This window comes from Sphingopyxis sp. GW821-FHT10B01 (genome assembly GCF_059415685.1).
In genome coordinates, this window is record NZ_JBWKNS010000003.1 from 744498 (window position 1) to 793716 (window position 49219).

50 protein-coding genes and 1 pseudogene (1 of these 51 running past the window's edge) are annotated in these 49219 nt (G+C 61.9%); 22 read left to right on the forward strand and 29 right to left on the reverse strand.

Annotated elements, in window-relative coordinates; all coding sequences use genetic code 11:
- The 3 genes in view from AC07NV_RS12360 to AC07NV_RS12370 are tightly spaced (each overlapping or abutting the next) and all read right to left on the reverse strand, a layout consistent with a single transcriptional unit that may run on beyond the window.
- Positions 1-1150 carry the 5' portion of a D-arabinono-1,4-lactone oxidase gene (locus tag AC07NV_RS12360; RefSeq protein WP_495166644.1) on the reverse strand. 266 nt of this gene lie to the left of the window's left edge, so only the first 1150 of its 1416 coding nucleotides appear in the window; its start codon is at positions 1148-1150; the stop codon falls past the left edge of the window.
- On the reverse strand, positions 1150-1497 hold the full coding sequence (locus AC07NV_RS12365; protein ID WP_495166645.1) for a c-type cytochrome: 348 nt from the start codon (positions 1495-1497) through the stop codon (positions 1150-1152). The genes AC07NV_RS12360 and AC07NV_RS12365 overlap by 1 nt, the downstream gene beginning before the upstream one ends.
- Positions 1497-3809, reverse strand: a complete 2313-nt coding sequence (locus AC07NV_RS12370) for a TonB-dependent receptor (protein WP_495166646.1) — start codon at positions 3807-3809, stop codon at positions 1497-1499. Before AC07NV_RS12370 ends, AC07NV_RS12365 begins: the two co-directional genes overlap by 1 nt.
- A 138-nt stretch (positions 3810-3947) precedes the next feature.
- Here AC07NV_RS12370 and AC07NV_RS12375 point away from each other — a divergent pair, with 138 nt between their 5' ends.
- On the forward strand, positions 3948-4568 hold the full coding sequence (locus tag AC07NV_RS12375) for a TetR/AcrR family transcriptional regulator (protein ID WP_495166647.1): 621 nt from the start codon (positions 3948-3950) through the stop codon (positions 4566-4568).
- A 157-nt stretch (positions 4569-4725) separates the two neighbouring features.
- Here the strand turns inward: AC07NV_RS12375 and rlxS are convergent, their stop codons facing one another.
- A complete protein-coding gene (gene rlxS / locus AC07NV_RS12380) occupies positions 4726-6708 on the reverse strand; it encodes a relaxase/mobilization nuclease RlxS (protein ID WP_495166648.1) in 1983 nt (660 codons plus the stop codon).
- Between the two features lie 53 nt (positions 6709-6761).
- Here rlxS and AC07NV_RS12385 point away from each other — a divergent pair, with 53 nt between their 5' ends.
- Positions 6762-7403, forward strand: coding sequence for a hypothetical protein (locus AC07NV_RS12385; protein WP_495166649.1), 642 nt, complete (start codon positions 6762-6764; stop codon positions 7401-7403).
- A gap of 93 nt (positions 7404-7496) precedes the next feature.
- Here the strand turns inward: AC07NV_RS12385 and AC07NV_RS12390 are convergent, their stop codons facing one another.
- From AC07NV_RS12390 to AC07NV_RS12400, 3 genes are read right to left on the reverse strand one after another with little or no spacing between them, the layout of a single operon-like run.
- The gene (locus tag AC07NV_RS12390; protein WP_495166650.1) at positions 7497-8093 is read right to left on the reverse strand and encodes a lytic transglycosylase domain-containing protein; all 597 of its coding nucleotides are present in this window, start codon (positions 8091-8093) and stop codon (positions 7497-7499) included.
- Positions 8081-8641, reverse strand: coding sequence for a S26 family signal peptidase (locus AC07NV_RS12395; RefSeq protein ID WP_495166651.1), 561 nt, complete (start codon positions 8639-8641; stop codon positions 8081-8083). Before AC07NV_RS12395 ends, AC07NV_RS12390 begins: the two co-directional genes overlap by 13 nt.
- The gene (locus tag AC07NV_RS12400) at positions 8634-8873 is read right to left on the reverse strand and encodes a helix-turn-helix domain-containing protein (RefSeq protein ID WP_495166652.1); all 240 of its coding nucleotides are present in this window, start codon (positions 8871-8873) and stop codon (positions 8634-8636) included. The genes AC07NV_RS12395 and AC07NV_RS12400 overlap by 8 nt, the downstream gene beginning before the upstream one ends.
- 198 nt (positions 8874-9071) lie before the next feature.
- Between AC07NV_RS12400 and AC07NV_RS12405 the strand changes: the two genes are divergently transcribed.
- The 3 genes and pseudogenes from AC07NV_RS12405 (at position 9072) to AC07NV_RS12415 (ending at position 10669) form a co-directional block, all read left to right on the forward strand.
- The gene (locus AC07NV_RS12405) at positions 9072-9266 is read left to right on the forward strand and encodes a hypothetical protein (RefSeq protein WP_495166653.1); all 195 of its coding nucleotides are present in this window, start codon (positions 9072-9074) and stop codon (positions 9264-9266) included.
- A gap of 80 nt (positions 9267-9346) precedes the next feature.
- Positions 9347-9767, forward strand: a pseudogene (locus AC07NV_RS12410) (GFA family protein).
- 341 nt (positions 9768-10108) lie between these two features.
- Positions 10109-10669: a hypothetical protein gene (locus AC07NV_RS12415; RefSeq protein ID WP_495166654.1), complete on the forward strand. Its 561-nt coding sequence runs from the start codon at positions 10109-10111 to the stop codon at positions 10667-10669.
- A 189-nt stretch (positions 10670-10858) separates the two neighbouring features.
- On the opposite strand, the gene AC07NV_RS12420 is transcribed toward AC07NV_RS12415, so the two are convergent.
- Positions 10859-11758, reverse strand: coding sequence for a HEPN domain-containing protein (locus AC07NV_RS12420; RefSeq protein ID WP_495166655.1), 900 nt, complete (start codon positions 11756-11758; stop codon positions 10859-10861).
- Positions 11759-11842: 84 nt separating this feature from the next.
- Positions 11843-12163, reverse strand: coding sequence for a DUF736 domain-containing protein (locus tag AC07NV_RS12425; RefSeq protein ID WP_495166656.1), 321 nt, complete (start codon positions 12161-12163; stop codon positions 11843-11845).
- 443 nt (positions 12164-12606) lie between these two features.
- Between AC07NV_RS12425 and AC07NV_RS12430 the strand changes: the two genes are divergently transcribed.
- Entirely contained in the window at positions 12607-13005 is a 399-nt protein-coding gene (locus AC07NV_RS12430) for a thermonuclease family protein (RefSeq protein WP_495166657.1), read from the forward strand.
- Positions 13006-13112: 107 nt separating this feature from the next.
- Here AC07NV_RS12430 and AC07NV_RS12435 read toward each other — a convergent pair whose 3' ends face one another.
- A complete protein-coding gene (locus AC07NV_RS12435; protein ID WP_495166658.1) occupies positions 13113-13748 on the reverse strand; it encodes a hypothetical protein in 636 nt (211 codons plus the stop codon).
- Between the two features lie 143 nt (positions 13749-13891).
- Between AC07NV_RS12435 and AC07NV_RS12440 the strand changes: the two genes are divergently transcribed.
- Positions 13892-14314, forward strand: coding sequence for a hypothetical protein (locus tag AC07NV_RS12440; RefSeq protein ID WP_495166659.1), 423 nt, complete (start codon positions 13892-13894; stop codon positions 14312-14314).
- 169 nt (positions 14315-14483) lie between these two features.
- Here AC07NV_RS12440 and AC07NV_RS12445 read toward each other — a convergent pair whose 3' ends face one another.
- The 6 genes from AC07NV_RS12445 to AC07NV_RS12470 all read right to left on the reverse strand — a co-directional run bounded on the left by AC07NV_RS12445 (position 14484) and on the right by AC07NV_RS12470 (position 20639).
- Positions 14484-16271, reverse strand: a complete 1788-nt coding sequence (locus AC07NV_RS12445) for a ParB/RepB/Spo0J family partition protein (RefSeq protein WP_495166660.1) — start codon at positions 16269-16271, stop codon at positions 14484-14486.
- An 85-nt stretch (positions 16272-16356) separates the two neighbouring features.
- Positions 16357-16776, reverse strand: a complete 420-nt coding sequence (locus AC07NV_RS12450) for a DUF2958 domain-containing protein (RefSeq protein WP_495166661.1) — start codon at positions 16774-16776, stop codon at positions 16357-16359.
- On the reverse strand, positions 16773-17873 hold the full coding sequence (locus tag AC07NV_RS12455; RefSeq protein ID WP_495166662.1) for an ArdC family protein: 1101 nt from the start codon (positions 17871-17873) through the stop codon (positions 16773-16775). The genes AC07NV_RS12450 and AC07NV_RS12455 overlap by 4 nt, the downstream gene beginning before the upstream one ends.
- Before the next feature lie 452 nt (positions 17874-18325).
- Positions 18326-18964 carry a hypothetical protein gene (locus tag AC07NV_RS12460; protein WP_495166663.1) on the reverse strand — a complete coding sequence of 213 codons (639 nt, stop codon included), beginning with the start codon at positions 18962-18964 and terminating at the stop codon, positions 18326-18328.
- Between the two features lie 35 nt (positions 18965-18999).
- Positions 19000-19902, reverse strand: coding sequence for a PD-(D/E)XK nuclease domain-containing protein (locus AC07NV_RS12465; protein WP_495166664.1), 903 nt, complete (start codon positions 19900-19902; stop codon positions 19000-19002).
- Positions 19899-20639 carry a hypothetical protein gene (locus AC07NV_RS12470; protein ID WP_495166665.1) on the reverse strand — a complete coding sequence of 247 codons (741 nt, stop codon included), beginning with the start codon at positions 20637-20639 and terminating at the stop codon, positions 19899-19901. The genes AC07NV_RS12465 and AC07NV_RS12470 overlap by 4 nt, the downstream gene beginning before the upstream one ends.
- A 387-nt stretch (positions 20640-21026) precedes the next feature.
- On the opposite strand from AC07NV_RS12470, the gene AC07NV_RS12475 reads away from it, so the two are divergent.
- Positions 21027-21320, forward strand: a complete 294-nt coding sequence (locus tag AC07NV_RS12475; protein ID WP_495166666.1) for a hypothetical protein — start codon at positions 21027-21029, stop codon at positions 21318-21320.
- A 101-nt stretch (positions 21321-21421) separates the two neighbouring features.
- Positions 21422-22252 carry a helix-turn-helix domain-containing protein gene (locus AC07NV_RS12480; protein ID WP_495166667.1) on the forward strand — a complete coding sequence of 277 codons (831 nt, stop codon included), beginning with the start codon at positions 21422-21424 and terminating at the stop codon, positions 22250-22252.
- 133 nt (positions 22253-22385) lie between these two features.
- Here the strand turns inward: AC07NV_RS12480 and AC07NV_RS12485 are convergent, their stop codons facing one another.
- Together AC07NV_RS12485 and AC07NV_RS12490 are read right to left on the reverse strand one after the other, a co-directional pair.
- The gene (locus AC07NV_RS12485; RefSeq protein ID WP_495166668.1) at positions 22386-23171 is read right to left on the reverse strand and encodes an SDR family NAD(P)-dependent oxidoreductase; all 786 of its coding nucleotides are present in this window, start codon (positions 23169-23171) and stop codon (positions 22386-22388) included.
- A 339-nt stretch (positions 23172-23510) separates the two neighbouring features.
- A complete protein-coding gene (locus AC07NV_RS12490; protein ID WP_495166669.1) occupies positions 23511-24266 on the reverse strand; it encodes a glucose 1-dehydrogenase in 756 nt (251 codons plus the stop codon).
- A gap of 284 nt (positions 24267-24550) precedes the next feature.
- Between AC07NV_RS12490 and AC07NV_RS12495 the strand changes: the two genes are divergently transcribed.
- Positions 24551-25630: an AraC family transcriptional regulator gene (locus AC07NV_RS12495; protein WP_495166670.1), complete on the forward strand. Its 1080-nt coding sequence runs from the start codon at positions 24551-24553 to the stop codon at positions 25628-25630.
- Between the two features lie 6 nt (positions 25631-25636).
- Here the strand turns inward: AC07NV_RS12495 and AC07NV_RS12500 are convergent, their stop codons facing one another.
- The 3 genes from AC07NV_RS12500 to AC07NV_RS12510 all read right to left on the reverse strand — a co-directional run bounded on the left by AC07NV_RS12500 (position 25637) and on the right by AC07NV_RS12510 (position 29388).
- Positions 25637-26116: a VOC family protein gene (locus tag AC07NV_RS12500; RefSeq protein ID WP_495166671.1), complete on the reverse strand. Its 480-nt coding sequence runs from the start codon at positions 26114-26116 to the stop codon at positions 25637-25639.
- Between the two features lie 50 nt (positions 26117-26166).
- Positions 26167-28506, reverse strand: a complete 2340-nt coding sequence (locus tag AC07NV_RS12505; protein WP_495166672.1) for a TonB-dependent receptor — start codon at positions 28504-28506, stop codon at positions 26167-26169.
- Between the two features lie 339 nt (positions 28507-28845).
- Positions 28846-29388 carry a nuclear transport factor 2 family protein gene (locus AC07NV_RS12510; protein WP_495166673.1) on the reverse strand — a complete coding sequence of 181 codons (543 nt, stop codon included), beginning with the start codon at positions 29386-29388 and terminating at the stop codon, positions 28846-28848.
- Between the two features lie 128 nt (positions 29389-29516).
- On the opposite strand from AC07NV_RS12510, the gene AC07NV_RS12515 reads away from it, so the two are divergent.
- The 10 genes from AC07NV_RS12515 (at position 29517) to AC07NV_RS12560 (ending at position 40485) form a co-directional block, all read left to right on the forward strand.
- Positions 29517-29846: a hypothetical protein gene (locus tag AC07NV_RS12515; RefSeq protein WP_495166674.1), complete on the forward strand. Its 330-nt coding sequence runs from the start codon at positions 29517-29519 to the stop codon at positions 29844-29846.
- Positions 29847-29973: 127 nt separating this feature from the next.
- A complete protein-coding gene (locus tag AC07NV_RS12520; protein ID WP_495166675.1) occupies positions 29974-30744 on the forward strand; it encodes an SDR family NAD(P)-dependent oxidoreductase in 771 nt (256 codons plus the stop codon).
- Positions 30745-30881: 137 nt separating this feature from the next.
- Positions 30882-31268, forward strand: coding sequence for a nuclear transport factor 2 family protein (locus AC07NV_RS12525; RefSeq protein WP_495166676.1), 387 nt, complete (start codon positions 30882-30884; stop codon positions 31266-31268).
- 578 nt (positions 31269-31846) lie between these two features.
- The gene (locus AC07NV_RS12530; protein ID WP_495166677.1) at positions 31847-33214 is read left to right on the forward strand and encodes an aromatic ring-hydroxylating oxygenase subunit alpha; all 1368 of its coding nucleotides are present in this window, start codon (positions 31847-31849) and stop codon (positions 33212-33214) included.
- Positions 33211-33732, forward strand: a complete 522-nt coding sequence (locus AC07NV_RS12535) for a 3-phenylpropionate/cinnamic acid dioxygenase subunit beta (RefSeq protein WP_495166678.1) — start codon at positions 33211-33213, stop codon at positions 33730-33732. Before AC07NV_RS12530 ends, AC07NV_RS12535 begins: the two co-directional genes overlap by 4 nt.
- Positions 33733-33803: 71 nt before the next feature.
- The gene (locus tag AC07NV_RS12540) at positions 33804-36140 is read left to right on the forward strand and encodes a TonB-dependent receptor (protein WP_495166679.1); all 2337 of its coding nucleotides are present in this window, start codon (positions 33804-33806) and stop codon (positions 36138-36140) included.
- 84 nt (positions 36141-36224) lie between these two features.
- On the forward strand, positions 36225-37025 hold the full coding sequence (locus tag AC07NV_RS12545; RefSeq protein ID WP_495166680.1) for an alpha/beta fold hydrolase: 801 nt from the start codon (positions 36225-36227) through the stop codon (positions 37023-37025).
- The gene (locus AC07NV_RS12550) at positions 37022-37789 is read left to right on the forward strand and encodes an SDR family NAD(P)-dependent oxidoreductase (RefSeq protein WP_495166681.1); all 768 of its coding nucleotides are present in this window, start codon (positions 37022-37024) and stop codon (positions 37787-37789) included. Before AC07NV_RS12545 ends, AC07NV_RS12550 begins: the two co-directional genes overlap by 4 nt.
- Positions 37767-38723, forward strand: coding sequence for an SDR family NAD(P)-dependent oxidoreductase (locus tag AC07NV_RS12555; RefSeq protein ID WP_495166682.1), 957 nt, complete (start codon positions 37767-37769; stop codon positions 38721-38723). Before AC07NV_RS12550 ends, AC07NV_RS12555 begins: the two co-directional genes overlap by 23 nt.
- A 94-nt stretch (positions 38724-38817) precedes the next feature.
- Complete coding sequence (locus AC07NV_RS12560; protein ID WP_495166683.1) at positions 38818-40485, forward strand: CocE/NonD family hydrolase; 1668 nt, start codon at positions 38818-38820, stop codon at positions 40483-40485.
- 355 nt (positions 40486-40840) lie between these two features.
- Here AC07NV_RS12560 and pcaD read toward each other — a convergent pair whose 3' ends face one another.
- The 6 genes from pcaD to AC07NV_RS12590 are packed head-to-tail and all read right to left on the reverse strand — an operon-like array spanning position 40841 to position 45408.
- Positions 40841-41620, reverse strand: coding sequence for a 3-oxoadipate enol-lactonase (gene pcaD / locus AC07NV_RS12565; RefSeq protein ID WP_495166684.1), 780 nt, complete (start codon positions 41618-41620; stop codon positions 40841-40843).
- On the reverse strand, positions 41620-42273 hold the full coding sequence (locus AC07NV_RS12570) for a 3-oxoacid CoA-transferase subunit B (protein ID WP_495166685.1): 654 nt from the start codon (positions 42271-42273) through the stop codon (positions 41620-41622). The genes pcaD and AC07NV_RS12570 overlap by 1 nt, the downstream gene beginning before the upstream one ends.
- Position 42274: 1 nt before the next feature.
- A complete protein-coding gene (locus AC07NV_RS12575; protein WP_495166686.1) occupies positions 42275-42982 on the reverse strand; it encodes a CoA transferase subunit A in 708 nt (235 codons plus the stop codon).
- An 18-nt stretch (positions 42983-43000) separates the two neighbouring features.
- Complete coding sequence (locus AC07NV_RS12580; RefSeq protein ID WP_495166687.1) at positions 43001-43918, reverse strand: dioxygenase family protein; 918 nt, start codon at positions 43916-43918, stop codon at positions 43001-43003.
- A gap of 38 nt (positions 43919-43956) precedes the next feature.
- Positions 43957-44247, reverse strand: a complete 291-nt coding sequence (gene catC / locus AC07NV_RS12585) for a muconolactone Delta-isomerase (RefSeq protein WP_495166688.1) — start codon at positions 44245-44247, stop codon at positions 43957-43959.
- Between the two features lie 3 nt (positions 44248-44250).
- Positions 44251-45408 (reverse strand): muconate/chloromuconate family cycloisomerase, encoded by a 1158-nt coding sequence (locus AC07NV_RS12590; RefSeq protein ID WP_495166689.1) that lies wholly within the window; start codon positions 45406-45408, stop codon positions 44251-44253.
- 107 nt (positions 45409-45515) lie between these two features.
- Here AC07NV_RS12590 and AC07NV_RS12595 point away from each other — a divergent pair, with 107 nt between their 5' ends.
- Positions 45516-46469, forward strand: a complete 954-nt coding sequence (locus tag AC07NV_RS12595) for a LysR substrate-binding domain-containing protein (RefSeq protein WP_495166716.1) — start codon at positions 45516-45518, stop codon at positions 46467-46469.
- Between the two features lie 192 nt (positions 46470-46661).
- Here AC07NV_RS12595 and AC07NV_RS12600 read toward each other — a convergent pair whose 3' ends face one another.
- Positions 46662-47618, reverse strand: a complete 957-nt coding sequence (locus tag AC07NV_RS12600) for an NAD(P)H-quinone oxidoreductase (protein WP_495166690.1) — start codon at positions 47616-47618, stop codon at positions 46662-46664.
- A gap of 29 nt (positions 47619-47647) precedes the next feature.
- The gene (locus AC07NV_RS12605; RefSeq protein ID WP_495166691.1) at positions 47648-48892 is read right to left on the reverse strand and encodes an MFS transporter; all 1245 of its coding nucleotides are present in this window, start codon (positions 48890-48892) and stop codon (positions 47648-47650) included.
- A 26-nt stretch (positions 48893-48918) separates the two neighbouring features.
- Between AC07NV_RS12605 and AC07NV_RS12610 the strand changes: the two genes are divergently transcribed.
- A partial coding sequence (locus tag AC07NV_RS12610; protein ID WP_495166692.1) for a hypothetical protein occupies positions 48919-49219 on the forward strand: 301 nt, incomplete at its 3' end.

The following is a 49219-nucleotide window of genomic DNA, read 5'->3' on the forward strand; positions in this document are numbered from 1 at the left end:
GCCAGGCATCGTCGGCTGCGATCGTGCGGACCTCGATCGGGAAGAAGACGTCCCTGCGATGGTCCTCGATCGCTGCCAATATTTCGCGAAGCGCGGGAATCTGCGCTTCGATCGGCAGATGATATTCGGTTTCGTTGAAGCGCACCGGCCGCTCGTTCGACAGCAGCTTCCAGCCTTCGTCGACGACTTCTTCGGGCGGGATCTTCGCCAGTTCCTCGGCCGCGAACTTGCGGCGGAGCGACGGCGCATATTCGAACCAGTCGCGCAGTTGCTTCAGGCCCATCAGCGTTTCGACGTCGGTGTCGGGGCCGCGCGGCTTGACCGGCTTGTCGGTGACGTCGTGGGTGATCACCGCCGAATGGCCGGTGAAGGGCAGGACATAGAATTCGACGTTACGGTGCCGCTGGCGGAGCGAGGGCCAATCCTCGAACACCTCTTCGGTCGGGCGAATCTCGACGCGTTTGGCGACGCGGGTCAGCGCCTGATTCTGCAACGTCACTTCGGTGACGACGCCGAAGGCGCCGAGGCCGACGCGCGCCGCGTTGAAGACTTCGGGTTTCTGCGTCGCGCTGCATTCGATGATCTCGCCCGTGGGGGTCGCGATCCGCATCGCGACGATCGCGCCATGCATCGCCTGGATGCCGCGCCCGGTACCGTGCGTGGCGGTCGCGATCGCGCCCGCGATCGATTGTTTGTTGATGTCGGGCAGGTTCACCATTTCCTGCCCGATCGCCGCGAGTGCGGGCCCCAGGTCGGCGAGGCGGGTGCCGCCACGCACCGTTGCCTGCTGTTTCGCCGTGTCGTGGCTGACGAGCCCCGCCATGCCGTCGAGCGTCAGCAACGTGCCGTCGGTCGGCACCAGCGCCGTGAAGCTGTGCCCCGATCCGACGGGCCGCACCGGCGCGGGCGCCTTTGTCAGGATCGACAGCAGCTCATCCTCGCTCTTCGGCGCGGCGCGCTTTGCGGGATAGGATGTCGCGCTGCCCGACCAGTTACTCCACAGCAATCGCCCCTTGGCATCCTGCGATGCGGGCAGCGGCGGCTCACGGTCGCGCATCCAGTTGCGTCCCGCGATCCCGCCGACGCCCAGCGCGCCAACGCCGACAATGCCGCCGCCTGCGAGCAGCGCGCGCCGTGTGACCTTGCCCATCACTCTCTCCCCGCCATGAAGCGTATCAGTGCCTTATAATCGTTCGGCGAGCAGGAGAAACATTGCCCCCCCGCCGGCATGCCGTTCATCCCGCGGATCGTGCTGTTTAAGAGTTGGGGTTCGCCCTTTGCCCAGTGCTTGTCCCATTGCGTCCGGTCACCCGCCAGCGGTGCGCCGGTATCGGGGACCGTGTGGCACGATTTGCACGCCTGTTCGTACAGTCCCGCGATGCGTGCGTCGGCGGGTTTCAGCGCCGCGCTCTGCTCGGGCGTCAGCGGTTTTGCCGGCGGCTCCGACTGGCATCCCGCCAGCAGGAGCAGGGCGGGAAGGACGAGCAGCGCGCGCATCAATATTTGACCCGGAATTCGACGCCGAACATCCGCGGTTCGCCGCGAAACTGTTCGATGAAACCGAAATCGCTGAGGTCGACGGCATAGTTGATATATTTCTTGCGCGTCAGGTTGCGCGCGAACACCGCCGCTTCCCAACGATCGTCCGCATCCTTGAGCGCGATGCGCCCGCCGACGAGCCAATAGCCCTTTTGTTCGAGCAGCGGACTATTGTCGGCCGAGAAATATTGACGCGAGCGGTACGACACCGACGGCTGGATCGCGAGCGCAAGTTTGCCGGACAGCGGAATCTCGTAATTGGCGATCCCGCTGAAGGTCAGCGTCGGCGACAGCGCGAGCCGGTTGCCCGAAAAATCGGTGCCGCTGCTCGTGAAATCCTTGATTTCGGTATCGAGCAGGCCGAGATTCAACGTGATGTCGAACCGGTCGGCAGGCTTGGCGATCATTTCGAACTCGGCACCATAGATGGTCGCGTTCGCCGCATTGTCGAGCAGGGTGAGCGGGATCGCGCCGGTGTTGATCAGCGTGTAGAGCTGCAGGTCCTTATAGTCGTAATAGAAGGCCGCGGCGTTGAAGCGCAGCCGGCGGTCGAACAAAGTCGATTTGAGGCCGATCTCGTAAGCCGTTAGCGTTTCTTCCTCGAACGGCTGCGCCTGCACTGCCGCCTCGGCAGGGTCGAAGCTCAGGAAGCCGCCGTTGAAGCCGCCGCTCTTGAAGCCGGTCGATACGCTGGCATAGGCCATGACATCGTCGCTGATGTCATAATCGAGTCCGATCTTGAACGAGATATTTTCGAACGACTTGCGATTGTCGAAAGCATAGAGCGGCAGCACGCCGCCGGGGATCGGGAAGCCGTCGATGACGTCGTCCTCGAGCTGCGCCGCCGCGGTGAAGTGCTTGCGTTCGAAATTATAGCGTCCGCCGAGCGTGGCGCGCAGGCTCGGGGCCAGCTCGATTTCCGCCTGGCCAAAGATCGCCATGGCGTCGGTGGTCTGGCGATTGAGCGTGCGCGAGAAGAGAACCGGCGCGCCACCCGTCGTGGCGCCGCCGGTATCGGCACCGCCGTCGGGGGTTAGCGGGCGCAGCTCGCGGAACAGGTCGCCGGTCTGGTTCTGCGACAATGTCTCGTGGAGATAATAGCCGCCGAACACCCAGTTGATGCCGCCGCCCGACCCCGACAGCCGCAACTCCTGCGTGAAGGTTTTCGAGCGGACGCCATAGTCGATATCGAGGATCGACGCGGGGCTCGCGTCGGTATCCTCGCGGTGCAGCTTGTCATTCCAGTCATAGGCCGAGATCGAGGTGATGGTGACGCCGTCGAGGGTCCAGTTGAGCCGCGCCGATGTCCCCCAATTCTTCACGACGAGCCGGTCGCTGCGGTTGTAATTGCCGTCGTAGAACCCCTCAGGGCTCACATAACCGAAGACGTTGCCGCACTGGTTCGCGCGGATCGCATCCTCGGCGCAAGGCGTCGTGAAGCCTGTCGCGGGGTCGAGGATGCCGAGGCTGCGATATTGCGGCGAACGAACATCGACCTTGCCGCCATGGATGCTGAGCAGCGCGTCGAAATTGTCGGCGACATCGAACGCGATCTGGCCGCGCAGCGCGAAGCTGCCCTGGCCGTTCTCGCGGCGCCCGGTCAGCAGGTTGTGGATATAACCGTTCGAATGGGTGCCGGTGCCCGACAGGCGGAACCGCACGCCGTCGGAAATCGGGCCGCCGATCGCCGCCTCGCCGCTGATCGTGTCGAACGAGCCATAGGAGAGCGAGGCCTGCGCCTCGAAATCCTTGCTCGGCTTCGCGGTGATGAAGTTGATCGCGCCGCCGGTGGCATTTCGGCCATAAAGCGTGCCTTGCGGGCCCTTCAGCACCTCGACGCGTTCGAGGTCGAAAAGCTGGAAGGTCTGCGCGCCCGGCGAACTCACATAGACTTCGTCGACATAGACGCCATTCGGCCCCGCATTGTTCGAATTGGTGTCGGCCAGCCCGACACCGCGGATATAGATCAGCGGCTGGTTGCCCTCGCCGCCGGGGAGGCCGATTTCGACGTTCGGGACCACGGCAGCGATGTCCGAACTCGACTGGATGCCGAGGTCGGCGATCGTGTCGCCCGAGAAGGCCGTGACGGCGACCGGCACGTCCTGCAGATTCTGTTCGCGGCGCTGTGCGGTGACGACGATGTCGCCAATCCCTTCGCCGGATTGCACCGCTGTGTCTTGATCCTGCGCCGCCGCGGCAGCCGGTATCGCTGCGATGATCATCGACAGAGCAGCCGCGGAGATTCGTAGTTCGTCCCTGAATTTCAGCATATTATTATCCCCTCACCCGTTATAGCTTTTACTATATTATAGTATTTGCTATATTGGCGCAACCGCGGCATTGCCACTGGGGCCATTGAATATGCTAGGCAGGGCGACGGGGCCGGTGAGCGAAGGATCTGATGCGCAGTGTCGAAGCCTGAACCCAGCAAAGCGGCGGTACGGCTTCGCAAGCAGCCGACACGCGAGCGCCTTCTCGACACGGCCGGCGAACTGCTTGCCGAGGTCGGGATCGACCGGATTACAACCAATCTCATCTGCGAGCGTGCGGGCGTGACGCCTCCCGCGCTCTATTATTATTTCCGCGACAAGTACGAGGTCGTCGTCGCGCTGGGGGAACGTCTGATGATCCGGCAGAACGAAGCGCTCGTCCGCTGGATCGATCGCCACGCTGCCGGCGGGATTCACGCCTATGCCGAAAACACCGGTGAGTTGCTTCGCGAGACGGCAGAGATTACCGAGGCGGAACCTGGCGGAGTCTGGATCGAGCGCGCGCTGCATTCGAGCCCGCGCCTCGAGCATGTCCGCATCGAATCCCATCGCTTCGTGACGGACAAACTGACCGATGCCTTCGCCAGGTTCCTGCCCGGTCGGCCGCGCGATCAAATCTGGCTCCGTATGCGGATGCTGGTCGAGTTCGGTTACGTCGCGACCGAATTGCTGCATGCGGAAAGCGGGCTCGCCCGGGATGCGATTCTTGCCGAGACGGCCGAGATGCAGAAACTGGCTACATTGGCGCTTCTGAACTGAAAGGGCTTCAGACCTTGGCTCTGCGCCCTAGGTTTGCGGTGTAATCGAATGTCCGCATTCTGCGATCTGTGTCTGAAAGCGGACTGACACCAACCGGCCAAAATCTGCAGGAGGGACCAGCCGCCTGGCCCGGTGGTAAAACACAGGAGAAAGTCTGTTATGAAACGCTCGGACCACCCCTTCCCCGTCCGAAGGTCCAGCTGATGCCATCACCGCGAACAATCCCCGACACATTCTTGCCGATCTGACGCTCGAGTGCCGGGCGCCACGGCACCAGCGTGAACTCCCGCGACCTTTCGACCAATGCATGGCGCCCGCTCAGCATATCTATGTGCCGTCGATAGATACCCGTCACCTGCCCGCCGGGCTCGATTTCGGCGAACGATATACCAAGCTCCCTGGACATCTGCGCGCCGACCCGCAGCAATTCGCGTCGTCGCAACGCCTCGATCATGTCGGGTTGGTAGGTAAAAAATCCGCCGGTTTTCTGGGCAAGCTTTTGAGCTACAAGCCATTGCCGCCGGCGCGCTTGGGCGTCGCGCACATCGTGCCCGAAACCGGCATCACGCAACGGCGTCGGTTCGCCGGAGATCAATTCGCGATCGAGCCATGTCGCCGCGTCGGCGCCCATGAGATGCTCCAACGGCCGCGGCGACAGCGTTTCGACCATAACGGGTCGATCCTTCGCCCGCACCGCTTCATAGGTGGCCGCGCGCGCCAGATGGTCGGGCGCAATGATCCACGTCCCGTCAGCCTCGCGAGCGACTCCGCCGGCCAGCCGTCGGATCGCCTCCAGACGACGAACATGGGCTTCGGCAAATGCCTCGGTCGCGGTCGGATCGTGACGGAGGTGCAGATCGACATCGTAACGGCCGTCATTGGCCGCAGCGATTTCGACAACGATGCGATCGGAATCCCGTACGCCGAATGCGGCGGGCTCCACCCTGACGATTGCGCCGGCTGAATGCGCGTCGACATGTTTGCCCTTTCCAATCTCGACATAATGCGTGCGTCCATCGGTTGCCTCGATCATCAGATAGTGGCGATCGTTGATCTCGTCGGACAACCCACGCTCGAGGATACGTCCGATGAGCGAACGCGCGCCCTCAGCCGTTGGGTCATAGATTGACTGATCGGCGAGCGCGGGCGCCTGCCCTCGCTCCGTAAAGGCCCGCTGCATCGTGCGGATGATGTCGCCGCGCTCGCCCATGTGATGCAAGGTTTCTGCAAGGTCGGGCGAGAGCCCCCAATGGGTCGCGCCGACCTGCTCGACCAACCCCATCCGCTCGAGCTTGCGGAGACGTCCCATGCGGATTGTTTGATTGAAAGCACCGCGAGCCCCGGAGCTGACGAGAACATCCGCATCGGCTTCGCGCAGCAGCGACCGATCGATGCTGGTAAACCGCTCCTGCTCGATTTCGCTGCGAAGCCTCGCCTGGATCGCATCGGTGGAGCGGGGACCGAGATCGAGGTCGACCAGCTCTGCCGCACGCTCGCGCATGCCCCCGGTAATATATTCCCGAGCGATGATCAGATCCTTGCCCCGATCATCCCTGCCACGCACCACGATATGCGTGTGCGGATGGCCCGTGTTGAAATGGTCGACCGCGACCCAATCGAGCCTAGTGCCGAGATCCTCTTCCATTCGTTCCATCAACCGCCGCGTCAGCGGCTTGAGGTCTTCATATTCGGCGCTATCCTCTGCCGAGACGATAAAGCGGAACTGGTGACGGTCGCCATCGGCACGCTCCAGAAACTCCTTCCCGTCGACCCGATCGCCCCCAGCGCCATAGAGCTGGCCGCGCCCGCCGTCGCGGGTCGTACCGTCGCGCTCGATGTAGCGCAGATGCGCATGCGCTGCCGCCCTGCCCTTGCCGGCGAGTTTGACGATACGGGATTTGACGATCACCCGCCGTTGGCGGAACGCGGCATAGATATCGCGGCTGGCGAGCACGCGGCCGACCCCGGAACCACGACCGATCCGGCTGCCGTCGAAGCGCTTGCTGCGGCCCGGACCGGGGCTGCCTGCTCGAGCCAGATTGGCCGCCGCGAGAATGCGGTGAAGATACTTCTTTTCCTTGCCGCTGCCGCGGGCTCGCATCCGCCCCAATAGGGGCTCGAAATCATCCTGGTCGCTCATGTCAGATCATTCGAAATGGGGAATATGCGGCAACATGCGCGCGACGAAACGCATTGAAAACCGGTGCCAAATTTCCCGAGGACCTGCGCCGGTTTGAGCCCTGCCTGGCACCATATGTTTTGCCGTGGTGTCAGAAATCCCTTTCGAACCTTCAAAAAAATGATGTGCAGACAATCGCTTATGGCGCCGGTTCGGAGAGCCGGCACCATTGCTTCATCTTGCCTTCCGCTTCCCCCCCTCCCAAAACAGCTAATTCCTGCTGTTTCCTCCTCCATGCCGGACCCGCCAGCAACCTGCACGCGCGCAGCGAAACACAGGCGATACCGGCGCGCCCCTTCGCGCCACGAACAAAAAAGGCGCCCGAAACCGCATCCTTATCGACGCGGTTCCGAGCGCGATTTTCGTCATCCGATGTTCGTTTCAAACGCCGTTTTCTGCTGCTCGCGTTCCTTGAGAGCAGCCTGCAATTCCGCCGCGATCTGTTTCGATTCACGCCGGTCCCAGCACGCGTTAAGCTCGGCGCGCAGTTCTTCGATATGCTGTTCAATCGACATTCCAGCCTCCATCATCTTGCGAAAGATGTGGCTGTCGCCCGGGACGGAGCGGGCCGGGTCAAGGACCGCGAAGCGGCCGCGTCAGCGGCGATGGGGGCAACGATTTTGCGAAGCAAAATGGTGGGGCCCCGTCGTCCTTGAGGCGGCCCGTTCCGTCCCGGTATCCTTGGAATGATTGAGCGGATTTACTTCCCGACGCCCTCTCCAACGCCAGCGATAGCGAACCTCGCAGAGCTATTCGTCCGGTGTCCGGATTGGCACGAACATGTCGTCGGCGCGCGGTTTTGGCGGTGAAGATGAGAGAGAAAAGAACAGCGTCCGAGAGGATGTTTCCTCTGCAGCTACCGACTTGTTCGATGGTGAAACGCCTCCGGCGACCGTGGCCAGATAGGCACGGGTCTCACCCGGAAGCCGCCGTCCCGTCGCGAGATGATCGGCATAGCGGGCCGGGCCGGCATTGTAGGCGGCAAACAGGCCGGGGTAACCGAACCGGTCATGCATCAACCGCAGATAGAGCGTGCCGGCGAGGATATTGTCGCGCGGATCGTGCGGATTGGTGCCGAGTCCGAGACGGGCACGCATCTCTGCCCAGGTACGGGGCATGAGCTGCATGAGCCCCATCGCCCCTGTCCGGCTGGTCATCGGTCGGCCGCGATACAGCGTCCGCCCCCCGCTTTCGGCGCGCATGACCCGCTCGATCCACGCGACCGGTATCCCAAAACGCGCTGATGCTTCGGCGATGTAGGGCTGCCACTGTGCGACCGGATCGGCACGGGCCGGCGTCGCCGCAAAGAGCGCAGACACGGCGATGGCGATCTTCAGCGAAGCCATAGCGGTGTGGCCTTTCCGATGATGTCGCCACGCGCGGCCGATCCGAAATAACGTCCATCGAACGACGCCGCATCATCCATCAGGAGCAGCTGTGCACCATCCCGCAACACGGTGCAGCCGTGCCATCGGGGCATCGGCCGATCCTTTGCATCGACCGCACGGCGTATCGCGACACGACGTCCGTTCACGAAAATGAGGGCGCCGATGGCGCAAATTTGGTCGCCCGGCTCGGCGGCGATACGCTTCAAGAGCGGGACATTGGCCGGGAGATATTGGCGCCGCGCAGCCAACCCGCGCCAGGGTTCGGCGAGGCGGGCGATCACCATATCGCCGCGCCGAAGCGGTGCGTCGGGGGTCACGTACCACAGGCCGACCGGCGCGCTGGCGCTGACGTTCCAGAGCAGGCGCGGACGCGGCGCCGCAATGACGGTCGCACCGAGCGAGGCGATCAACGCAGCGCAGGCGGCGATGCGCCGGACCCGGCGACGGCGGTGCAGACGGGCGGCGCGGAGCGCATCGCCGATCCGCTGGATGGCAGCGTTACGCATCGTCGCCCGCCTCGCCCAGGCTCCGCGACCAGGCATCGAGATCGTCGATATGATAGCGGATGTGACGGCTATGCCGCCGAAAGCGCGGGCCGGTTCGCGCGGTGCGATACTCCTGCAACGTGCGGGGCGATATGCCGAGATAGAAGGCGGCTTGATCCGGGCTCAAAAATGGCGAGCCGCCACGGGCGCGCGCAGCGCGCGCATAGGCTGCATCATCAGGGGGTTCGGTCATCGATATTCACCTCGTTACGCGGCGCGTTTCTGCGCCGAATGGTGCGTGATCGATGGCCGGCAGCGCGCCGCCTCGGGAGGGTCGGAAACGCCGTGCAGCGAAATCGACCCTGTACCGACTTGCGAAATTGTTCTTCTTATGTTCTATCTATTACCCATGTCGCCGCGCGCGACGATTCGACATCGATGGAGACGGAAATTGCAGCACGATGTGCGGCTGCGCGCCGCCGCGCGCGCGATCTACGACGCCTGTTATCCGGGCGAGGAATGGGCGCCGGTCGCTTTCGACGAGGCCGAAAAATACGGCACGGTTCATTATCGCCAAGCGGTCGGCGCTGCACTGGAAGCACGCGCAGCACTCACAGCGCCTGTCCAACCCGAGTTATTTGCCTGATGAAGCTCATGCCGCGTTGCTTCCAATATTGCACCCACTTTGAACAGTGCTAGCGTTTTGGCTGGCCATTATATCGCTGAGTGGAGGTCGAGTTGATAAGCGGAAGCTGTCTCTGCGGATTGGTCGCATATGAATGTGGCGATTTACTTACCCCGATAGGTCTGTGTCATTGTCGGACCTGCCAGAAGGCGCACGCTAGTGGAAATGCACCAACGGCAAGAGTTGCGCGGGAAAGCTTCATCTGGACATCAGGCGCGGAGCATGTTGCCCGGATTCGAAAGCTCACCGGGCAAGACGCGCTGGTTTTGTCCGCGGTGTGGAACGCATTTGATGGCAGAGTGGTCGGATCAGGATGAAGTCATATTGCGGATCGGATCGGTGGACTCGGAGTTGTCGGGACGGCCGACAATCCACATTTGGGTGAGCCACTCCAATGCGAGCCTTGAAGCGCCAGTCGGAATTCCGGAATTTCAGGAAGGCTTCGTCCCGCCAAGCGGCTGAATCCCAGCAGAGCATAAATTTCGGATCCGCTAGCATTTCACGTTGGCTGATTTTCTAGCCCATTCCGGCTGCTCAGCTTCAATGTAACTGCAATGGCTGGAAGGGACCCGTTGCGGACATTCGCTCGCAACGCCGACGATGGCGGCTTTGGCCCCAAAGCGGCCATCCTGACTGGTGACCTGTCAGGCATCCGCCCGCGATTGCCCGACGTGCGGTGGCGAGGCATGCTAGGTGACGACAATGGAAAATTGGAGTCGGCCAGTCGCAGTAGTCATTCCTCTGCTGAACTGGAAAGTGCTTTTGCTCGAGAATGCATTGGATAGATCAGGGGTGTGTAGAAAATGACGAGCTGTGAGGATAACGATTTCCCGTGTCAGGATCCTCGTTATGATGACTTCGACAAAATTGCTCGCAAGGAGCTAGAGAAACCGATCGAAGCTGATGTATTGGTAAATAGAAGTGAATTTTGTATGGTTATTCCAGTCGATGAAACCCATATTATCGGGGATTTAGATCATAAGTTATTTCTCAAAACTCTGAGGGGGCAGGCTGGTCTGTATCACTTATGGCGCGAGCATGATGCCTGTACCGATCACAACACTCATACGATGCTTTGCGCCTATGTGGGGAAGGGACCTCCGGAGGGGCGCATCACCAGCCATATTAAGAATAAATGGCCGGGTGATGTGCAGCTATTTGCCACTTTTACCCCAATGGAAAACCGAATGGCTAAATATTACGAGCAGTTGTTTCTCGACTGCTACAACTTCATTTTAAACACGTCTGAAAACCGTGGTAAGAATACACTGTACGCCGTCTGGGATGACGAGCGATATACGATGGGAACTCATTCAAATGAGGTCTCGGGTTTGAGCAGTATCCAGAGTTTCGACGATTATTGAGCGGTGAGATGCCGCGAGCGGAATGCACCGTTGCCTTCGGTCAGTCGTGAACTGCTGCAGCGGATCGGGGCTCTCAGGTCCTACGGCTGTTGAGCTGAATGACCGGAATTGGCGCGAAGCGGTCGTTGACGCCTCGATACCGGACAGTCCGCTCATAAGCGGACATCAAGCGAAGGGGGCGACAGAAGATCAGTCGCCCGCTAACCGCCTTTCGGCAATCGCCTTCACTTCGGCCTGGAGCAGTTCGATGCGCTCGACGAGCCATTCGAGTTCGGGGCCGGTGATCTTGTAGTGCGGCGAGTAGCGGGCGTTGACATAGGCCTGTTGCAGCAATTCGAAGCAACGGCGAACGAACTTGCTGTCGCGCGGCCAGACGGGGATCAGATCGCGCGCGATGTCCTCGGACTTGTCGCGGAGGAAATTGATCTTGTGCGATTTCGGGCTGTAGAGCGTCAGCACATGTAGCACCGTATGGTAGAAATGCTCGGTTGCTTGATGGAGCAGGAAGGCGGCCCAATTGCTCTTCCCCGCCGAGATCGCACCTTTGGCAAGCTCCAATGCGTCGCTCGCGCTCGTGAACCATTTGTCGAAGTATAGCTGTGCCTCTTCTCTCGCCTCCTCGGGCGACAGCGGCTTCGGCGTATCGAACGCCTGCGTGCCGAGCGCATAAAGCACGATCCCGTCGCGCACGATATCGATGAAGAACGGCCGCCCACGCGATAGCTGCTGGTTCACGTCGGTCAGGCTGTGGACGATCAGCCCGACCGGCGCCGACAGCTTTTTGGTGACGCCATAGTCACGCAGAAAGCGGTCCTCGGCCTTGTACCAATAATCGACAGGATCGGTCAGCCGCTCGTCATTGACGACGACGAGGATATCGTAATCCGAATAATAGCCGCCGACCGGATCGGCCACCCAGTCGCCCCGCGCGTGCGATCCGTACAGGATGACCTTGAGGATGCGCCCCTGCTTCTTCCATTTCTGCGTGGCGAGGCTGGTCGCGTCCTCGAACTCGGCGAAGAGGATTTCGACGATGCGGGCGAGGTCTTGCTGCTTGCGGCCGGGAAGGTGGTCGAGGTAGGTTTTCATCTGCCTTGAATCCTAGCAATTTATCGCGGCCTGACAATGAAAAGGGTGAGCCCCGCGCCCGCCGGAGCGGACGCGGGGCGCCCCTCAGTCGGCCGGGTTCCAGATGATGGCGAAGGCGTCGTCATCGTCCTGTCCGGCGGCGCGGCCGAGATTGGCGTAGATGCGGCGCGGACCGAATTCGGGGGCCGCGAGGCTCAGCGACACATAGTCGTTGCCGGACATCTCGCTGCGGCGAACCCAGCCCGCGCCGATCTCGGCGCCGCCGGAGACCACGCGATAGTCGGGCTGGACATCGTTGGACTTGCGGCTGTTGGGTACGATTTCAACCTCGGTGCGGATCGAAAGGGTGCGGATCTGGCCCTTGAAGCCTTCACCGTTGCGGGTGACATAACCGATTGCAGGCATTGCGCGTCTCCTTGATTTCGCGCCCGAACCGTTCGGGCGACAGGCGCGACCGAAGGACCGGCAGAAGCCGGACCTGCGAACCCGAAGGGCCGAAGCGATCAGCGGAGGACCGGAGCGGCGGCGCTATTTGCAGCGAAGCGGCCGCGAGGAGCCCGTGGCACACGGGCGGGGAAATAGGTCCGTTGCGATGGTTTCGCGGGGCCGGATGCCGGTTCAGGTCATGCGCCCACGAGCCGAAACGGTTCGGTGCGAAGCGCCGGGATCACGAGCCCTGCCCGTCATGTTGCCCGCGATCGGCAACAGCGATGGCCCCTGCCCGCTCTGTCCGATCGCCACCGGTCATCGTTGCCATTGGCGCAAGGCCGTCAGACCGCTAGGCGACAGGGATGGATCATGGTTTGGAACGAACGAAACGGGTGCGCGCGCGGATCGGCAGGAAAGCGATGTCGCGTCTCGCGGCGGTCGTCATCGCGCCCTTCGCCATCGCGGCCGCGCCGCCCGGCGAGGCGATCGTCGCCTATGTGATCGACGGCGATACGGTCCGGCTGACAAGCGGCGAGCGCATTCGCATCGCGGGGATCGACGCGCCCGAAACCCGGCCCGACAATGCGAAATGCAAGGCCGAAATCGCGCTGGGCAAGAATGCCCGGGCGCGGGCGAAGACACTGCTCGAAGGGCGCAGCGTCACCATTGTCCGCGTTGGACGCAGCTACAACCGGACCGTCGCGAAACTGTCGATCGCTGGGCGCGACGTAGCGACGACGCTCGTCGAGAGCGGTGCGGCGCGCTGGTGGCCGCGCGGCGCCCGACGCCCGCGCTGGTGCCCGACAGGCAAGCGATAGCGAAACAGCGACGAGTTCAGCGGCATTCCGGGAGCGAGGGGAGTTTTCTCACGGCCCGCGCCGAAGCGGGTCGCTTCCATCTCCGTCGCGAAAGGGTTTCGGTCCGCCTACGCAGACGATGGCACGCGCGCACGTCGAGCATAATCTTCCGCCGCAGCAGATTTATGCCCCGGGCCCAACAGCGCGTCGAAAGCAACCTTCAGCTCTTCAGGGGTAAAACTGTCGGAGTCTGTACGGTCGAAGCGATACATAATGCCCGCCCATGCCATAAAGGATCTTCTGAACAACGCATCGAACAGCTCTTCATCGACCAACTTCGCCAAGCGAATTTGAGCCACCTCGTCAATGAAATGCTCTACGCTTCCGATCGCCTCGTTGGCGAGCTTGTCCTTCAATATCGGGGCCATCAACGGGGTAGCCTCTACCTCTAACGATACATCGCCACCGCGAAGCGCGTCCCAAGCGTCCGTGCGATATTTGCGATATTCCGACGAAATCCACGTTTGCCATATGGCAACCGTCAAATTGCGCTTTTCGGAACTTTCCGTCCTTGCGATGTTCCTGTTTTCACTCTCCGCCGCCCGTCGGAGATTAACTCCTTCGGTCTTGATGCTGCGGCGAAACTGCCACGCCGTGACCAGCAAAGCCAATGCCGCAATAGAAACAGACATGAAATCCGACAGGGGAAATCCGGGCAATATTTCCAACTTCCCGTCAACCCCCGCAGCGACGCTCGAAATCATTGTTCAGATCCTGTAGTTGATTTGCCAACCATATATTCGAACTCCGACAGAGATTCGAAAATATATTCTCATCTGGCACTATTTTCAGCATGGCATCAAGCTTCGGCTTGATGGCTGCTCCGGCGGCAGTCAGTGTCGCACTCATGCGAAGGCCCCCTCTCAAATCCAGCATCGACACATCGACGCGGCTGCTCCTCGAATTCCTCGAACGAAATAAGGTCGAAGAGCTTTTCGAATATCCGTTCGCCTTCTCCTATCCCTGCAACGCGTGCGAGAGCGTCTCGCTTATCCTCACATATCTTCTCGAGGAGAAATACGCCCTCGAAAATGTCGAGATCGTCAAGGGGACCAAGCCCGGGACGTATCAACACCATTTCTGGGTGAAGGTCGGCGATTGGCGATACGACCTGACCGCGCATCAATTCGGGCGTTACAAGCCGATCATCGGCCCTCCGACCCACCCGCTCTTTCAGCGCTTTTCCGAATGGGAGATCGAGACCGGGCGGGATTACGTCGACCGCGATGCGGTGGTCGCCCTCTATCGGGCCGGGACCATCCCGTTCTGAACCCTATCTATCGATGGCGCCGTTGCCCGCAACCCGGAGAAAATCCGCGCGCCCGAGCGCCTGCAAGGCGCGAGGGCGCGCGGATTTTCAGCCGCCCTCCCCCCATCGGGCGAGAATTGGCCTCCAACAAGAAACCGGGCGGGCGGTCGCACCGCCCGCCCGGCCTATGTCAGGCCGCGAGCGGCAGCGGCTCGACCGCCGCTGCGGGCGCGGGGCTGTCGGGCGGCGGGCTGTGCGCCTCGGCGCGCGCCCGTTCGACGGCGGCATGGGCCGCGACCGACGCCACACCGCCGCGTGGCGTATAGTGGGTGGGCGGGAATGCCATCCAGCGCGGCACCCAGTTTTCATGCCTGGCGCGCCCGTCGTTGCCATCCAGATGATCGCGGACGATCTTCGCCATCACCTTGGTCTTCTCGCCCGCATTGGCGGCGGCGACCGCCTCGCCCGCGACCTCGGCGAGGATCGCGCGCATCACCTCCTTGTCGCGGACAGCCGAGAAAAAGGCGTCGTCGGCTTGCCAATAACCGGCCATATCGATCCCAAGCTCGGTGCCGACCGCATCGACCAGCGCGCTACCGGCGAACAGGGTTTCGCCCATGACGATGGTGAGGATGTCCATCACCGCCGGTTCGGGCAGGTCGACGAGGCGGAGGAACAGCCGGGTCGCGCCATCGTCGCCACCGGTGACGGTCGGGGTTTCGGGGTCGAAGCCAAGCAGCGCCAGCACCGCGCGCCGCTGCGCATCGAACCGCGCTTCGCCGGGGGCGTTTTCGACGCTTTCGCGCACTGCATCGTTGCGCGATTTCTGGGGCTCGATCTCGACACGCCAGAGCGGCGACCCGGCGATGGCGTGAGCGACCATGAGGCGCAGCGCGAGGCCGTTATGACCGACAAGCGCCACGCGCACGGCGGCGTGACGGTGCAGCGATATATAATCCTGCATCGCCGATGTCGCCTCGGGCCGGACGGGCTTCGCCGCCGCGCCCGGCTTGTCGCCGCTCTCGACCAGCCGCCGCGCTTCGCGCCGGGTGAGATAGCCTTCGTGGACGACGACCTCGCCGGACGAGCGCACGTCGAAATAGACGCGCCCGCCCTTGCGCTTGGTCGTCTTCTCATATTCCCAAGCCGAAAAATGCTCGGCGGGCGGGACGATCACCGCATCGGCCCAGCCCGCTTCGCGCGCGGCCTCGGCGCGCTCGGCGATGGCGGCGTTCTGCGCCGTCCAGAACGCATCGGCATCGGCGAAATAGGCATCCTCGCCGAACAGGTCGGCGACGGTGGCCAGCCCGCTCGCCGCGACGTCGAACAGCGCATGGCGCGCGGCGATCGACTGGCCGCCGAACAGCCATGATTTCAGCTGATGGCCGGTCGGGCAATAGCTGTCGGTGTCGTCGGCCAGCGCGAGCCACGCCTTTTGCTGGCTCTTGGTCGCAAGCGTCAGATGGCGGACGGTCGCGCGGTCGATCTCCTCGCGGGCGTACATCGCCCGGATGCGCGGCAGGAGATTGCCGAGCGCGAGGATGCGGCGGACGGTGAGGTCGGGAAGCCCGAAGGTGTCGGCGATCTCGGCGACGCCCCGGCCCTCCTTGACCAGCCGGGTGAAGCTCTCCCACCGGCTGACCTCGTCGGGGTCGAGCCGCGCGATATTCTCGATCAACGAGGCTTCGATGGCGTCGGCATCGTCGCCTTCGTCGAGGATCGCGCAGGGCATGAGGTCGACCTCTTCGCCCGCCGCGCGCCGTTCCTCGGCAATGAGGATCGCTGCGTGGAAGCGCCGCGCGCCCGCGACGATTTCGAAGCTGTCGGGCGCGCAATTCGGGCGCACCAGCACCGGCATGATGACGCCGCGCTTGCGCACGGTCGGCAGAATGTCGGTCACATCGGGCGCTTTCTTCGCATAGCGCATATTGGCCTTGCTGACGGACAGCTTGCCAAGATCGATAAAGTCGAGTTTCATGACTTTCACCTTTCAAAGGTGCCGGTCCGTGTTTCTTTCCGGGAGTGCGGACCGGCTTTTCATCGGCGGGAAACGCCCGCCCGCGTCATCCGCCCCGGTTCTCGCCGGGAGGCGGAAGGTCGTTGGCCGCGATGCGGCGAATGAGGGTTTCGGCGGCGATGATCGAACCGGCGCGCCGCGCGGTCGCGGCCCAGACCGACAAGGGCCGGTCGCTCGCAAAACCGGTGTCACGCTCGATGCCGAGGCCCAAGGGAAGCCGGATGCCCGCGATTTCGGAGAGGCTGAACACGCCGAGTTCGGGGCAACCGAAGCCGAGGTCGGCAAGGCCGAACAATGTGTCGCCATCGTCGTAGAGTTCGGTTGCGAGCCATGTCGCCGCGCCCATGGGATTGAAGAGTTTGACGACGGGCACGGGGTCGTGATGGGCATCCGTGTCCGCCGCCGCGCGATGCGCGTCATGGTTCGCGCGGAGTGCCGCGCGAAGTTCGGGGGTCAGGAGGATCATGCCACCCTCCCCATCTCCACGGCTTTGCCCGCCCCGGCCCTATCCACCTCGGCCTTATCCGCCTCGCCCTCCCGGTCTTGCCCTGCGCTGGCGTGGCGAGCGAGAATCCAGTCTGCGGCTTTGCTGGCGGCGCTGGCAGCGCGGAAGATCGCGCGCCCTCGCGGCGCGCCGGTCCCCCGGACCGCCGCGTCATCGCTCAGGTCCTCACGCAAAACATCGAGCCATGACGCCAGATAATCGGCATGGCGGACGGTCGGCACGATGCCGAGCGCGGCGCAGAGGAACGCCGACCCCATTTCGGCGACCAGTTCCTCGCGCGCATAATCCTTGCCGCCAAGGCCGTTCATCAACTTGCGGTCGAGCCGCGAGACATGGCCGGTCGCGTGGGTCAGTTCGTGGAGCGCGGTGCGGTAATAGTTGATCTGTTCGAAGAAAGCGGGCTGCGGCGGCACCTGCACATAATCGAGGGATGGAATGTAAAAGGCGTCGCCGCCGCCGATGCGGAAATCGACCCCCGAGGCCGCGATCACCTCCTCGGCAAGCGGAACGATCTCGCGTTCAGGGAGCGGCGCGGGGTCAGCGGCGAGGCCCGGACGCAGCCCCTCGCATTGCGCGACATTGAAAACGGTGAAGCGTTTGAGGAAGGGCACGGCGCGGGCTTCGGGCGGTTCATCCCGATCAGGCGGGGCGGCGCTCCCCCGGAGCCCCGCCTTGTCCGCCTTCTTCGGGATAAACCGGTCGGCATAGACGACGGTCACGCCATGTTCGCCCTTGCGGACATTGCCGCCAGCCTCCAGCGCCTGCCGGAAGGTCAGCCAGCTTTGCGAGGGCCAGCCCTGTTCGATGACCGCCCCCCAGAGAATGAGGATATTCACGCCCGAATAGGGCCGAGCGGTGAGCGCATTGCGCGGAATGCCGGGGCCTGTGCCGCCGGTCCGTCCCCATGGCCTGACCCATGGAAAACGCCCCTCTTCCAGTTCGGCGACGATGCGCCGGGTCACATCGTCATAGAGATTGGCGCGGTCGGTCCCGGTCGCCGCTGCCGACTTGGTGCTGCGACGGTGGGGCTTGGCGCCGCGCTTGCTGGTGATCGTCATCGCTCGTCTCCTCGCCACCCCAAAACCGCATGGCCTCCCCGGAAAGCGGGGGTGGGCGGCGACGAGCGATCGCAGGGATCGCGCACCAAGCGGGCGCCGCACCCAAGCCGGGGTCCCTGTCGCGCCAGCGCGACAGGGTGGCGCAGGGCCGGAACGCAGTGGAGGAGCCGGTCCTGAGCGAAGTCGAAGGCCGGCTTGCGGCGTCCGCGCGCGAGCCCAGACGGGCGCGCCGCCCACTCCCGCGCATCCGGGAGAGGCCACAGGAAACGCCGCCGCGCCGCAGGCGCGGCGACCATTGAGCGCCAGCGATCGTTACCGAATGGACGAGACCCGCGGCGCGGGGCTCGGTGGCGGCGCACCGTCAGTGCGCGCTATAGAGTGCGGCCGCGCGAATTCCGCGCGGGGCGTCGGCGTCAGCTACTGAGGATCGGGGCCGGGATTTGGAATCGGTATTATGTTAATAGCAAAATCCCGAGCCTTTCACCCTCGGCGATATAATCGCGATAGGCGAAATCGATGAGGTCGCGGACCAGCTCGAGCAACCCCGCGGCGGGCAATCCCTCGAACGGATCGCCATGCGCGAGCGCGTTGCGCCGCTCGGCGAGCGTCGGCCGGACATCCCCCGTCAACTGGCCGATCGCCGTTCCGCCACAGCGGACAATCATCGGAATATCGGCGTCGGTGAGTTTCTCGACATCGACGAGATGGTGCAGCAATTCGGCGAAACCCGGTTGCCGCTCCGCGGCGCGCCTCACCTTGGCCGATTTTCCAATGCTCTCCTTCCGTTTCAGGTCGCGAACAGCGCCCCCGAAACGATCGGTCAGCGCCAGTTCGAGCGCTACGAGCGCGGCAAGTTCGCCGGCCTTCACCAAGCCAAAATCGATCCAGCCAAGCAGATAGAGTGTCTGCGCCCGCGCGAATTTCGCGGCAACGATTTCGGGGACAAGGGGGTGAATGCCGAGCGCGTCGATGAAGCGGCGCCACGCCTCCGGGTCGTCGAATTGCAGAAAGGCCGCAGGCTGGCCATCGGCGGGCCAGGCGAGGAGGAGCGGCGCATCCCGCGGCGGCAGCTCGATCCTTGCCAGTTGCATCGCTTTTTCCCCTGTCCGCTGCACACCACCGACGCTCAGCCCTGCTGAATGAACGTCACAACCTGTTCGATCGGCGGCCGGGGTATCGAGAGGTCGGACGCGACCCCCGGGCGGTTGGCGATGTGGCGCCCTGGATCATAGACGAAAGCGAACAGTCGCTGGCAATCGGGATGGGCGGCATAAATGACGAAATCGTCCGCCAGTTCCTTGCGCAGCCTGACCGCATCATAGCCGTCCCGCGTCATCTTGAACTCGATGATGATATTGCGATCCTTGAGCAGACAGTCCGCCCGCCCCGATCCGCCCGCGGTGCTGGGCATCGTTTCTTCGGGACGGATATCGGCGAACTCGAGCCGCAGCAGCGCCTGGAACAGATATTGGACGTCATATTCGTCCTTCATTTCGAGCGACGGACGATCCTTCCTGCGCGTCGAAAGTTCCGCCACCACCTCCGGGAAACGCGCCGCGATCCTTTTCAGAATCTCCATATCGTCCGCAGGCGTGGGTGCGACCACGGTGGATCGAGTGCGCCGCGTCAGCTCCGCAACGGCTTCGTCGACACCAAAGCGGCATTTTTCCAGTTCTCGATGCACCATGCCGACGGTCGTTGCCGGCGTGCGTCCTTCGGCGAGAGCCGTTTCATGATGCCGCTTCAGGCGCTGCTCATAGGCTTCGATCCCCTCGCGAAATTGCTGCAAGGCGCGCAGCAGATCGGCGCCTGAAGCGAAATAGCCCGGGATGGTGAAGTCGAGAAACTGTGCGTCGGTCTCCTGATAGAGGAATATTGCGGCATCATGGGCGTCATGGGCGTCATCGCCCCTCCCCCACCCCTTGCTGGGTGCGGACTCCTTCATCAGTTCGGCCCATTCGGCCGTATTGGCGCGCATGAAATCGCGCAGATATTGGGCGGCTCTCTTCGTCGCTTTCAGCGAGGTCATATATTCCCGCCTCCTTCGATGCCGTTCGACAGCGAAGCGAGCCCGATATCGAGATTGATCGGGTTGCGCGAAAGCGCCGAGGCGGCCGCCCCTGCTTCAACGATCCGCTTTGTGGCGCCCTTCCAGCGATCATTTTCCCTGAGGCTCGTCCTCTGGACTTTCAGTCTTTCACAGCCATCGATGCTGCGGATAGCGGTCTTGACGCTCTCGAAGAGTGTTTGCGGCATCCAGGGGCTGACGGTGATGGTCTTGATCCAGGCGCGTTTGATCGGGATGTGATGGACGACGGCATGTCGATCGCCGCACTCGTACAGCAGCCGGAATTCGAGTTCGTCGCGGAAGGCATAGCGCTTGAGAAACGGAATATCGAACACATCGATCGTGCGGGCCGCCGCCATTCGGTCCAATGTGCGATATTCCACGTCGTTCCAGACATAACAGGGATCGTCGCTCAAGCTCCGCAACAGCGCCTGCTTGTCGATATTCACCCGCATGCCTTCGAGGCCACCGGAAAAGACACGCCAATGGTGGAACGTCTCGGGCGCCTGGGTAAAACATATTGCGAAGATATTCTCGACGCCGCGGGCCTGACGATACGCCTCGACATAGGCGGTGTCATTCTTGTCGTCCCAGCTTGCCGGACTGAGCAACGTCAGTCGCTTCTCGACCAGCATGTCGAGCACAGCGGCAAGGCTCGTGAAGCGTTTGAGTGTTGTATTGCTTGGCTCGGTCAACATATCCTCCGGACTATTCTGTTTATCGGCTCCGCATTTCCTGGGCCGTTCGTGCTTGGATCGATGAAACCCCGCCGCGAGACAGGCACAGGGGTGCGGATAGCCATGATGGCTAAGGAGGATTGGATCATGAGTATAGAGTTCATCCGACCTCCTGCGACATTCTCACCACGCCCGGGCGTCCCATTCCGGCATCGGGAGGGCCGCTGGCACGGGCAAAGGACGATCCGCGGCAAAGAATTTTTGCTGAACGCCTTATCGAAACTGGCATGGTCAGGCGCGCCGGATCGGAGCATGGCACGGTGAATCGATCGCGGGATTCGCGGCGGGCGGAGGCCAGATCCGGATATCGGCCGCGGCGGGAACGAACGGGCCAAACGGGGACAAGGAATGGACGGCAGAGCTGAGCTACTCATCGCGGAAGAGCGCGACGATCTCGATATGATCGCGGCGCGCAGCGCGGGCATCTGGATCGGACTCGCGCTCGACGAAGCCGCCCATGCCGCGCTCCGCCGCGACGGACTCGACCCGGCCGCACTCCGGCTGACGGGCCTTCACCCGTTCGAATTCGTGCACGCGCCGGACGGAAGATTGCAGGTCATCGCGCATGCGAACGACAATGAGACGGCCGAGACGCTGCTCGACCTCTTCCGCATCTATTTCCTGCGCCGCCTGCTCGCCTGATCGCGCTGCGGCTCTCACGACAACAGGGCCGGTATTTCCAGGCGACGTCGAATGCCCGGTGATATGCACAGCGGCGCAATTCGCAGCGGGCGATAGCGAAAGTGACGGCGGCCGTTCCCCGAACGGACCATGAAGGAAGGCGAATAATGTCGCGACAAGACCTCGATGGATCGAGCGATCAGGCCCTGCTGCTCGCAGAACTCAAGCGCGTGCTCAAGGGGCGCAACATCCGGTATCGCGACATCGCCGCGCAGCTCGGTCTGAGCGAGACCACGATCAAGCGCAATCTCGCCGGACGCGGACTCAGTCTCGCAATGCTCGAGGCGGTCTGCGGGATCACGGGGATCGGGTTAATCGACCTGGCCGGGATGGCGGCGCGACGGAGCAATGCCAAGGCGCGCGCGCTGACCGCCGAGCAGGAGCAGGGACTGGCGGACGATCTGTTCACGGCCTTCATCTTCCTGCTGTTGCGCTACGACTGGTCGCCGCAGGACATTCAGCAAGAATTCGGCCTGAGCGAGCCCGATCTCATCCTGCATCTGCGGCGGCTCGAAAAGCTGCGGCTGCTCGACCTGTTTCCGGGAAACCGGGTGCGGCTGCTCACGGTGCGCTACCCCGAATGGCTGTTCGGAGGGCCCCTGCGACGCGCGATCGACGCATCGATCCGGGTGCATTTCGAGAAGATGGACTTTCACGATCCGCGTGCGGTTTGGGAACTTGAAACGGTCAAGCTGTCGGCGGGGTCGATCGCTCAACTGCGCAACATGATCACCACCCTCGCCCACCGGATGCGCGAGCTCGCAGCCGAAGATCGATCGCTGCCGTTGCATCAGACCCATTGGTACAGTCTGCTCTGCGCCGCCCGCCCGATCGATCCCCGCGTCTTTTGGGAGACCGCGCTCGGCGTGGAAGCTTCACTGCCGCGCCAGTAGAGCCGCGCTCCTCCAACGGACCATGTCATGGCCGCACGCGACGCGGCGGTCGCAGTGCACGGGCGCGTTCGCACCATCGCCTGTACAGCTGGCCGTTGGGGGATCGGCATAGGATGGCTGGCGCGCCTCAGCGTTATGCAAGCACCGCCGAAAGATCAGGATTCTTGCGCAGCTCGTTGCCGCCATCGACGGCGAAGCTCTGACCGGTGACCCAGCTCGATTCCGGTCCCGCCAGATAGCGGACGGCCTCGGCAATATCCTCCGCCTCGCCGAGCCGGCCGAGCGGATATTCCTCGAGAAAGCGTTGGCGCACCGCCTCGGTCTCGAACATCGGGCCGGTGGCGCCGCTGCGGGTAAGCCCGGGACGCACCGCGTTGACGCGGATCCCCGCCAAGCCGAGTTCCTCGGCGGCAGCGGCAACAAGCGCTTCGAGCCCCGCCTTGGCAACATGATAGGTCGAAAGGAATCGGAAAACGGCCTTCGCGGCATTGGACGAGATGCACACGATCGACCCGCCCGGCTCCATCAGCGGCGCGCCGTGGCGCATCGCCAGGAACGCACTGGTGATATTGAGTTCGAGCACATCGTGCAGATCCTTGGACTCGACCTGGAGGAAGGGCTTGAAGCCGCCTCCGCCAACGGTTGCAACGATGATATCGAGCCTGCCAGCGATGGCGTGCGCCGCCTCAAGCGCGGCACGCACATCGTCTTCCGAACAGGCGTCTCCGGCGCTGAGCTCGACACGGGCTCCGGGTACATCCGCGAGCAGCTTCGCGCGCGCTTCCTCGATCGCGTCGCGCCGGCGGCCCATCAGCATGACGGCCGCGCCGTCGCGCGCGAGAAGTCTGGCGGACGCCAGCGCGATCGCGCCGTAGCCGCCAGTCACCAATGCCGTCTGGCCTTTCAATCGATCTGTCATTCCAACCTCGCAAACTGACCGGCGATGTCCAGTAACCGCTCGATCTCTGGGTGTCCGACCGATATCGTTGGCCCGGACGAGACGTAACCATCGAAGCGCTCAAAAGGCGCCAGCGCATTGCTCAGACCTGCGACGCAGTGCCAACACGCGGATTTGCGATGTTGATCGTTTGCGCTTTTCCCCAATCTCGTCGCCTTGAAGCGGCGGGACGGAAGAATTGAGACTCTGGGCCACCGCCGCAACCGAGCGCGCCGGCCCTCAGGCAAGCCATCGGTATCCCTGCACCGCCTCCGCCGCGGCGGTGCCCGCCCCCGCGCCAGCCTCTTCGCGGAAACCGGGTTACTGAACCGCCATGCCTCCATCGACCGCGAGCGCGTGACCCGTGACGAAACCCGCCGCCTCCGATGCGAGCCACAGGATCGCGGACGCGACATCCCGGGGCTGCCCCATGCGGCCTATCGGATGGGCGGCATCCACTGCTGAACGATAGTCCGGCGACGCGAGGTTGCGCTCGAGGATCGGCGTGTCGACGGCCGCGGGGCAGACGGCGTTCACGCGAATTCCCTGGCAGCCATATTGGAGGGCCGATGCGCGTGTAAGGCCGACGACTCCATGCTTGCTGGCTGTGTAGGCCGGCTTGTTGCCAACGCCGACCAGTGCGGCGAGCGATGCGACATTGACGATCGCGCCGCCACCCTGCGCGAGCATGGGTTCAATCTCATATTTCATGCACAGGAACACGCCCTGAAGATTGACTGCCATGACGTTGGCGAACGTTGCCTCGTCCCACTCGGCTGTCGGCACGACCTCCGGATCGATGCCGGCGTTGTTGACAGCGACATCCAGCCGCCCGAACTCTGACAGGGCCCGCGCGACCATCGCCTGTACGTCGGCCGAATTGCTGACGTCTGCCCTGACGAAAAATGCGTCCCCGCCGGTCGCGCGGATCGCGTCGGCTGTTTCCCGTCCGCTCTCCAGGACGTCCGTGACCAGCACCCTTGCTCCGTCACGGGCGAAGGCCTGTGCCGTCTCGCGCCCGATGCCGCTCCCTGCCCCCGTAACGAGAACCGATTTCCCCTCGAAGCTATGCAACATTGCCACCGCCCTTGCCCTCCAATCGATTCGTCATCCCAATCTCGCAAATTGATCAGCGATGTTCAGAAATCGCTCGCCCCTGGGGTCCGACCGATATCGTTGGTCCGGACCAGGCATAACCATCGCAGCGCTCAAAAGGCGCCAGCGCACTGCTCACGCCCGCGAACCCCTTCATAACTAAACGCGTATTTTTTTTGTATCAGAAATACGCAAATGGACATATATATAGCACATACCTTGCACTTGCAGCGAATGCCGGCAAATGAATGGGGCGAGGAGAGGATATGTTGCTGACGAAGCACGTGAGCAGGCCAAATGCCGGATATGTTCCGCTCAATATCTCGCGGGGGCTCCTCCAGGCGCTGTCGGATGCCGGCACTTCCCCCGAGCTCATTGAAGGCCGGCTCAATCTGCCTGTTGCCATTCCCGATATTATGCAAGGCAAGGTGACGAGCCTTTCGCGCAGCAATGCGGCGCGGCTCAACCGGGAGTGCATCTGCGCGCTGGAAGATCATGCCCGTCGCGGATCGCCTGCGCGCCCGATGAGCGTTGAGGAGTTTCAGTTCATGTGCTTCGGGCTTGTGAGCTGCGAAACGCTTCACGAGGCCCTCCTCCGCGCGCAGGCCTTTTTCCGGATGATTGGTGGACGTGCGGGAGAGCTTGACCTGTCGATCGACGACGACATTGCTACGCTCAGCTTCGACATCTGGCGGTCTCCCGACGTGGCCAGCACCTTGTTGATGGACGTGATCGGTTTTCGGGCGCTGCATGATCTGTTCAGCTGGCTGATCGGCAAGCAAATCCAGATCGTCGAGGCAAGCGTGGTGCATCTGCAGCCGGCCCGGCCTGGCCTGCTCAGCGAGCTCTTTCCTTATCCGCTCAAATATGGCGCGGCGCGGAGCAGCCTGCGCTTTCCCGCCTGCCATCTCGACCATGTGATCCTCCGCTCGCGTGAGCAGTTGAGGGATATGCTCAACTTCTTTCCCTTCGATCTCCATGCGCCGGCCACCAATGTGCCGCTGTCCGAGCAGGTCCGCGCGCATTGCCGGTCTGCGCTTCTGCGCTCGGCCGAAATGCCCGACCTCAACGCTCTGACGAGGATCTTCCATCAGAGCAGTGCAACACTGCGCCGGCGGCTCCAGGAAGAAGGTGCCTCGCTCCAGAAGATCAAGCTTGAATGCCGCAACAGCTTGGCAGCCAATTATCTCCTGACCACGAAACTTACGAGCGACGATATCGCCGAGCGCCTCGGCTATAGTTGCAGCAAGACCTTTGTCCTGGCGTTCAAGAAGTGGAGCGGCGCCTCTCCCTCGGCCTATCGCCGGCAGTCGCGCGAGGATGGCGCAGCCGGTTCGCCGGCCTGATCGCCCTCAGCGCGTCTCGATTTCGGCGTCGCGCATCAGTTCGACCCGCGTCCCGTCGGGATCGGTGCAATAGACGCATTCATATGCAACCTTGTCCACGGTGAAGGACGAGCGGGTATGGTCATGATACTCGCCTCCCCATTGCCGGACCAGCGCCGGGAACGCGTCGATGTCATCGACCCTCAAACATATATGGGTGAGCCCCAGCTGATTGATCGGCCGACGCTCCGCTGGCCCGATCGCCCCGGGTTTGATGTATTCCATGAGTTCGATCACCAGACCGCCGAGGCCGAGCACCGCTATATCGAGTTCGACCTCCGGCAGTTCGGCCACGCGGGCAACCTCGTTGCCAACGCGCGTGGCGTACTGCAGGTCAAAGCCAAATGCATTGCGGTAAAAGGCGATCGACCGAGGGAGGTTGGACACGCAAATGCCAAAATGGCGGACCTGGCAGCTGGGACCTGTCGTATTGCTCATGATTTTCATCTTCCCGATTGGAGGAGGCCGGCGGCCGACGCCGCGGGCGCGGAGGTGGGTCAGAAGCCGATGGTCAGATCGGCGCCGAAGCTGCGCGGCTCGCCATAAAGGCTGCCGGCATAGCCAAGCGCGCCGAAATCGACCCCGTGCACCCGATAGGCTTTGTCGGTGAGGTTCTTGCCCCAAACCGCGAGCGTCGTGTCGACACCGCCCAGCTTGAACTCGGACAAGGTGATCCGCCCGTCGAGCAGACCGCGCGCCTTGCCCGCAATCACATCGTTCTTGGGCGTCCCGACGGTGGTCGGGAAGAAGAAGACCTTGCCGCGATAGTTATAATCCAGCCGCAGGGACAGTTTGCCGAAATCGAAAGCCGGCAGGTCATATTGGATCGCGGCGTTCCAGGTGGTCCTGGCCGAATAGGGGAAGACCGCCGTGTCGGCGACGTCGACAATTGTATTGGTCGCCGGATCGAGGATCAGGAACGCCTTGTACTTGCGATCGATATAGCCGAATGCGCCCGACAGGGTCAGCCCCTCAACCGGAACGGCCTGTGCCTCGAGCTCGATGCCGTTGTACCGCGCCTTGCCCGCATTCACCGTCACGCTCGACGCACCGCCGGTGCCCGCCTGGAACTGCTGGATCTGCAAATCCTTGTGCGAGGCATGGAACGCGGTCGCATTGAAGCGCAGGCGTCGGTCGAACAGTTCGGATTTGAGGCCGATATCGTAGGAGGTCAGTTCCTCGGGATCGAATCCGATATTGGTCGAGCGCGCGTTGAACCCGCCTGCCTTGTAGCCGGTAGCGGCGCGCGCATAGAGAAGAACATCGGGGTTGAGTTTATACTCGACCGACGCTGCCCAATTGACCCGATGGAAGCTGGCTTCGAGCGAGCGATTCAGGGGCGACGTCTGATCGAGCGTCTTTTTGTCTTTGGTATAGCGAATGCCGCCGGTGATGCTGAGTGCGTCGGTCAGATGGAAGGTGCCCTGCGCAAAGGCGGCCTTTGACTCCGATTCATGACGATAGATGAGCGGCGCCTGGAGCGGCACGACAAAGGTGGAGATGTCCACGCCGGGCGAAATGGTGACGGGCGCCGGGAAAGGCAGGACGATCGAGAAGAATTGCGGATTGGTTTCCTGGCTCTTCTCCTTGAAGTAATAGAGCCCGGCCACATAGTCGAACCGGTCGCCAAGCTTGCCGAGCAGGTTGAACTCCTGCGTCCATTGGTGCTGGCGGCGGGTGTTGTTCGATGTGAACAGCGCGACGCGCTGGACCCCGAGCGGTGTGAACGGGCCGCCCGCGAACAGGATCGGATCGACCGCAAAGCCCAGAATTCCCGCCTGCCCGTCGAGCTCATCACCGCGATCGCGATTCTGCCAGCGCCTGTAGCCGGTGAGCGACCGCAGCGTCGTGCTGCCGCCCAGATCGACCTCGAGCGTCAACGCATGGCCCCAGACCTTGTCGGTCAGCTTGCCATTGTCGTCCGCCCGCAGCCTGCCAAGCCGGCTGGTCGAGATTTGCCCGCCATTGCCGCCGAGGCTTTGGGAATCCTTCAAAAAGGCGAGGATCAGTGGATCGGCGGCCGCCATCTGAAAGGCCGGCGCGATGCTTTCGCGATGGTTGAAGTCGAAGGAATAGTTAGCGCGAAAGGCACCGCCCTCGTCATAGCGGACCGCCACACGCAACGCATCGATGTTGAGCGCGCCGGGATCGCGGCTACCAGACGATGCCAGATCATCGACATAGCCCTTCTGCTGGCGATGGATGTAGGAGAGTTTGGCGTGCATCCCGCTGTCGCCGAATTCGCCCGTATCAATGGTCGTGCGCGACTGCCACTGATCGAAACTGCCATAAGAGAATTTCTGTTTGACGCCGAACACGTCCGCAGGCTTGGCGGTAATGAAATTGACCGCACCGCCGATCGTGTTGCGCCCGTAGAGCGTGCCCTGCGGGCCACGCAACACCTCAATTCGTTCCAGATCGACCATATCGAAAACCGCACCCGTCGAGCGTCCGAGCACGACGCCATCGACATAGAGGCTGACTGGAGAATCCGATGTCAGCACCGATTCGGAATCGCCGATCCCGCGGATGAATATCTGGGTGTTCGAGCTCGAGGCGGCTGCGGTACTGACGGTCAGGTTGGGCGCGATCGACGTCAGGCTCGATACATCGGTGATTCCGCGGCTCTCGATCATCTCGGCGGTGACCGCGCTGACCGCAAGTGGCGTATCCTGCAGGCTCTCCGAGCGCTTCTGCGCGGTGACGATGATCTCTTCGAGGCCAGCAGTGGCCGGCTCTTCGGCAGGCGGCTGCGCCTGCGCCCACGCGCCGGACGCCGCCACGATCGCCAGCGTCGATGCCAGGCTTCCTGCCATCATTCTGGTCAGTGTCTTCATATTCCCTCCCACAAAGCTTGATGCCGGGGATTGGCCATGTGCTGCTGTACGGCGCTTTGCCTCCTGCCACGCACGTCCCCGGTAGGCCTTTGCCCCCTCCTAGCTTCGTGGTGGCTATGGTCTGAACCTTTGGAGCGCTCAAAAAGCCCCAGCATTTTGCTCATCCAAGCGATGGCACCAAATTTGTTGCGGGGACGCGATGATGTTTGCGGAGATTTCGAGATGGCAAACGAGCAGGAGGTTGCGATGCGAGTCCCGCGCCGCACCGACTTTGACGCGACTATGAGCCGGGTGCGTCCCGAAAATCAAAGGATCGGCGTCAGGACGGCGCAGCCTCCGCTAGCCGCCGCGCTTGAATAGTTTGAAGAATTCATAGGACGGGTCGGCGGAACCAGGCCGTCCCATTCTGGCCCCTTCCAGGAAAGGGTGTTCGAAATCCATAATCGAAGGCGAATGGAAATTCGCCCAGTCGGTGACAACCGCCCGGTGGAGGAACTTCCAGATGCCGTCCCGGCGTTCATATTTGTCGATATAGCGCGCGCCGACCAGCAGGTCCGTCAGCCCTTCGGACACACGGACGCGATGCTGTGAAATGACATAGACTTCGCCTTCCGCATAATCGCCGTCGATCGCAAGGTTGATCGTCGTCACATTGTGGTGGAGGATTTCCATATTGGTCCAAAGCTCGGGCAGCTTGTCGATAAACTCCATTGCGGGCCCTGAGAACATCGCGCCATGCTCGTCGATGGCATCCTCGTGATAGAGCGTGCGCAACTTTTCCGGATCGCGGCGGTCGACGGCACGGCAATAGGCGTTGATCAGCGCGCGTATCTCCTCGCGGTCGAGCAACTCCTGTAGTTGGGGGGCAAGCGGATGAATCATAATTCCTCCAAAAAGCGAGCGGACGGAACGGTCGAGCCAAGAGAACTGCGGCGGCTTCCGGGATACGGGCGGCGGGGCTCGATGACGCGGCTCACCTGCCCATTGTGCCCTCCCATCTGCATCGAGCGATGCCGGCAACCGCCGGGCTTTACGGGAATGCCCGGCTGCCGTGCCGACGCTGGAATTTCCTGGACGGATATTGGCTCGCCCCAGCTTACGGAACCATCCCGGCGCTCAAAAAATGGCAGTGCATCGCTCACCGCGGCGGGTCGATCGCGCAGCGGCGCAGCATGATCCCCACCCTCGCCCACCGGATGCGCGAGCTGGAAGCAGAAGATCGATCGGTGCCGTTGCATCAGACCCATTGGGGCAATCTGCTCTGCGCCGCTCGCCCGATCGATCCCCGAGTTTTTCGGGAGACCGCGCTCGGCGCGGAGGCTTCAGAGCCAAGGCAGTAACACCACGCGCCCCGGCAAGGGATCGTCTTATGGTCCTTTGTGATTATTCTGGCGTGACCTGTTGCGCATCAGGCTTTTTTCATGATCCCCGTCTCTCAACACCAATCATGTTGAGAGAGGACCTTCGATGCTCGAACTATTTCCCGCCGGCGCCGCGCTGGTCTTTGGCGGCAGCGGCGGCATCGGCCAGGGCGTCGCGCTGGAATTTGCGCGCGCCGGGACGCCCGTGGCGATCGGCTATCGCGGCAAGGCAGACGTCGCCGAGCGCGTGGCCGGTGAAATCCGCGCAACGGGCGTGGCAGCGAGCGTGAATCAGGTCGATGTCACCGACCCTGACCAGGTCAGGGCCGCACTCGATGCGGCGGTCGCAGTGCACGGGCGCGTTCACACCATCGTCTGGGCGGCAGGACCTTTCGTCAATCAGCGCCATATCGCCGAAATGTCGAAGGAGGACTGGCGCCGCGCGATCGAGGTCGAGGTGATCGGATTCTTCCATGCTATCCAGGCGACGCTGCCGCATTTTCGCGAAGCGGGCGGCGGCTCCTTCGTGACGCTCGGCTCGGCGGGCCATTTGCGCTGGCCTGACCGTGATGGTCTGTCGGTTGCGCCCAAGGCGGCCAATGAATCGCTCGTCAAAGGCGTCGCGCGCGAGGAAGGCCGCTTTAATATTCGCGCCAACTCGATCCTGGTTGGCGTAATCGAGGCGGGCATGTTCCCGCAGCTCCTCGAGCAGGGCCAGTTCGACCAGGAATGGATCGACGAGACGATGAAGATGCTGGCGATCAAGCGCTGGGGCAAGCCCGAAGAGATCGGCCGCGCAGCCGTGTTCCTCGCGTCCAACAACGCAGCCTATATCACCGGCCAGCAAATCAACGTGTCCGGCGGCTTCGGGATTTAGGAGCGAGCCGGCACCCGGGAACATGTTTCCACGCGCTGTCACCGCTCATTCCGCAATCAGGCGCTACCCGTGGCAGGGCCACGGGGCAGCGGAGAACGGCAGGAAAACGGGCCTCAACTGAAAGGCTATTGACCGATATGAACAATCTTCGTGAACGTGTCACCACCTCGCTCAACGCGGTGCGCGCAGGAAAGCGCGACGAATGGCTGGCACTTTTCGCCGACGATGCGCGGATCGAGGATCCGGTGGGCAAGTCCCCCTTCGATCCCGTCGGCTTGGGGCACAAGGGCCGCGACGCGATCGGACGCTTCTGGGATAACGTAATCTCGCAGAACAAGACCTTCGACTATGCGATCAGCCAGTCGCATGTCTGCGGCAATGAAGTGGCAAGCGTGGCAAAATTTGCGATCACCACGATGAACGATCAGCCATGGGAACTCGACCTCGTCATCATCCACCGCTTCACCGATGCCGGACAGATCCAGTCGATCCGCGGTTTCTGGGAATTTCCGGTTTCAATCTGACAGTTTGCAGCCGCATGGAATGGCGCCCGGTGCGCGGTCCGGTCGATCACGACAGCGCATAGTCGCGGCCATGGCCTGCCGCGACTGTGCGCTTTCGAGGCTATTCGCACGCTTCGGCACCGGTAGGTCCAGTGCAGGAATGCCGCCAGCATTGCCAATTCGGCGAACTCTTCACCGATGACGTCCGTGTCGACCATCGCGGCGGCGACTAAGTAGCGCCTGATTGGCCATGCCGATCTACCGGCGCCGCTCAGCCGCCGCGTCCCCCGACCTGCCAATATGCCCCCTCACGCCGCTTTGCGGTGCTTTGTTCCGGCGCAAACGCGGATGCCCCACCGCCGGGTGACGAGAACATGCTTGAGCATGTGCCGAGACCTTTAGCCCCTGAGGGCCTGGACATACGTCTCGGCCACCCGGTCATTCGTGGCCTTCTCCAAGCAAGAGCATCTCGCATCGCAGCATCCGCAAGCGAGATTGTCGGACAATCTTGCAAAAACTCATTGACACAAATTTCTTTGTCGGACAATCATTGGATAATGGCGGAATGAATCACGAAAAATATCGATTCCCGCGATATTTTGTCCGACATAATCATGGAGATGGCCTTGGATCTCGATTTATCTCGCCTCGTGGACCTCGAATCCGGGCTCGTGGATCGCCGGATATTTTCGGACAGGGACATTTACGATCTCGAGATGGAGCGCATCTTTCGGCGTACCTGGCTGGTTCTCGGCCACCTCAGCGAAATCCCGAATAAAAATGACTTCTTTACCAGCTGGATGGGCGCGGACCCGGTAATTGTCGCGCGCGCATCGGAAGGCGAAGAGGGCGCCGAGGGCGTCAAAGTGATGCTCAACATGTGCCGCCATCGCGGCGGCACCGTCTGTCGCGTGGATCGAGGAAACTCCAAGATTTTCCTGTGCCCCTATCATGGATGGTCGTACAATACTGATGGTTCGCTCAAGGTCGTACCCGAACTCGACACCAACTACCGCAATGGCATCAACACGGCCGACTGGGGGCTTCTCGAGGCGCCGAAGGTCGCGACCTACAAGGGGCTGATCTTCGCCAGCTGGAATCCCGACGTGGAGCCGCTCGAGACGTTTCTCGGCGACGCGCGCTTCTATCTGGATTGTTTGCTCGACAGGGTCGAGGGAGGCACCGAGTTAATCGGTGGCATGCGCCGTTGGGTAATTCCGACAAACTGGAAACATGCAGCGGAAAACTTCGTGGGAGACAGCTATCACGCGGCGGTGACGCACACGTCGATCATGCGCGTTCCGGGTCTCGAAGGCGCAGGGGGTCGGGTCAAGGAAGTCACGGGATTTCAGGCAGCCCTGCAGAATGGGCACGGTGTCGGCATGTGGATGGCGTCGCCGGAAAATGCTCGCGGCGGCTACGGTCATCTGGCGGAAATCGACACTTACCTGCATTCGATCGAAAGTCAGCTCATCGCGAAACTGGGCGAGTTGCGCGCGACCAGACTGACGCCGGTCCACGCCACCATATTCCCGAACTTCTCGATCGAGTTTCCGTTCGCCAGTTTGCATATCTGGCACCCACGCGGCCCTCTCAAGACGGAAGTCCGCGACCTGACAATCGTCGACAAGGCCATGCCGGACGAGTTCAAGGAGAAGCTTCGGCGACACTGCATGCTGCGCCAGGGCCCGGCCGGCACCTGGGAGCAGGACGACATGGATAACTGGTCGCAAACGACCTATTCCGCGCTCAGCCCCACGGCTCGGGGCTTGATGGCCAATTATCAGATGGGAATAGGGCACGAATTCACGCGCCCTGGCATTCCCGGCCGACTGGATAACAAGAGTTCCGATATCAACCAGCGCAACATGTATGCGCGCTGGGCTGAACTGATGGCAATGCCGTCACCGCCGCCCCCTGAAGTGCCGGCCGCCTGCAGGCCGAAGGGCATGGAGCGGGCCCGATGAGCATCTCCGATCGCATGCAGTGCACGTTCGAGGCTCAGCAATTCCTCCATTCCGAAGCGCGCTTGCTTGATCAGCGCGAATATGGCGCATGGCTGGATCTGTTGACCGACGATATCCATTACTGGGCGCCGGCGGTCGAATCGCGCGAAGCGAAGCACCGCACCGGAAACTATGTCGCCAGTCCTGACGAAACGGCATATTTTGACGATACGCGCGCCACTCTGGGCATGCGCGTCGCGCGGCTCAAATTTCCAGGCGCCTGGGCCGAAGTGCCCCCGTCACGCATGTCGAGACTGATCGGGAATGTCGAGGTGCTCGGCGACGAGATCGACGGCGAAATTGCGGTCCGATCGGTCTTCTATCTCTTTCGCTCCCGGCTGGAGGCGGAGGAAGACACGTATCACGGCGTGCGCGACGACGTCCTTCGACGCCAGGAGGGAGTGCTCAAGCTGGCGAAACGCAAAATCGTGCTTTCGCAATCGGTGCTCACGGCTCGCAGCATCACGACATTCTTCTGAAAACCCGGCTGCGCCCGGTCGCGTAGCCAGCCCGGATGACCCGGCGCAAAACAAAGTGAGGGGAGAGGCACATGACGAAGACAGCAACCCGGTTTGCGATCAGCGGCTTGACGATGGCATGGGCGCTTTGTGTCGCAGCCGGTCCAGCGATTGCCCAGTCGGAGGCGGGCAGCGACGGCGCGGTCTCGAACGAGAGCGCGGGGGTCGGAGACATCATCGTCACGGCGCAGCGGCGCGAGCAGAACCTCCAAAAAGTGCCGATCGCGGTGACAGCCATGGAAGGGCAAGCGCTGCAGGAAATGGGCATCACCCGTTCGATCGACATCGTGCGCCTTACCCCCGGCGTCTCGATATCCTCGAGTTCGGCCGGCGAAAGCGCGCAATATACCATGCGCGGCGTGACGCAGAATGACTATGCCGAAATCGCCGAGGGGCCGATCGCGGTCTATGTCGACGACAGCTACATTCCCAACCTGCAAGGCGCCAATTTCGGGTTCTATGACATGGAGCGTGTCGAGGTGCTCAAGGGACCGCAGGGTATCCTTTTCGGTCGCAACGCGACCGGTGGCCTCGTGCACTATATCGTCAAAAAGCCGACCGACGATTTCGAGGGCTATGGTGACGCATCCTATGGCAGCCATAAATCGGTCCGGCTCGAAAGCGCGCTTTCGGGGCCGCTCGGCGATACCCTTTCGGCCCGCGCGTCGTTCCTGTTCGACCGCAACGGGAATTTCTGGAACAATGTCTACCCGGAAGGCCTGCCCGACGGCTTCGATCCCGGCACGCCTCCTGCCGAATGCTGCAGCGATCTAGGGCAAAAGCGTCAAATATCCGGCCGGCTTCAGCTTCAATGGGAGCCCAACGCGGATCTCAAGATGCGCCTGATGGGTTCAATCAATCGCCAGAAGAACAGTTCGGGCGCCTACGGCCAGATCGGAAGCCGGCAGGTACTCGATGGTCAAGGCCGGGTGATCGATGCCGTTTTCGCTCCGACCGACGCCTTCGGCTTTGTCGCTGCGAATATCAAGGACCGCGATATTTCGGTCGACCTGGCCAGGAAGAATTCCAACTTCAGCTATAGCGACGATGTCAATTTCCATGTCGATTACGATCTGGGCGGCATCAATCTCGCATCGATAACCAGCTACCGGAAATTCCGGAAGAGTTTGGTCTTCGATGCCGATGCTTCGCCTATCAATTTCGTGAATTTCGGCAGCAAGGGCAAGGCGACCAACTGGTCGCAGGAAGTGCGACTGCAGGGTGAGACGGACAGCCTGAACTGGAGCACGGGCATTTTCCTGCTCGACATCGACTCGCACTTCAACGTCGGTCTTCTGGGGCCCGCGGACTCACTCTATGCCGGATTGTTCGGAGCCAGCGATACCGGCATCGACACCGTCAATGATGCGCAGCTGCGCAGCAAGTCAGCATCGCTGTTTGGCCAGTTCGAATATGAATTTGTCCCGACCCTGAAGCTGATTGCAGGATTGAGGGTCATCTACGAGCATCAGAAATTCAAATATTCGGCGGCCGCGTACGCCGACAAGGATCCCTATGATGTAACGACCGATCCGGACTATTTCCTCTTCGATTTCGGCGCGGATTTCAATGACACCCGGGGTAGCACATTATGGTCGGGCCAGCTCAAGCTGGTGTGGGATCCCAATCCGGATACGATGATCTACGCCGGCGTCAATCGCGGCGTCAAAGGTGGCAACTACAATGTCCTGCTTGCCGGCAACACCATTGACACGGCATCGACCCCCTATGGTTCCGAGACGCTGATCGCCTACGAAGTGGGTACCAAGTTGACGTTCTGGGACGGCAAGGCGCGGTTCAACGGCGCGGTCTATTATTATGATTACAAGGATTATCAGGCGTATAGTTCGCGCGGACTGACAACATTTGTTCTCAACAAGCCGGCCCGCAATTTCGGTATCGAGGGCAGCCTTACCCTCAAACCGGTACCCGAGCTGACGATCGATCTTTCAGGCTCGCTCATGAAGGCCAAGGTCCGGAATATCTCGGTTTCGGCCGGCCTGCCCGAGCAGTCGGTCGATACGCCGTTCGCACCGAAGAAGCAGGCCTCTGCCGTGATAAGTTACACGGTTCCGGCTGCTATCGCGGGCGGCGATCTAACGCTGTCCGGCAATTATTATTACTCTGGTGGATTCTTTACCAACAATCAGAATTTCACGGATCAATATATTCCATCCTACTCGCTTGTGGGCGCCAGCATCCGCTGGGAAGATGTCAGCCGGAAGTGGAATATCACGCTCACCGGGAACAATATCTTCGACAAGCGCTACGGGACGACGCTTATCGATCTCACGTCGGTCTGCGGATGCACCGAAGCCTCCTACGGCACGCCGCGCTGGCTGACAGCCGGCATCGGCTACAAATTCTGAACCCGCCTGGCCTCCTGCCGGACTTGCGACGCCGCACGTCCGGCAGGCAGCGCTTCCTGCGAAATGCGTACAGAAAGGATCGTCATGGCCGCCTTCGAACGCTACATCGAAAAGGGCTCGGGCCCGGCGGTGATCTTCAATCATGGAACGTTGATGGACGCGACGATGTTCGCGCCCCAGATCGACTATCTTGCTGATCGCGGATACCGCGTCATTTCGATGAATAGCCGCGCCCTCCTCGAGGAAAGCCCGGCGGCCCACACGCTGGACGATCTTGCCGACGATACCGCGAAACTTGCCGACGACCTGGGCATCGACAAGTTTGTTCCGGCCGGCATGTCGGTCGGCGCCTTTTCCACGATCAACTTCGCCCTGAACTATCCGCACCGGTGCGATGCCGTGATTTTCATCGATACGGTAGCGGTCGATTACCCCGACGAGGAGAGGCAAGCCCTCCGCGCGAAGTTCGATGAGCTGCAGATGGATGGTCCGGTCCCGCGCGAGATCGCAGAATGGTCGGCGCCGTTCTGCTTCGGGCAGACCAGCTGCAAGAACAACGGGCAGCTGGTGCAATATTGGATCGATCGGTGGGCAACGCTGATTCCCGCCCGAGCGGTCTGGAGCCAGAGCACGAGCTGGACGCACAAGGCCGACTACACCGATCGCCTCAAGGAGATCAAAGTCCCCGTGCTCATGATCCACGGCGAGGAAGATCTGCCCTTGCCGATCGAGCGCGTGCTTTCGATGGTTCAGGAAATACCCGACCTTACGCTCCACAAGTTCGCCGGCGTCGGACACACCGCGAACCTCGAGGCACCCGAACTCGCCAATCGAGCGATCGGCAACTTTCTCGATCGCGTCTACGACCGGGGACCAGGATCATGACGGATCTTTTCGATATCAGGGACAATGTCATTCTCGTCACCGGGGGCGGTGCCGGGATCGGCAAGGGCATCGTGATGGGCCTTGCCGCGGTGGGCGCCAGAGTTGTGGCCTGGGACATCGATGCGGCCGCCCTCGCCGAGACCGCGCGGGAAGCCGGCGATGCAGGATATGCGGTGTCCACCGCCTCCGTCGACGTGACCGACGCCGGTGTGGTCACAAATGCCATGCAGCAAATCGCCTCGGAACACGGTCGGCTCGATGCCGTGTTCGTCAATGCGGGGATTGCCGGCAAAGCGGGCCCTGCGGTCGACATGCCTTTGACAAACTGGAAGCTGGTGCATGCGGTCAATCTTGACGGCGCATTCTACACCGCGCAGGCGGCTGCGGCGATCATGAAGGATGCCGGTCGAGGCAAAATCGTCTTTACCGCGTCGGTGTGGGGACTCCGCGGCGCGCGCGGCGCCCAGGTCGCGGCCTATATGTCGTCCAAGGGTGCTATCATCAGTCTGACGCGCCAGCTCGCACTGGAACTCGGCCCGCACGGTATCTGCGTCAATGCAATTGCACCGTCGGGATTTGCCACGACGCTCGGCGCCGGCGAACTGCCCCCCGACTTCGGTGAATGGCTCACCAACAAATCCGCGTCGCGTCGTCTTGTTGAACCAGCCGAAATGGCAGGGCCGGCGCAATTCCTGGCGTCTCGGGCATCTGATTGGGTGACCGGCACGACCTTGCCGGTCGATGGCGGATATTTGGCGGAGTAACGCAATGGCAGTGCATTTTTCTGGACAGGTCGTACTCGTCACCGGTGCCGGTCGTGGCCTCGGGCGAGCCTATGCTCTCGAATTTGCACGGGGTGGGGCACGGGTTGTCGTCAATGACGCCGACCTGGATCTGGAAGGCAACGCAACCGGGGGGGGTGCGGCGCCGGCCGAGGAGGTGGCGGCACAGATCAACGAAGCGGGTGGGCAAGCTATCGCCCATTCGGGCAATGTCGCGGAACCGGACGATGCCAGGGCGATGGTCGAGGCGGCGGTGGAACGCTGGGGGCGTATCGACATTGTCGTCAACAACGCAGGACAAATGCGCAAGCTCGCATTCTCGGAGACCAGCGCCGAGGACATGATCTCGCATTTCACGGTACATGTGCTCGGAAGCTTCCTTGTCAGCCGGGCGGCCTGGCCGCACATGGTGGCGCAAGGGTCGGGCCGCATCGTTCTGACAACCAGCCAGGTGGGAATGTACGGCCAACTCGATGCGGCCGCCTACGGCGCTGCCAAAATGGGTGTGATGGGGCTTCTCCAGGCCATGAAGCTGGAAGCCGCGCAGCATGGAATCCGGGTCAACGCCATTGCCCCCTTTGCGCTGACCCGTATGGGTGAGGGAACATTTTCCGAAGCCATGCGCCCGTTTATCGAACCGGCGCTCGTCGCCCCCGCGGTCGCCTGGCTGGCGAGCGACGCCTGCGACTGGAATGGCGAAGTGCTGGTCGCCGGCGGCGGTCATTTCGCGCGTGCGAGACCATTCGAAAGCCGTGGTGTCGATTTCGACGATCCGGCAGCACTGACGGCCGAAGCGCTGGACGAGGCGATGCCCCGTATTTCCGATATGACCGATGCCTTGATGCCCGGCGACGCGCTGTCGGCGGTCGGCGCGACATTCGACCGGCTGGGGGCGTTGGCAGGCCTGGTTCGATGACAGCACACAAGCGAGACGATGGCGGTTCGCGCGCCGGAGAGGTGAACCGAGGCGCGAGCGCTGCGGTCACGAGGCAATTCCCAGGATCGGAGACATGATGAAACTCAAGGAAGGCAAAGCCAGCGCCCATTTTACGACCGGGCCCAACTACGATATCGCGCTCGCGCCCCGCGCGCCGGGTATAAAATGTCTGACCGATCGAGCCATCCCGATGGCGGATGGCACCGATCTGTCGGCGAACATCTACCTGCCCGAGAACCAGGATGGCGTGCCCGTTCCCGCGATTGTCGCAATGACGATTTATCGCAAGGAAGAACATAAGAAGCATTATGACGTATTCGAGCCAATCGCGAATACCCATCTCGGGATCATGCGCTTCAGCGAGGATGCCACGTTCGAAGGGCCTGACCCGGCGCATTGGGTGCCGCACGGCTATGCCGTGGTGCACGTCGATGCGCGCGGGTTCGGCAAGTCGCCTGGGATTGCCAAACCCTTCTCGATCCCGGCGTTCCGGGACTTCTATGACATCATCGAATGGGTCGGGGCGCAGCCGTGGTGCAATGGCCGGGTGGCAACGTCCGGAGTTTCCTATCTCGGCACGAGCCAGTATTTTCTCGCCGCGATGCGCCCGCCCTCTCTGGTCGCCATCAACCCCTGGGATGCCCGGACCGACAGGTTTCGCTCGGACTATCTCGGCGGCATCCCCAACACCTATATGTCGCGCTGGATCTTCGAGAATTTCACGATCCCGTCGCTCAACGATGCATCGGGCGCCGAGGGGATGCGGGCGTTCACCGACATCGCCGGTGCGCCGCGTCTCATTGACGATCCCTATCACGCCGAGAAGCTGGATTTGCTGGCGATGCTTCCGCAAGTCGAAGTTCCCACGCTGGTCGGCGGCTCGATTTCCGATCAGGGGAAACACAGCCGCGACGCGTTCGAGAATTTCATGACGATCAGTAGCGCGGAAAAATGGCTCTACATTCATCGCGATCCGGAATGGGCGGCCTATTACGACGAAAGCGGGCTCGCCATTCAACGGCGCTTCTTCGATCATTTCGTCAAGGGAATCGATAACGGCTGGGATCAAACCCCTCGCGTTTTCGGCAAATGCTTTTCAAGCCTCAATCGCTGGGTCCCGGTCGAAGGGCCGTCATGGCCCCTGCCCCAAGCCGTTCAGCACCGCCTTTATCTAACGGACAATGAGGCATTGTCGCAGGCGGAGCCCGGCGCCGGCGGAACTCGATCATATGATAGCGAAAACGGCCGCGCCTGCTTTACCTACAAGTTCGATCGCCCTGTTGCACTCGTCGGCCACAGCCATTTGCGGCTCTGGCTATCGATCGACGAAGGGGACGACGCGGACCTTTTCGTCGCGCTGAAGAAGTTCGACGCTGAAGGAAACGAAGTCTATTTTCTCGGCGAAAGTGGCAACAATCCCAACGATGTCGTGTCGCGCGGCTGGTTGAGGGCATCCCATCGCGAACTGTCCGAGGCCAGCACCGATTTCCGGCCTGTGCTCAAGCATATGCGGATCCAGCCGCTCGAGCCCGGCGTGCCGGTGGAGTGCACGGTCGAGATCCACCCGACTTCCACGCGCTTCGAAGCGGGCGAAACGCTGATGCTGGTGATCCAGGGAAAATCGGTTCCTCCCTCGGATGTCGCCATCGGCTTCGCGGAGATCGTCAATCGGGGAATCCACACCATCCATTTCGGCCCGGAAACTCCCGCTTGGCTCAGCCTCCCGGCGATCGAAGGCTAGAGAAGCGATCCCGCATGATCTTCCGGGCCGCCGTCAGGAGGCGATATCGGGTCAAAGGCGATGGTCGAAGCCGGCAGGCGCTTGTCGGCGAACAGGCTTCGGCCAACCCCGAACCGAGCGCAAGATCGCAGACCGCAGGCGCACGGGGCGCGATCGGAATGTCTCGTCCCGATGAGCCGGCAGCCAAACCGCCGGCGGAGCCACATTGGCCGACACGATCGACGGGAATTCCGGGTCGGGCCTCGCTTCTCGCCCTGCAAGCGCATTCACGCTGCCGTGCGCTGCCCTGCCCGCAAGCCGGCGCGGCGATTACATCCAGATGAGCGCGAAGGGGCTGCGCTTCGGCGGAGGAAGCTCAGCCCTCGAAAAACGGGACGAGCATAGCGGCCAGTGCCTCGGCCGCCTCAAGCGGAGCGAGATGCGCGGCGGCAACTTCGGCATGGCTTGCGCCGGGAATGCGCGCGAGAAGATGTTCGCCATGACCTTCGAGCGGCGTCGAGGTATCGCGGGCAGCCGTAACGACCAGCGTCGGCACCTCGATCGCCGCAATGCGCCCGGAAAGATCCATGTCGCGGATTGCGGCGCCGCAACCGGCGTAACCATCGGGATCCATGGCGACGAGCTGGCGCCGCACCGTCTCGTAAAGCGCCGGGTTCTCGTCGCGCATGCACGGCGAAAGGAAGCGGCCCATGGCAAGATCGGCGATGGCTTCCATACCCCCTGCCCGCACCCTGGCGATGCGCTCGTCCCATGATGCCGCGTCCATCGTCGCCGACGTGCAGATCAATCCCAATCTTTCAAGCCTCTCGGGTCGCGCCAGCGCCAGTTCCATACCGATCATGCCGCCGAGCGATACGCCCGCGAGCGAAAAGCGTCCGATTTCGGCGTCCTGCGCTACGGCCAGAACGTCGCGCGCAAGCAGGTCCATGGAAAAGTCGCCTGGCTCGGCAGCGGACGCGCCGTGACCGCGGGTGTCGATTCTCAGCAGCGCAAAGTGCGCACGCAGAAGCGGCAGCACAGGATCCCACAGGTCCATATCGGTGCCGATGGAATTGAGCAGGATGAGGGGCCTCGCCCCGTCACGGCCTTCGAGTTTCCAGTAGATCCTTGCGCCTGGTACGGTGGTGAAGGCCATCAGCCTGTTTCTTCCAGCAAAGATACAAATGGTGCGCCGGTCTTCACCTTCACCTCGTCGAGCCTGACATCCGTGGCCAGCTCCAACAGTGTCAGACCGCCAGCCACGCGATCGACCGTGAACACGGCAAGGTCCGTGATGATCATGTCGACCACGCCTTTGCCTGTGAGCGGCAGGCTGCACTGCGGCAGGATCTTCGAAGCGCCGTCTTTGGAAACATGATCCATCACCACGATCACGCGCTTTACGCCCGCGACGAGGTCCATCGCTCCGCCCATGCCCTTCACCATTTTTCCCGGGATCGTCCAGTTGGCAAGGTCACCATCGGCGGAAACTTCCATCGCTCCGAGCACCGCCATGTCGATATGCCCGCCGCGTATCATCGCAAAGCTGTCGGCGCTCGAAAAGAAGCTCGACGTCGGCAGTGCGGTAATCGTCTGTTTTCCGGCATTTATCAGATCGGGATCGACCTCCTCTTCATAAGGAAACGGGCCGATGCCGAGCATGCCGTTTTCGCTCTGCAGCGTAACCTTGATGCCGGGTGGCACATGGTTCGCCACCAGGGTCGGAATGCCGATCCCGAGGTTGACATAATAGCCGTCACGCAGCTCCCTGGCTGCGCGGGCGGCCATCTCGTCGCGGGTCCAGGGCATCTCAGACGGCCTCCCTTTCGCGGACGGTGCGCTTCTCGATGCGCTTTTCGTTGATGGTCGAAAGTACGACGCGATCGACATATATCCCCGGGGTGTGGATACAGTCCGGGTCGAAGGTTCCCGCGGGCACGATCTCTTCGACCTCGACCACGGTAACCTTGCTCGCGGTGGCCATGTTGGGATTGAAATTTCGCGCCGTTTTGCGAAACATGAGATTGCCTTCTTCGTCGGCGCGCCATGCCTTGATAATCGCCAGATCGGCGCGCAGCCAGGTCTCGCGCACATATTCGTCGCCTTCGAACATATCGACAGGCTTGCCTTCGGCAACGACCGTGCCGACCCCGGTTTTGGTGTAGAAGGCCGGAATACCGGCGCCGCCCGCCCGAATGCGCTCGGCCAGCGTCCCTTGCGGGTTGAGTTCGAGTTCCAGTTCGCCCGCGAGATACTGGTGTTCGAAGAGTTTGTTTTCGCCGACATAGGACGAGATCATCTTTCGGATCTGTCGGCTTTCGAGCAGCATCCACAACCCGAAGCCGTCCGCGCCCGCGTTGTTTGAAATCACCGTCAGGCCCTTCGCGCCATTCGCGCGGATTTCAGGGATCAGGCTTTCGGGATTACCCGATAGCCCGAACCCGCCCGACATGATCGTCATACCGTCGAACAACAGGCCTTCCAGCGCGCCCCGAGGGCTCTCAAATATCTTCGACATGGCGTGTCTCCCGCTATCCTAGGGCCGGGCCGTTTCGGATTGCGGGCTTGCTTCAGCGCGCACGCGCGAGGAAAACTGCTGGTCACTCTCGCCGGCGGCACGCTGCAACTGAAAGTCGAACTGGATATAGGCGCTGTCACCCTGACGGCTGGGTACCGGCAGCAGGCCTTCGCGGGTTCCGAAGGCGAAGTCGTCGGCCGCGAACGGATCGTCGCCGAAGTTGATCTGCGTCGTAAGTGTACGATAGCCCGGCGCTTCGATGAAGAAGTGGACATGGGCCGGGCGATTGCCGTGGCGACCGAGCGCCTGCATGAGCCGATCGGTCGAGCCGCCCGGGGGCACGCTATACCCATGCGGCATTTTCGAGTGAAATGAATAGCGCCCGTCCGGACCGATCTTGATCCGCGCTCGATTATTGAACGGGGTTTGCTCGCCGGTAGGATCGAAGTGGGAGTACCAGCCCTTCGAATTCGCGTGCCACACATGAAGAATGGCATCCTCGACAAGCTCACCCTCCGGACCGGTGATCACGCCGGCCATATGAAGCGTATCCGTGTCGTCGGAATCCTTCGTCAAATTGACATTGCCATCCTGCAGCGGCGCTCCGGCCACGTAGAGCGGGCCTTCGATGGTGCGCGGTGTACCGCCGCCGATTCCGGCCTCGGCGTCCTTGGCATCCATGTAGAGGTCCATGAAATGCTCGATGCCGACCCCCGGCACGATCAGGCCGATTTCGGCCGAAGCGTCCGAAAGATACTTCATCGCGAGCCAGAATTCGCTTTCCGCAATGTCGTGTTTGACGATCAGCTCCATCGTCGACTCGCAGATGTCTCGCACGAGCGTTTTGAGACGAGGATTGCCCCCGCTCTCGGTCAGGCCCGAGGCTCGATCCAGCAACTGCTGGATCGCGGGGGTCTTTACGAAGTCGATGTCCATCTAGCTTCTCCCGTTGGCGTCGCTGGTCGTCAGGGCGATCAGCGATCGTCGTCGTGAATCGAGGAAGGATGCCGACAGAGCGGCGTGATCTTCATTGTCATGAAGGGGTAAAGCGGCAGCCCGGTGAGCGTGTCGTGAAGTGCCGCGTTACTCTCGACATCGAAGATCGAGATATTCGAATAAAGTCCGACCTTGCGCCAGATGTGGCGCCAGATGCCGTCTCCCTGCAGTTTCTGGAAATATGCCCTTTCGGCAGCCTTGATCCGCTCGGCTTCGCCTGCGTCAAAGTCCGTTGGTATGTTGACGTCCATTTCAACCATGAACAACATCGTTCAGGCTCCTGTCTTGACCGGGTGAAGGGTCGGAGTGCTCCGGTCGCGCCGGAAAAATGCGATCTTGTCCTCATCGAGAGCGACCCCCAGCCCCGGGCCATCGGGGACCTTGAGCGAATAGTCGCTATAGGCGAGCGGCTCGGTAAGAATTTCATCGACCTGGAGCAGCGGGCCGAACAACTCCGTCCCCCAGACAAGCTCGGGAACCGTCGCAAAAACATGGGCGGATGCGGCTGTGCCCACTCCGCCTTCCAGCATGGTGCCGCCGTAGAGGCCGATCCCTGCAGCGGTGCCGATCGCGCCGACCTGCGCGGCCGCGAACAGCCCGCCAGACTGCGCGATTTTTAGCGCAAAGACGCCTGCGGCGCCTGCCGCCGCGACGCGCAGCGCATGACGCGGGCCGCGCAACGCCTCGTCCGCCATCATCGGGACTTTCTGCGAGGCGGCAAGGCGCGCCATCGCGGCAATATCGTCTCCGGCAATCGGCTGCTCCACCAGGTCGCATCCGACATCGTGGAGCATCGCCATGCCGAGCGCCGCCTCAGCCTCGCTCCAGTTCTGGTTGACATCGACACGCACGCTGGCGCGGTCGCCGAGCGACTTGCAGATCGCGCCGACATGGGCAACGTCGGCCCGCACGTCGCGCTTGCCAATCTTGAGCTTGAAAATGCGGTGGCGGCGCTTCTCCAGCATCTCCTCGCCTTCTTCGATATCGCGCGCGGTCTCGCCACTTGCGAGGGTCCAGGCGACCGGCAATGTGTCGCGCCGACGTCCTCCATCGATCAATTCGGATACCGGCACGCCGAGGCGCTTGCCCGCCATGTCGAGCAATGCTGTCTCGACGGCACATTTGGCAAAATGGTTGCCGCGCACACCTTGGGCGATTTTCGCCATCGTTGCCCCAACCCTGCCGATATCGCAGGTCCTGAGAATGGGAGCGATGTATGAATCGATCGCGGATTTGATGCTCTCTGGGCTTTCCTCGCCGTAGCTGAGACCGCCGATGGTCGTGCCTTCTCCAACCCCTTCGACGCCGCACGCATCGGTCAGTCGAACGATGACCATGGCCTGCGATTGCATCGTCGCCATCGCCAGAACATGCGGGCGGATGGTCGGCACATCGACGATAAAGGTATCGATGCGATCAAGCGTCACCATCTCCTTAGCCCCTCCCACTCTCGAGCATTGGAGATGGTTTACTGGCTATGGCGCTTTCTCGTCCAAGACATTTATGGCAAGATAATCATACTCCAGGAGTATGAATGATGGACCTTCGGTTGTTGAGATACTTCGTCACCGTTGCGACCGAACGCAACTTCGGGCGCGCTGCCGAGAGGCTGAACATCTCTCAGCCACCGCTGTCCAGAGCGATACAGCAACTGGAAGATCAAGTCGGAATTCAATTGATCGACCGGAGCGAACGACCGCTTAAGCTCACCCCGGTCGGGTGCTTGCTGTTCGAGCAAGCGGTGCAAATGCTGGCTCGAATGGACGAACTGAACGGGATGATCCGAAACGCCGCCACCAGTGACAAGCGGCGGTTCGTGATCGGATATGTCGCATCCACGATCTACGCTCGATTGCCCGAACTGATCCGCGAGTTTCGCCGGAAAGCCCCCAATGTCGAACTGGTCTTGAGCGAGAACACAACATTGGACCAGATTGCCGCATTGAAGGAGGGGCGCATCGATATAGGCTTCGGGAGAATCCGTTTCGAAGATCCTGCAATCACGAGGGTGGTTCTTCATGAAGAGAAGTTGATCGTCGCGGTTCCCGCGCACCACATATTGGCCAACGGCGACGGACCACTCTCGCTCGGTGAAGTCGCCGAATACCCTCAGATCCTTTATCCGCGTTCACCAAGGCCGAGCTACGCTGATCAGGTGATTTCGATTTTCAGGGATCATGGGATTGAACCAAGAATTGCGCACGAAGCTCGGGAATTGCAAATTGCGGTCGGCCTGGTCGCGGCCGAGGAAGGTTTGGCAATTGTTCCCGAGTCTGTACGGCGCGCACGTAGCCACGACATCCACTTCCGCGATCTGGTTGAAGCGCCCACGTCCCCGATCATCCTGAGTTGCCGGACCGGTGACCATTCGCAGGAACTCGAAATCATGAAACGGGTGATTGCAGTAAGCTACAGGGCGTGGGGTTACCCTGTCCCCGCTCTCCCCGTCAGAGACCCCGATGATGAAAATCATGTGAAAGAAATTTTTTGAGAAGATGCCAGGCAGATGGTTGGCCCGCTCCGCCGGAGCGAGAGACGATCAATCCGTCGCTACAAGCCGGGCGGCTATGCCTTTTTGATGCATGGGGCTGTTCAGCCTGCTCGCCCCCATCGAGCGGCCAGCTTTGCCGGCAAGCAAGGCCTTCATGAAACAGATTCAGGGAACCGGATCACAAGGGCCCGTTCAGATTTTGAGAAGAATTTTGCCGGCATTCCCGTTCGCGCTCATCCGGGCGTGGGCCGCCTCGATCTCTTCGAGCGGATAGACGCTGTCAATCACCGCCCTCACCTTGCCCGCCGCTATCCACGGCCACACGCGGGATTCCACTTGCCCGGCGAGCCGTGCCTTCTCCGCAACCGGACGAGCGCGGATGGTCGATCCCGTTAAAACAAGATGTTTGTGCACGAGCGGCGCCAGATCCAGTTCGATCCTGGAGCCATTCAGATAAGCGATATTGACTATTCGAGCGCCGTGCCTGGCAAGGTTGACGTTCTTCTGCACGTAATCGCCGCCGACCATGTCCAGCACCACGTCGGCCCCGCCCGCTTCCTTCAACACGGCTTCGAAATCTTCTTCACGGTAATTGATGGCACGCGCGCCCAAGTCGCTGACGAGTTTGCATTTTTCCAAATTGCCGGCGGTGGCGAAAACTCGGGCGCCATAGGTGACGCCCATCTGAATCCCGATCACGCCAATACCGCTGGCGCCGCCATGGATCAGCAGCGTCTCGCCCGGCCTCAGCGCGCCCGCTTCAAACAGGTTGGCGAATATGGTGAAGGTGGCCTCGACTATCGCGCCGGCTTGTTCGAGGCTGACGCCGGCGGGAATGGGTAGCACGGAGCCTGCGGGTACGTTGACATATTCGGCGTAGCCGCCGCCCGCAAGGAGGGCGCAGACCTGATCGCCCGCCCTCCAGCGGGTCACGCCTTCACCAACGCTGTCGACAACGCCGGACACTTCCAGCCCCATGATCGGCGTGGCTCCGGCCGGCACCGGGTACAGACCGCGCCGTTGCAAAAGATCGGCGCGATTAATTCCGGCATAAGCGACGCGGATCAAGACCTCTCCCGGGCCGGCAACGGGTCGCGCGGTGGGCTGGACCGTGATGGATTCATCGCCGGCTATCACGACGGCTCGCATGAATTCATTCCCATTCATACCGGGCATCGTCAGCGGCCGATCTGCGGTGACATGCCAGCGCTCGGCCGCGGCACATGGTGTCTGAACGCCAGCAGAGCAACGAGCACAACCAGGAGAATGGTGCCGATCAAGCCGAAATAGGCGAGCCCCCCGGATGAGATGAGCCATGCCCCGACGGCGGAACTGGCAATACCGCCGATCCTGCCGATCGCCAGCGCAGATCCGACGCCGGTCGCTCTCGTGTGATCGGGATATAGATGCGTGGCCATTGCGAAAAGAAGCGGCTGGAGCCCCGCGACAAAAAAGCCAAGTACGAACAAGCCTCCCAGGAGCAATTCAGGGCGCATCGTCCCGATGGCCCCAGCGGTTGCCAGCGATGCGGCAATACCAACCACGGCGTAAGCTGACGTCACCCAGCGCGTTCCCAGTCGCAGTATAGCAAAAGCTCCAACCATGGCTCCAACGATGCCGCCTACATTGAATGTCGCCAGCCCGTTGCCCCCAAACCCAATTGTGTACCCCTCACGGGTGAGCAATGCCGGGAGCCAGTTAAACACGCAGTAGCACGCCATCAATACGCCGGAAAACAACGACCAGATGATGAGAGTATCCAGCCACAGATCGCGCGTAAACAGAACGCGATACCCCGTCTTGTTGGCCTTTGATCTATTCCCGCCCGCATATGCCGGAGATTCGGGTAGCGCGAACGTCAGCACAGCAGCCAGGGCCAAAGGCAGACAGCCACCGATCACAAACAGGGCATGCCAGCTGAAGGCAGCAATCAGCGGCCCGGCAATCACTCCGGCCAGAACGCCGCCCAGAGGAATACAGATCATTCCCAATGTGACCGCGGAGCCGCTGCGCTTGGGCGAACTAAATTCCGCAAGCAAAGCGACCGCGTTGGGCATAGTGGTACCCAAGCCCACGGAAGCGATCATTCTGACGGCGAACAAACCGGCTATATCCGTCACGAAAACCGTCGCCAATGTTCCGAGGCCGAACAACGTCAAACCGCCTATCAGGCAATAACGCCGACCGATCCGATCACCGAGAAAGCCAGCGATCGCGCTGCTGATGCTCATCACGATGAGTCCGCCCGCGACCACTGGAACGAAACTTGCCGCTGGAACGCCGAAATCCTTGATCAGAGCCGGCATCGCGACGCCGATCATCTGAAGGTCAAATCCATCGAGTACGACCGCGAGGCTGACCAACAACAACGCCCGAATATTTCCGGCCGTCAGATCTTCGGCTCTCAAGTTTGAATTCGACATTTTCACCTGCTGTCATTGTAGCTTGCATGGTCGGCGACAACCGGGACGCCGAATGTCGAGCCCCGGGTTGCGCGCCACATCGTTCGGGGCTCACGAACCAGATGCCGCGGCCGAAATACATTGGTGCTGGCAAGCTCGCTCCCGCGGCCGAGAACCAGCCACGTCCGACGGAAGAGTCGCCCCTCTGCGCGTCGCAGATTTCTCGATCCGAAAATATCCAGCGGCAGGCACCTACATTCTCGACCAGCCCGACCGGGATGACCGGGATGACCGGGATGACCGGGATGACCGGGATGACCGGGATGACCGGGATGACCGGGATGACCG

Coding starts and splice junctions, on each gene's coding strand:
- AC07NV_RS12365 (WP_495166645.1), bottom strand. CDS start 1,497: ATGCGCGCGCTGCTCGTCCTTCCCGCCCTGCTCCTGCTGGCGGGATGC.
- AC07NV_RS12370 (WP_495166646.1), bottom strand. CDS start 3,809: ATGCTGAAATTCAGGGACGAACTACGAATCTCCGCGGCTGCTCTGTCG.
- rlxS (WP_495166648.1), bottom strand. CDS start 6,708: ATGAGCGACCAGGATGATTTCGAGCCCCTATTGGGGCGGATGCGAGCC.
- AC07NV_RS12390 (WP_495166650.1), bottom strand. CDS start 8,093: ATGGCTTCGCTGAAGATCGCCATCGCCGTGTCTGCGCTCTTTGCGGCG.
- AC07NV_RS12395 (WP_495166651.1), bottom strand. CDS start 8,641: ATGCGTAACGCTGCCATCCAGCGGATCGGCGATGCGCTCCGCGCCGCC.
- AC07NV_RS12400 (WP_495166652.1), bottom strand. CDS start 8,873: ATGACCGAACCCCCTGATGATGCAGCCTATGCGCGCGCTGCGCGCGCC.
- AC07NV_RS12415 (WP_495166654.1), top strand. CDS start 10,109: ATGACGAGCTGTGAGGATAACGATTTCCCGTGTCAGGATCCTCGTTAT.
- AC07NV_RS12420 (WP_495166655.1), bottom strand. CDS start 11,758: ATGAAAACCTACCTCGACCACCTTCCCGGCCGCAAGCAGCAAGACCTC.
- AC07NV_RS12425 (WP_495166656.1), bottom strand. CDS start 12,163: ATGCCTGCAATCGGTTATGTCACCCGCAACGGTGAAGGCTTCAAGGGC.
- AC07NV_RS12430 (WP_495166657.1), top strand. CDS start 12,607: ATGTCGCGTCTCGCGGCGGTCGTCATCGCGCCCTTCGCCATCGCGGCC.
- AC07NV_RS12435 (WP_495166658.1), bottom strand. CDS start 13,748: ATGATTTCGAGCGTCGCTGCGGGGGTTGACGGGAAGTTGGAAATATTG.
- AC07NV_RS12440 (WP_495166659.1), top strand. CDS start 13,892: ATGCGAAGGCCCCCTCTCAAATCCAGCATCGACACATCGACGCGGCTG.
- AC07NV_RS12445 (WP_495166660.1), bottom strand. CDS start 16,271: ATGAAACTCGACTTTATCGATCTTGGCAAGCTGTCCGTCAGCAAGGCC.
- AC07NV_RS12450 (WP_495166661.1), bottom strand. CDS start 16,776: ATGATCCTCCTGACCCCCGAACTTCGCGCGGCACTCCGCGCGAACCAT.
- AC07NV_RS12455 (WP_495166662.1), bottom strand. CDS start 17,873: ATGACGATCACCAGCAAGCGCGGCGCCAAGCCCCACCGTCGCAGCACC.
- AC07NV_RS12460 (WP_495166663.1), bottom strand. CDS start 18,964: ATGCAACTGGCAAGGATCGAGCTGCCGCCGCGGGATGCGCCGCTCCTC.
- AC07NV_RS12465 (WP_495166664.1), bottom strand. CDS start 19,902: ATGACCTCGCTGAAAGCGACGAAGAGAGCCGCCCAATATCTGCGCGAT.
- AC07NV_RS12470 (WP_495166665.1), bottom strand. CDS start 20,639: ATGTTGACCGAGCCAAGCAATACAACACTCAAACGCTTCACGAGCCTT.
- AC07NV_RS12475 (WP_495166666.1), top strand. CDS start 21,027: ATGGACGGCAGAGCTGAGCTACTCATCGCGGAAGAGCGCGACGATCTC.
- AC07NV_RS12485 (WP_495166668.1), bottom strand. CDS start 23,171: ATGACAGATCGATTGAAAGGCCAGACGGCATTGGTGACTGGCGGCTAC.
- AC07NV_RS12490 (WP_495166669.1), bottom strand. CDS start 24,266: ATGTTGCATAGCTTCGAGGGGAAATCGGTTCTCGTTACGGGGGCAGGG.
- AC07NV_RS12495 (WP_495166670.1), top strand. CDS start 24,551: ATGTTGCTGACGAAGCACGTGAGCAGGCCAAATGCCGGATATGTTCCG.
- AC07NV_RS12500 (WP_495166671.1), bottom strand. CDS start 26,116: ATGAAAATCATGAGCAATACGACAGGTCCCAGCTGCCAGGTCCGCCAT.
- AC07NV_RS12505 (WP_495166672.1), bottom strand. CDS start 28,506: ATGAAGACACTGACCAGAATGATGGCAGGAAGCCTGGCATCGACGCTG.
- AC07NV_RS12510 (WP_495166673.1), bottom strand. CDS start 29,388: ATGATTCATCCGCTTGCCCCCCAACTACAGGAGTTGCTCGACCGCGAG.
- AC07NV_RS12515 (WP_495166674.1), top strand. CDS start 29,517: ATGCCGGCAACCGCCGGGCTTTACGGGAATGCCCGGCTGCCGTGCCGA.
- AC07NV_RS12520 (WP_495166675.1), top strand. CDS start 29,974: ATGCTCGAACTATTTCCCGCCGGCGCCGCGCTGGTCTTTGGCGGCAGC.
- AC07NV_RS12525 (WP_495166676.1), top strand. CDS start 30,882: ATGAACAATCTTCGTGAACGTGTCACCACCTCGCTCAACGCGGTGCGC.
- AC07NV_RS12535 (WP_495166678.1), top strand. CDS start 33,211: ATGAGCATCTCCGATCGCATGCAGTGCACGTTCGAGGCTCAGCAATTC.
- AC07NV_RS12540 (WP_495166679.1), top strand. CDS start 33,804: ATGACGAAGACAGCAACCCGGTTTGCGATCAGCGGCTTGACGATGGCA.
- AC07NV_RS12545 (WP_495166680.1), top strand. CDS start 36,225: ATGGCCGCCTTCGAACGCTACATCGAAAAGGGCTCGGGCCCGGCGGTG.
- AC07NV_RS12550 (WP_495166681.1), top strand. CDS start 37,022: ATGACGGATCTTTTCGATATCAGGGACAATGTCATTCTCGTCACCGGG.
- AC07NV_RS12555 (WP_495166682.1), top strand. CDS start 37,767: ATGGCGGATATTTGGCGGAGTAACGCAATGGCAGTGCATTTTTCTGGA.
- AC07NV_RS12560 (WP_495166683.1), top strand. CDS start 38,818: ATGATGAAACTCAAGGAAGGCAAAGCCAGCGCCCATTTTACGACCGGG.
- pcaD (WP_495166684.1), bottom strand. CDS start 41,620: ATGGCCTTCACCACCGTACCAGGCGCAAGGATCTACTGGAAACTCGAA.
- AC07NV_RS12570 (WP_495166685.1), bottom strand. CDS start 42,273: ATGCCCTGGACCCGCGACGAGATGGCCGCCCGCGCAGCCAGGGAGCTG.
- AC07NV_RS12575 (WP_495166686.1), bottom strand. CDS start 42,982: ATGTCGAAGATATTTGAGAGCCCTCGGGGCGCGCTGGAAGGCCTGTTG.
- AC07NV_RS12580 (WP_495166687.1), bottom strand. CDS start 43,918: ATGGACATCGACTTCGTAAAGACCCCCGCGATCCAGCAGTTGCTGGAT.
- catC (WP_495166688.1), bottom strand. CDS start 44,247: ATGTTGTTCATGGTTGAAATGGACGTCAACATACCAACGGACTTTGAC.
- AC07NV_RS12590 (WP_495166689.1), bottom strand. CDS start 45,408: ATGGTGACGCTTGATCGCATCGATACCTTTATCGTCGATGTGCCGACC.
- AC07NV_RS12595 (WP_495166716.1), top strand. CDS start 45,516: ATGGACCTTCGGTTGTTGAGATACTTCGTCACCGTTGCGACCGAACGC.
- AC07NV_RS12600 (WP_495166690.1), bottom strand. CDS start 47,618: ATGCGAGCCGTCGTGATAGCCGGCGATGAATCCATCACGGTCCAGCCC.
- AC07NV_RS12605 (WP_495166691.1), bottom strand. CDS start 48,892: ATGTCGAATTCAAACTTGAGAGCCGAAGATCTGACGGCCGGAAATATT.